General features: G+C 45.8%; 53 protein-coding genes, 2 pseudogenes and 2 riboswitches (1 of these 57 cut by a window edge). Of the genes and pseudogenes, 47 read left to right on the top strand and 8 right to left on the bottom strand.

Annotated elements, in window-relative coordinates; translation table 11 throughout:
- The first annotated feature begins 98 nt into the window (after window positions 1-98).
- Together lepB and M1D90_RS18685 are read left to right on the top strand one after the other, a co-directional pair.
- Entirely contained in the window at window positions 99-647 is a 549-nt protein-coding gene (lepB, locus tag M1D90_RS18690; protein ID WP_020450416.1) for a signal peptidase I, read from the top strand.
- Window positions 648-783: 136 nt separating this feature from the next.
- Window positions 784-1,428, top strand: coding sequence for an SDR family oxidoreductase (locus M1D90_RS18685; RefSeq protein WP_144498002.1), 645 nt, complete (start codon window positions 784-786; stop codon window positions 1,426-1,428).
- A 43-nt stretch (window positions 1,429-1,471) separates the two neighbouring features.
- On the opposite strand, the gene M1D90_RS18680 is transcribed toward M1D90_RS18685, so the two are convergent.
- Window positions 1,472-2,344 carry an AraC family transcriptional regulator gene (locus tag M1D90_RS18680; RefSeq protein WP_020450419.1) on the bottom strand — a complete coding sequence of 291 codons (873 nt, stop codon included), beginning with the start codon at window positions 2,342-2,344 and terminating at the stop codon, window positions 1,472-1,474.
- A gap of 108 nt (window positions 2,345-2,452) precedes the next feature.
- The gene (locus tag M1D90_RS18675; RefSeq protein WP_456282965.1) at window positions 2,453-3,994 is read right to left on the bottom strand and encodes a multicopper oxidase family protein; all 1,542 of its coding nucleotides are present in this window, start codon (window positions 3,992-3,994) and stop codon (window positions 2,453-2,455) included.
- 274 nt (window positions 3,995-4,268) lie between these two features.
- On the opposite strand from M1D90_RS18675, the gene M1D90_RS18670 reads away from it, so the two are divergent.
- Complete coding sequence (locus tag M1D90_RS18670; protein ID WP_186440072.1) at window positions 4,269-5,276, top strand: acyltransferase family protein; 1,008 nt, start codon at window positions 4,269-4,271, stop codon at window positions 5,274-5,276.
- 36 nt (window positions 5,277-5,312) lie between these two features.
- Here M1D90_RS18670 and M1D90_RS18665 read toward each other — a convergent pair whose 3' ends face one another.
- Both M1D90_RS18665 and M1D90_RS18660 read right to left on the bottom strand, forming a co-directional pair.
- Entirely contained in the window at window positions 5,313-5,894 is a 582-nt protein-coding gene (locus M1D90_RS18665; protein ID WP_409333864.1) for a DUF4352 domain-containing protein, read from the bottom strand.
- A pseudogene (locus M1D90_RS18660) lies at window positions 5,889-6,233 on the bottom strand (DUF4064 domain-containing protein); the annotation flags it as partial. The pseudogene M1D90_RS18660 and the gene M1D90_RS18665, both read right to left, overlap by 6 nt.
- A 451-nt stretch (window positions 6,234-6,684) precedes the next feature.
- Here M1D90_RS18660 and M1D90_RS18655 point away from each other — a divergent pair.
- The 23 genes from M1D90_RS18655 (at window position 6,685) to purD (ending at window position 31,457) form a co-directional block, all read left to right on the top strand.
- Window positions 6,685-7,557 carry a cation diffusion facilitator family transporter gene (locus M1D90_RS18655; protein ID WP_020450423.1) on the top strand — a complete coding sequence of 291 codons (873 nt, stop codon included), beginning with the start codon at window positions 6,685-6,687 and terminating at the stop codon, window positions 7,555-7,557.
- Between the two features lie 155 nt (window positions 7,558-7,712).
- A complete protein-coding gene (locus tag M1D90_RS18650) occupies window positions 7,713-8,675 on the top strand; it encodes an AAA family ATPase (RefSeq protein WP_020450424.1) in 963 nt (320 codons plus the stop codon).
- Window positions 8,675-9,886, top strand: a complete 1,212-nt coding sequence (locus tag M1D90_RS18645; protein ID WP_456282964.1) for a DUF58 domain-containing protein — start codon at window positions 8,675-8,677, stop codon at window positions 9,884-9,886. Before M1D90_RS18650 ends, M1D90_RS18645 begins: the two co-directional genes overlap by 1 nt.
- Before the next feature lie 4 nt (window positions 9,887-9,890).
- Window positions 9,891-12,116, top strand: coding sequence for a DUF4129 domain-containing transglutaminase family protein (locus M1D90_RS18640; RefSeq protein WP_456282963.1), 2,226 nt, complete (start codon window positions 9,891-9,893; stop codon window positions 12,114-12,116).
- Between the two features lie 188 nt (window positions 12,117-12,304).
- Window positions 12,305-13,846 carry a glutamine-hydrolyzing GMP synthase gene (gene guaA / locus M1D90_RS18635; RefSeq protein WP_020450427.1) on the top strand — a complete coding sequence of 514 codons (1,542 nt, stop codon included), beginning with the start codon at window positions 12,305-12,307 and terminating at the stop codon, window positions 13,844-13,846.
- 40 nt (window positions 13,847-13,886) lie between these two features.
- Window positions 13,887-14,432, top strand: coding sequence for a hypothetical protein (locus M1D90_RS18630; RefSeq protein WP_219192611.1), 546 nt, complete (start codon window positions 13,887-13,889; stop codon window positions 14,430-14,432).
- A 115-nt stretch (window positions 14,433-14,547) separates the two neighbouring features.
- Window positions 14,548-14,649: riboswitch (purine riboswitch) on the top strand.
- Window positions 14,650-14,782: 133 nt separating this feature from the next.
- Complete coding sequence (locus M1D90_RS18625) at window positions 14,783-16,105, top strand: NCS2 family permease (protein WP_035337056.1); 1,323 nt, start codon at window positions 14,783-14,785, stop codon at window positions 16,103-16,105.
- A 217-nt stretch (window positions 16,106-16,322) separates the two neighbouring features.
- Window positions 16,323-17,078 (top strand): BAR domain-containing protein, encoded by a 756-nt coding sequence (locus tag M1D90_RS18620; protein WP_020450430.1) that lies wholly within the window; start codon window positions 16,323-16,325, stop codon window positions 17,076-17,078.
- 108 nt (window positions 17,079-17,186) lie between these two features.
- Window positions 17,187-17,375 carry a hypothetical protein gene (locus M1D90_RS18615; protein WP_020450431.1) on the top strand — a complete coding sequence of 63 codons (189 nt, stop codon included), beginning with the start codon at window positions 17,187-17,189 and terminating at the stop codon, window positions 17,373-17,375.
- Between the two features lie 219 nt (window positions 17,376-17,594).
- Window positions 17,595-18,116 (top strand): DUF2179 domain-containing protein, encoded by a 522-nt coding sequence (locus M1D90_RS18610; protein ID WP_369878949.1) that lies wholly within the window; start codon window positions 17,595-17,597, stop codon window positions 18,114-18,116.
- The gene (locus tag M1D90_RS18605) at window positions 18,116-18,313 is read left to right on the top strand and encodes an NETI motif-containing protein (RefSeq protein WP_020450432.1); all 198 of its coding nucleotides are present in this window, start codon (window positions 18,116-18,118) and stop codon (window positions 18,311-18,313) included. Before M1D90_RS18610 ends, M1D90_RS18605 begins: the two co-directional genes overlap by 1 nt.
- A gap of 78 nt (window positions 18,314-18,391) precedes the next feature.
- Window positions 18,392-18,494, top strand: a riboswitch (purine riboswitch).
- Window positions 18,495-18,630: 136 nt separating this feature from the next.
- Entirely contained in the window at window positions 18,631-19,119 is a 489-nt protein-coding gene (gene purE / locus M1D90_RS18600; RefSeq protein WP_020450433.1) for a 5-(carboxyamino)imidazole ribonucleotide mutase, read from the top strand.
- On the top strand, window positions 19,112-20,254 hold the full coding sequence (gene purK / locus M1D90_RS18595) for a 5-(carboxyamino)imidazole ribonucleotide synthase (RefSeq protein WP_456282962.1): 1,143 nt from the start codon (window positions 19,112-19,114) through the stop codon (window positions 20,252-20,254). Before purE ends, purK begins: the two co-directional genes overlap by 8 nt.
- Window positions 20,251-21,546: an adenylosuccinate lyase gene (gene purB / locus M1D90_RS18590; protein WP_020450435.1), complete on the top strand. Its 1,296-nt coding sequence runs from the start codon at window positions 20,251-20,253 to the stop codon at window positions 21,544-21,546. Before purK ends, purB begins: the two co-directional genes overlap by 4 nt.
- Window positions 21,547-21,620: 74 nt before the next feature.
- A complete protein-coding gene (gene purC, locus M1D90_RS18585; protein WP_035337053.1) occupies window positions 21,621-22,337 on the top strand; it encodes a phosphoribosylaminoimidazolesuccinocarboxamide synthase in 717 nt (238 codons plus the stop codon).
- Window position 22,338: 1 nt separating this feature from the next.
- On the top strand, window positions 22,339-22,593 hold the full coding sequence (purS, locus tag M1D90_RS18580; protein WP_003179532.1) for a phosphoribosylformylglycinamidine synthase subunit PurS: 255 nt from the start codon (window positions 22,339-22,341) through the stop codon (window positions 22,591-22,593).
- Complete coding sequence (purQ, locus tag M1D90_RS18575) at window positions 22,590-23,273, top strand: phosphoribosylformylglycinamidine synthase subunit PurQ (RefSeq protein WP_020450437.1); 684 nt, start codon at window positions 22,590-22,592, stop codon at window positions 23,271-23,273. The genes purS and purQ overlap by 4 nt, the downstream gene beginning before the upstream one ends.
- On the top strand, window positions 23,257-25,485 hold the full coding sequence (purL, locus tag M1D90_RS18570) for a phosphoribosylformylglycinamidine synthase subunit PurL (RefSeq protein WP_456282961.1): 2,229 nt from the start codon (window positions 23,257-23,259) through the stop codon (window positions 25,483-25,485). Before purQ ends, purL begins: the two co-directional genes overlap by 17 nt.
- Window positions 25,461-26,891: an amidophosphoribosyltransferase gene (gene purF / locus M1D90_RS18565; protein WP_023855588.1), complete on the top strand. Its 1,431-nt coding sequence runs from the start codon at window positions 25,461-25,463 to the stop codon at window positions 26,889-26,891. The genes purL and purF overlap by 25 nt, the downstream gene beginning before the upstream one ends.
- Before the next feature lie 124 nt (window positions 26,892-27,015).
- Window positions 27,016-28,056: a phosphoribosylformylglycinamidine cyclo-ligase gene (purM, locus tag M1D90_RS18560; RefSeq protein WP_456282960.1), complete on the top strand. Its 1,041-nt coding sequence runs from the start codon at window positions 27,016-27,018 to the stop codon at window positions 28,054-28,056.
- Window positions 28,053-28,640, top strand: a complete 588-nt coding sequence (gene purN, locus M1D90_RS18555) for a phosphoribosylglycinamide formyltransferase (RefSeq protein WP_456282959.1) — start codon at window positions 28,053-28,055, stop codon at window positions 28,638-28,640. Before purM ends, purN begins: the two co-directional genes overlap by 4 nt.
- Window positions 28,637-30,175 carry a bifunctional phosphoribosylaminoimidazolecarboxamide formyltransferase/IMP cyclohydrolase gene (gene purH / locus M1D90_RS18550; protein ID WP_020450442.1) on the top strand — a complete coding sequence of 513 codons (1,539 nt, stop codon included), beginning with the start codon at window positions 28,637-28,639 and terminating at the stop codon, window positions 30,173-30,175. The genes purN and purH overlap by 4 nt, the downstream gene beginning before the upstream one ends.
- 13 nt (window positions 30,176-30,188) lie before the next feature.
- Window positions 30,189-31,457, top strand: a complete 1,269-nt coding sequence (gene purD / locus M1D90_RS18545) for a phosphoribosylamine--glycine ligase (RefSeq protein ID WP_456282958.1) — start codon at window positions 30,189-30,191, stop codon at window positions 31,455-31,457.
- Window positions 31,458-31,506: 49 nt separating this feature from the next.
- Here purD and M1D90_RS18540 read toward each other — a convergent pair whose 3' ends face one another.
- Entirely contained in the window at window positions 31,507-32,085 is a 579-nt protein-coding gene (locus M1D90_RS18540; protein ID WP_456282957.1) for a TetR/AcrR family transcriptional regulator, read from the bottom strand.
- 137 nt (window positions 32,086-32,222) lie between these two features.
- Between M1D90_RS18540 and M1D90_RS18535 the strand changes: the two genes are divergently transcribed.
- From M1D90_RS18535 to M1D90_RS18525, 3 genes and pseudogenes are all read left to right on the top strand, one after another.
- Window positions 32,223-33,446 (top strand): cytochrome P450, encoded by a 1,224-nt coding sequence (locus tag M1D90_RS18535; RefSeq protein ID WP_456282956.1) that lies wholly within the window; start codon window positions 32,223-32,225, stop codon window positions 33,444-33,446.
- A 778-nt stretch (window positions 33,447-34,224) separates the two neighbouring features.
- On the top strand, window positions 34,225-34,671 hold the full coding sequence (locus M1D90_RS18530) for a DUF6376 family protein (RefSeq protein WP_020450446.1): 447 nt from the start codon (window positions 34,225-34,227) through the stop codon (window positions 34,669-34,671).
- 116 nt (window positions 34,672-34,787) lie between these two features.
- A pseudogene (locus M1D90_RS18525) lies at window positions 34,788-35,052 on the top strand (transposase); the annotation flags it as partial.
- A 201-nt stretch (window positions 35,053-35,253) separates the two neighbouring features.
- On the opposite strand, the gene M1D90_RS18520 reads toward M1D90_RS18525, so the two are convergent.
- Window positions 35,254-35,484: a YgaP family membrane protein gene (locus tag M1D90_RS18520; protein ID WP_003179554.1), complete on the bottom strand. Its 231-nt coding sequence runs from the start codon at window positions 35,482-35,484 to the stop codon at window positions 35,254-35,256.
- Window positions 35,485-35,609: 125 nt separating this feature from the next.
- On the opposite strand from M1D90_RS18520, the gene M1D90_RS18515 reads away from it, so the two are divergent.
- The 16 genes from M1D90_RS18515 (at window position 35,610) to nagB (ending at window position 53,736) form a co-directional block, all read left to right on the top strand.
- Window positions 35,610-37,349 carry an adenine deaminase C-terminal domain-containing protein gene (locus M1D90_RS18515; protein WP_025810321.1) on the top strand — a complete coding sequence of 580 codons (1,740 nt, stop codon included), beginning with the start codon at window positions 35,610-35,612 and terminating at the stop codon, window positions 37,347-37,349.
- Between the two features lie 28 nt (window positions 37,350-37,377).
- On the top strand, window positions 37,378-38,364 hold the full coding sequence (locus M1D90_RS18510) for a DUF3048 domain-containing protein (protein WP_025810323.1): 987 nt from the start codon (window positions 37,378-37,380) through the stop codon (window positions 38,362-38,364).
- A gap of 2 nt (window positions 38,365-38,366) precedes the next feature.
- The gene (locus tag M1D90_RS18505; protein ID WP_003179568.1) at window positions 38,367-38,678 is read left to right on the top strand and encodes a YerC/YecD family TrpR-related protein; all 312 of its coding nucleotides are present in this window, start codon (window positions 38,367-38,369) and stop codon (window positions 38,676-38,678) included.
- Window positions 38,679-38,828: 150 nt separating this feature from the next.
- Complete coding sequence (gene pcrB, locus M1D90_RS18500; RefSeq protein WP_105979214.1) at window positions 38,829-39,515, top strand: heptaprenylglyceryl phosphate synthase; 687 nt, start codon at window positions 38,829-38,831, stop codon at window positions 39,513-39,515.
- 59 nt (window positions 39,516-39,574) lie between these two features.
- Window positions 39,575-41,794, top strand: a complete 2,220-nt coding sequence (gene pcrA, locus M1D90_RS18495; RefSeq protein WP_456282955.1) for a DNA helicase PcrA — start codon at window positions 39,575-39,577, stop codon at window positions 41,792-41,794.
- Between the two features lie 34 nt (window positions 41,795-41,828).
- Entirely contained in the window at window positions 41,829-43,832 is a 2,004-nt protein-coding gene (gene ligA, locus M1D90_RS18490; RefSeq protein ID WP_456282954.1) for an NAD-dependent DNA ligase LigA, read from the top strand.
- A gap of 15 nt (window positions 43,833-43,847) precedes the next feature.
- Entirely contained in the window at window positions 43,848-45,038 is a 1,191-nt protein-coding gene (locus M1D90_RS18485) for a CamS family sex pheromone protein (protein ID WP_023855598.1), read from the top strand.
- A gap of 193 nt (window positions 45,039-45,231) precedes the next feature.
- Window positions 45,232-46,158: a GntR family transcriptional regulator YhfZ gene (gene yhfZ, locus M1D90_RS18480; RefSeq protein ID WP_105980774.1), complete on the top strand. Its 927-nt coding sequence runs from the start codon at window positions 45,232-45,234 to the stop codon at window positions 46,156-46,158.
- A gap of 95 nt (window positions 46,159-46,253) precedes the next feature.
- The gene (locus M1D90_RS18475; protein WP_020450456.1) at window positions 46,254-46,619 is read left to right on the top strand and encodes a PRD domain-containing protein; all 366 of its coding nucleotides are present in this window, start codon (window positions 46,254-46,256) and stop codon (window positions 46,617-46,619) included.
- A gap of 12 nt (window positions 46,620-46,631) precedes the next feature.
- Window positions 46,632-46,991: a DUF2620 domain-containing protein gene (locus tag M1D90_RS18470; RefSeq protein WP_020450457.1), complete on the top strand. Its 360-nt coding sequence runs from the start codon at window positions 46,632-46,634 to the stop codon at window positions 46,989-46,991.
- Window positions 46,992-47,136: 145 nt separating this feature from the next.
- On the top strand, window positions 47,137-48,438 hold the full coding sequence (locus M1D90_RS18465) for a YhfT family protein (protein WP_020450458.1): 1,302 nt from the start codon (window positions 47,137-47,139) through the stop codon (window positions 48,436-48,438).
- A gap of 26 nt (window positions 48,439-48,464) precedes the next feature.
- Window positions 48,465-49,346: a phosphotriesterase family protein gene (locus tag M1D90_RS18460; protein WP_429717219.1), complete on the top strand. Its 882-nt coding sequence runs from the start codon at window positions 48,465-48,467 to the stop codon at window positions 49,344-49,346.
- Window positions 49,347-50,495 carry an aminotransferase class V-fold PLP-dependent enzyme gene (locus M1D90_RS18455; protein ID WP_368679461.1) on the top strand — a complete coding sequence of 383 codons (1,149 nt, stop codon included), beginning with the start codon at window positions 49,347-49,349 and terminating at the stop codon, window positions 50,493-50,495.
- Window positions 50,488-51,714 (top strand): phosphopentomutase, encoded by a 1,227-nt coding sequence (locus M1D90_RS18450; protein ID WP_368679460.1) that lies wholly within the window; start codon window positions 50,488-50,490, stop codon window positions 51,712-51,714. The genes M1D90_RS18455 and M1D90_RS18450 overlap by 8 nt, the downstream gene beginning before the upstream one ends.
- On the top strand, window positions 51,714-52,865 hold the full coding sequence (locus tag M1D90_RS18445; protein ID WP_095323738.1) for a YhfX family PLP-dependent enzyme: 1,152 nt from the start codon (window positions 51,714-51,716) through the stop codon (window positions 52,863-52,865). The genes M1D90_RS18450 and M1D90_RS18445 overlap by 1 nt, the downstream gene beginning before the upstream one ends.
- A gap of 142 nt (window positions 52,866-53,007) precedes the next feature.
- Window positions 53,008-53,736, top strand: coding sequence for a glucosamine-6-phosphate deaminase (nagB, locus tag M1D90_RS18440; protein WP_020450463.1), 729 nt, complete (start codon window positions 53,008-53,010; stop codon window positions 53,734-53,736).
- Between the two features lie 262 nt (window positions 53,737-53,998).
- Here the strand turns inward: nagB and M1D90_RS18435 are convergent, their stop codons facing one another.
- Window positions 53,999-54,691 (bottom strand): MgtC/SapB family protein, encoded by a 693-nt coding sequence (locus M1D90_RS18435; RefSeq protein WP_020450464.1) that lies wholly within the window; start codon window positions 54,689-54,691, stop codon window positions 53,999-54,001.
- A 219-nt stretch (window positions 54,692-54,910) separates the two neighbouring features.
- Window positions 54,911-56,392, bottom strand: coding sequence for a sodium/proline symporter PutP (putP, locus tag M1D90_RS18430; protein WP_020450465.1), 1,482 nt, complete (start codon window positions 56,390-56,392; stop codon window positions 54,911-54,913).
- Between the two features lie 440 nt (window positions 56,393-56,832).
- On the opposite strand from putP, the gene gatC reads away from it, so the two are divergent.
- Window positions 56,833-57,123 (top strand): Asp-tRNA(Asn)/Glu-tRNA(Gln) amidotransferase subunit GatC, encoded by a 291-nt coding sequence (gene gatC / locus M1D90_RS18425; protein ID WP_003179590.1) that lies wholly within the window; start codon window positions 56,833-56,835, stop codon window positions 57,121-57,123.
- A gap of 22 nt (window positions 57,124-57,145) precedes the next feature.
- Window positions 57,146-57,671: the start of an Asp-tRNA(Asn)/Glu-tRNA(Gln) amidotransferase subunit GatA gene (gene gatA, locus M1D90_RS18420; RefSeq protein ID WP_023855604.1), read on the top strand. 932 nt of this gene lie beyond the right edge of the window; only the first 526 of its 1,458 coding nucleotides appear in the window; its start codon is at window positions 57,146-57,148; its stop codon lies beyond the right edge, outside the window.

The raw sequence follows: 57,671 nt of genomic DNA, 5'->3' as shown, positions 1-57,671 counted from the left end.
CCTGCCGATGCTTGCGAGAAAGCATTCAGGCGGACAGTCTGATAGGATAGAAGGAGCGGAATGCCGATGAAACGATCCGAAAGTGAAGGAGAGTACTTATGAAAAATAGTAGAAAAAAAGAAATCTTATCGTGGGTGAAAACACTTGTCATAGCCGCCGCGCTTGTCATGGTTTGCCGCTATTTTCTGTTTACGCCGTCAACTGTTTTGGGAGATTCAATGTATCCGACTTTAGAGGATGGCAACATGGTCATGGTTAGTAAAATCAGCGATATTCAGCGCTTTGATAAAATTATTTTTCACGCGCCTGATTCAGATGAAAACTATGTGAAAAGGGTGATCGGCCTCCCGGGGGATACGATCGAAATGAAGGACGATGTCCTTTATATTAACGGAAAAGTATATGATGAGCCTTATTTAAAGAAAAACAAACAAAAGCTGACGCTTCATGAACATTTAACAGATAATTTCACACTGGAGAAATTAACCGGCAAACAAAAGGTGCCGGAAGACCACTTGTTCGTGATGGGTGATAACCGTCAAAACAGCAAGGACAGCCGCTTTTTCGGATTTATTACAATGGACTCCGTTGTCGGCAAAGTTGAGTTCCGTTATTTTCCTTTCAATGAGATCGGCGGAATAGAATAGAAACGAAAAAGGCTTCCCATGATACGAATGGGGAGCCTTTTTAGCATTCGCACATTTTGGAGAGCGGGCGGTTTGAAACATTGTCTGTACAGTGAAATAATGAAAAAAGAAACTTGACAACAAGGAGGATGAGCAGATGAAAGTGTTTGTAGTGGGGGCGAACGGACAAATCGGGCGCCGTTTGACGAAAAGCTTGAATGAGAGCGATGAACATCAAGTCAGAGCAATGGTGAGAAACGAAGAACAGGCGCAGGCTTTGAAACAATCGGGAACAGAAACCGCGCTCGCTAATTTGGAAGGCACTGTGGAAAGCATCGCAGAAGCGGCGAAAGGCTGCGACGCGATTGTCTTTACCGCCGGCTCAGGCGGCAAAACGGGTGCTGATAAAACGCTTTTGGTGGATTTGGATGGGGCGGTTAAAACGATCGAAGCTGCCGAAAAAGCGGGCATCCACCGTTTTATTATGGTCAGCACATTGCAGGCACACCGCCGTGAAAATTGGAGTGAAGCGTTAAAACCGTATTATGTCGCCAAACATTATGCAGATCGGATTCTTGAAGGCAGCGGATTAAACTACACGATTATCCGTCCGGGAGGCCTGTTAAACGAACCGGGTACAGGCCGGGTGAAAGCGGCGGAAAACCTTGAGCGCAGAACGATTCCGCGAGAAGATGTGGCTGATACCATCTTGGCGGCGCTCACCGAAGAGCATACATTCCGGCGTTCATTCGATTTGGTTTCGGGTGATCAAACGCCCGCCGAGGCGCTTAAATCGATATGAAAGTGAATCGGGGAACCTGTGGTCAGAAGGTTCCCCGGCGTTTTTACAGAAGCGGAATATAGATGGTCATCTTCATCTCGTTCGGCGGCACCGAGCGGCACACATCAGTCACTTCAAAGTCCGGTCCTTCTGTTCTCTCGTAATTGGTATTCATCAGCCATGATCCATAGATGTATCTTCTTGTGTTCTGCACGGATTCGGTCGATCCGTTCACATGAAATACGGCGTATTTGCCGCCGGGAATTTTCATATACATAAGCGGCTCCGGCACTTCTCCGGCTGCTGTTTCGCGAACGGCTTCCCCGATGATAAATGAGAAACCTCCGTCATCCTGGAAGCGGCATGACAGCCCGTAACACATATTCGGATCTGTTTTTTGAGGGATTTGCATAAAGTATCCATTTCTGCCGAAATCGTTGTAGAATTTCGGGATATCTTCGAAATACTTTTCCTCGTTTAAATTTGTCCGGTACTCATATCCGATCATATGTATATCGTTTAAATGAGTGATGTGCGGCTTTGGGATGTTCATATCTCCAGTCATCCTTTCTTTATATTCGAGAAAATTCATTTTGGTTTGAAAATCAAGCTTGACCTTTGCTTTGCGGTACTTGGCCGGAGTGATGCCGAAATACTGTGAGAATGCCCTGCCGAAAGCTTCCTGTGAGCCATAGCCGAAATCGATTGCGATATCGAGAATGGAACGGTCCGTTTTCTCAAGCAGAAGCGCAGCTTCAGACAGACGCCGGTTGCGAATGTACTGATAAACGGAAAAACCGGAGATCGCCTGAAAAAGCCTTTGAAAATGAAACGGGGAGAAACATGATTTAGCCGCAATATCCGTAATGTTTAAATCGTTTTGAAGGTGTTCTTCGATAAAATGAACCGCGTTTTGAATTCTTTCGTAATCATCCATATTCATCCACAGCCTTTACGATTTGATGATCTTATTGTACAGGATCAAGCGATGGTTTTTTTGATGATTTGTGCTTTTTTAAAAGCCTCCAAATGCGGAGGCTTTTTCTTATTGATGACGAATATCCGTTACTTCAAGAGGGCGCATCATATCGTAATCTTCGTGCTCCAGAATGTGGCAGTGCCACACATATCTGCCGCTGTACGGCGCGAAGGTTGCGATAATCCGCGTCACCGAGCCAGGAGGTACTTTGACGGTGTCTTTCAGCCCCTTTTCATTCTGTGCCGGTGGAGCTGCCGGACCTGTAAAGACTAGTTCTCCGTTTTCCTGATACCGTTCGATATCAAACGGCCGGCGGTCGAGAATCAAAAATTGGACAAGATGTAAATGGATCGGATGGATCGCTCTTCCGGCATTTATGATCGACCAGATCTCAGTGCTGCCGAGGGCGGGAGTTTCAGTTACCGGTTCATGCCATTTTGTGTTGTTTAAAAGCAGAACAGGTCTTCCATATTGGTCAAGGGACGCGCCCAACGACAGATTTCTAAGGGTATTGATCTTGTGTCTCCGGTAAAATGGGCGTTTTCTCAATATTCTCGGCAATGAACTTGTATCTTTTTGCTTCAATGGTTTTGAGATGCGGAATTGCATGATGTCGGCATCTGTATCGGGATCCGCGTCTTGTCCGCCGCAGCCGATCCGGTTTTTCAATGTCACGGTTTTTCCTTCAGCTCGTGAAAAATCAACGATGATATCGCATCTTTCAGCCGGTGCGATCACCAGTTCATTGACTTTAACCGGATGCTGCAGAAGACCACCGTCCGTGCCGATTTGGTGAAATGTGATGTCATGATCGAAATACAGCTCAAAGATTCTCGTATTGGAGGCGTTCAGTATCCGAAAACGGTATTTTCGGGGTTCCAGTTCATTATAAGGCCATACCTTGCCGTTGACTAAAATGGTATCACCGCAAAAAGCCGGAACAATCGACGGGTCGGGAAGATCCGGCGAAGGGTTGTCAGGCTGCCGCGGATAAAACAATGAACCATCTTCATGAAAGGACTTATCCTGAATCAAGAGCGGAATTTCATATTCTCCCTTCGGCAAGTTCAATGACCGCTCTTCCCTGTCGCGGATAAAATATAAACCGACAAGCCCCGCATATACATTCAGCCTTGTGATGGCCATTGCATGATCGTGATACCAGAGAGCCGTAGCATCCTGCTCATTCGGATATTCATACACCTCCCTTTCAAAAAAAGGGCCTTTGACTTGAAAATCTTTAGTGTACCAGGCTTCCGGGTAACCGTCGCTATCAGGCGGTGTCCGGCCTCCATGCAAATGAACGACCGTTTTGACTTCATGTTCATGATGGCCGTCGTCATGAATTGTATGGTCGACGGGGAGAAAATGATGATCCGGAAGCTTATTCAACCATTTTACCGCGACTTTTTCGTGTTTTTGCACTTCAAAGGTGGGGCCGGGATAGACCCCGTTATATCCAAACAGCCGGGTCGGCGGCAGATCGCGGTGGAGCTGCTGCTGAAATTCTTTCATCGTGACTTCATAATAGGTCATTTCCTTGCTTTTGCTGTGGGGTTTAAGCACTTTCGGAATGGGGAGTTTGTCAACGAATTTTTCAAGTTTCATGTTTCACCTGTCCTCTTTTGTTCTAATGAAAAGATCATTACATTATAAGACGGGTTGCATGGTCTGGTTCCTCATGATGAGAATAAGAAATGTAATTTGTGCTGAGAATGTTAAAAAAAAGAATCGATCATGACAAGAAGATGAACAGAATATTTCCTAACGATTAAAAATCGCCTTAAGGCATGCTTCGCGGAGGAAGAAAGGCGGGGATGATGATACATTATGTGTAAACCCTTTCTTATGGGGCGAAGCGGTCTGAAAGGAGATACCCGTATTGCAGAAAAGAATAGAGTGGATTGATGTTTCGAAGGGCGTGGGAATTATATTGGTCGTGTTGGGCCATACACCGACGCCGGATTGGCTGAAAACGTTCATTTTCGCATTTCATATGCCGCTGTTTTTCTTTCTGTCCGGCCTCGTTTACCATGATGGGAAGATGACTTTTACATCATTTCTTCTTAAAAAAATAAAGACGCTTCTTTTGCCGTACTTCATTTTTTCCGTTCTTGCCTATTTATTCTGGGTTCTCGTTGAGAGGCATTTTACGTTTACCGGGAGTTCGAATGTCGATCCGGTTGTACCGTTTAAAGGCATTTTTTATTCGATGCCTGATGACTACATGCTGACACACAACCCGGCGCTCTGGTTTTTAACATGCTTATTCCTCGTTGAAATGCTTTTTTTTATCGTGAAGAGATGGGGGAAAGGAAGGCTGTTTATCGTCATTGCCGTAATGGTGTCGGCCGCCTTGGGCTATTTGAATGATCAATTTGTGGGCATCAAGCTGCCGTGGAATATTGAAGTGGCCTTGACCGCCATCGTATTTTATTCGGCCGGTTTTCTGTCGAGAAATAGCCTGAGGGAGATGAGAGACAGAAGAACGCTGCTGCCAGCGCTTCTCTTATTCATCGCGGTCGGCTTTTTACAGACCCTGAACGTCAGAGTGGATATGAGGGCCAATGAGTATGGAAACATGGCGGTCTTTTATCTGACCTCATTTCTGGGAACGGCAGGCGTCATTTTCAGCAGTTTTAAACTCGAAAAAATGAAGCTACTCCAATTCCTCGGCAAAAACTCGCTGATCATTCTCGTACTGCACTACCCGGTCATCAGGATGCTGAAAGCCGTCGTCTACTACTTTACCCAGGTTTCCCTTGATGAGACATACGGTTCCCTGTTATGGAGCGCGCTTTACACCGGTGTGACATTGCTTGTTATGGTGCCTTGCATCTTTTTATTGAACCGGTATCCGATCGTGCTTGGGCGGAAGAAATGCAATTAAAAAACTTGCAAAGGAGACTTTGCAAGTTTTTTTGAATTATTGAAGGTTAAAAGTGATTTTTTCATCATTCCAAAAATTAGAAGTGAAAATAACTTTATATGTTTTGCTCTTTTTTGTCTGAAAAGCGATAGTTCCAGAAACCTTACCGTCTTTTGTCAGATTTCCAGATGATAATTGGTTATCATCTGAAAGTGCATAAGTATTATGCGTAATTTGTCCATCTTCGTTTTGAATTTGAAAATCAAGCGGGTTGTAAGAAATATCTTTATCGCTTTTATTTTCTATGTTAACTGTTACAATTACATATTCATTACCTTTTTTTGGTTTGATAAATTTATTGCCCATCGATTTTTTAACGTTGGTCACTGTGATTTGGGTGCCATCCAGATCAGCTGTTTCATTTAAACCAAATTCAGTTTTTTCTTCTTTGGCATCGTCATTGCTTTTTTCTTCGCTAGTTTTTGCGGCTGTCGTCTTTGCACTGCTACCGGACGATTTGCTTTCTTGAGAAGAAGAGCCGCTTGAAGCGAATATCATGACGAATACGATGGATCCAATAATCGTGACATAGAACCACCATTTTTTAAAGACAAGGCCTTTATTCTCGCCGCTGAACAATGCTTTACATCCGCCGATTAATAGCAGAATAAGCGGAACGATATATGCCAGGCTGACGCCGACAGTTCCTCCTATTGCAGCCGCGATATAAAAAGTACCCGCTAATTTAGTATGTTTTTTTACGATACATGCACCGACGATGGCCAGTGCAGACAGCAAAATAACCGCCCAGGATGATCCGATAACTTCTCCGGCGCCATCCGCTTCTAAAGCGGCGCCTAATCCTCCGAATAATAAACCTGAAAATCCTGCAAAAATCCCGAAAATACCGCCTAGTAACCCCAGTACAAATTCTGCTGTACGTTTGACAGGGGCTTGAAAATTCGTTTGTTCTGACATGTAATGTCCCCCTTATAAGCTATGTCATAATGTCTAAAACATATTAATCCAAAAAAGGAAAAAAGTCCATATATTTTTCGTGACTATTTTACTATTATTTTATATTGTCAGAGTTTTAAGGACTATTTTCGACTTTTTTTAATATCGTTTAAATTTTGGGTTTGTTTAATGTTTTTTAGAAGAATCATGCAGGGGAACTAAAGAAAAAATATTCAGAAAGAAGATACCGACCTTTTAATCCTATGCAGCGTGAATAAATTGAGGTTTTCGCAAAATCCTTATACAGAGCGGGTTTTACCGGTTTTGACCCAACTGAAATTTGTTTCCTTAAATAAAAAAAGTTCTACTCTGACTATATTTCTGCAAGAAGTGAATCATGTTTCTATAGACTCACTCAAGTTTTGCTTTGTATGATTAAAAGCGAAAACACGGATGGGAAAGGAAGCTTTTTATGGAACGGTATGATGAATTAAAAAAAGGTGAAACCGGGGCATGGGTCAGCATCATCGCTTACATTGTACTGTCGGCTGTTAAATTGGCCGTCGGCCTTCTATTTCACTCCGAAGCCCTCAGAGCCGACGGACTGAACAATACAACAGATATTATTGCCTCAGTAGCGGTGCTGATCGGCCTCAGGATTTCTCAGAAGCCGCCTGATGAAGACCATCCGTACGGACATTTCCGCGCTGAGACGATCGCCTCGATGATCGCTTCATTTATCATGATGGTGGTCGGTCTTGAGGTGCTGTACAGCTCGGGTGAAATGCTGTTTAATCCGAAAGAAACGACACCGGACATGATTGCGGCTTGGACGGCGGCAGGCAGTGCCGTCGTGATGTTTTTGGTTTTCCTCTACAATAAAAGGCTGGCAAAAAAGGTAAACAGCCATGCCCTCTATGCAGCCGCCGCCGATAATAAATCGGATGCCTATGTCAGCATCGGAACGTTCGCAGGCATCTTTGCTTCGCAATTTAACCTTGCCTGGGTCGATACGGCAGCCGCATTTATCATCGGATTGATCATCTGCAAAACGGCTTGGGGGATTTTTAAAGAGGCGGCCCATTCTTTGACGGACGGATTCGATATTAAACATATTTCAACGTATAAAGAAACGATTCGGAAAGTTCCCGGCGTCGGCAAAATCAAAGATGTTAAAGCGCGTTATTTGGGCAGCACCATCCACGTGGAAATCATCGTGGAAGTGAGATCCGACCTCAACATTGCAGAAAGCCATGATATCGCCGATGAAATTGAGAGAAGAATGCAGGAGGAACACTCGATCGTTCATTCCCATGTTCACATCGAGCCATCTGGAGAAAAATAAGAAGCGGTCACTGACCGCTTTTTTTGTTTTTCACTCTGAAATTCGAAATAAAAAAAGACAAAACTCTATTTTCCTCCAGTTAGTTGTTTTCTGAGAGTACATCGTTTATGGTAAAGTTAAATAAATTCGATTCGTCAGCAATGAGGAGGAAGAGGATGGCATACGAAGAAACGCTGCATCCCGTTTTGGGAAAAGTAGCTGATAATATTGACAAAGTAATGGTAGGAAAGAAAGATATTGCCGTTTTAAGCCTGACTGCCATTCTTGCAAACGGACACGTCCTGCTGGAAGACGTTCCAGGCGTCGGAAAGACGATGATGGTTCGCGCCCTGGCAAAGTCAACCGGCGCTGAATTTAAGAGAATCCAGTTTACGCCAGATTTACTGCCTTCAGATGTAACAGGCGTTTCCATATATAATCCGAAAACACTGGAATTTGAATACCGTTCAGGCCCGATTATGGGAGATATCATTCTCGCAGATGAAATCAACAGAACGTCGCCGAAAACGCAGTCGGCGCTTCTGGAAGCGATGGAAGAAGGAAGTGTGACAGTAGACGGAGTGACAATGCCGCTTTCAAAACCTTTTTTTGTAATGGCCACACAAAACCCCGTCGAGTATGAAGGGACATATCCGCTGCCGGAAGCTCAGCTTGACCGCTTTTTATTCAAGCTGAGAATGGGATATCCGACAGTGCGCGAAGAGCTTCAAGTGCTCGATCTTCAGGAAAACCGCAGCCCGATTGAGGAAGTTGAGCCTGTCATAGAGAAAGAAGAGCTTGCCGCATTTCAAAAAGAGGCTGAAAAGGTGTATGTAGACGCTGCGATTAAAGAATACATTGTTGAGATCGCCCAAAAAACGAGGAGTCATTCCGCCGTTTATCTCGGCGTGAGTCCGCGCGGCTCAATCGCCTTGATGAAGGCTGCTCAGGCGTTTGCATTTTTATATAACCGTGATTATGTCATTCCTGATGATATTCAGTATTTGGCGCCTTTTACCCTTGCACACAGAATGATTCTACGGTCAGAGGCGAAATTTGAAGGAAAGCGGCCTGAAGCTGTTCTTCAGGACATTATGTCAAAAACGGAAGTTCCGGTCAGAAGGCCGATGAGCAACTGATGAGAGAGCGCATCGGTCTTGTGAAGTACGGATGGAAGCTGTTTATCGTGTTTCTTCTGTTTGCTTCAACGTTTTGCTATGCGATGTTTCAAGGGGGATTTGTCAGCTGGTTTTTGTTCTACTCATTTCTTCCCTTTGTGCTTTATGCTTTCATGCTTGCCTTTTATCCGCTGAAGAACATGACAGCGGAGCGGAGGCTGAGCCGCGGGCAGTATAAAGCCGGTGATCAATTGGAGGCTTTTGTCGTGCTAAAGAGAAAATGGCCCTTTCCGATCATGTTTATGATCGTGGAAGACTGTCTGCCTGATTCGCTGGGGAGAAACGGGCGTTCGGCAGAAGCCAAACAGTTTCTCTTTCCTTGGTTTAAAAAAGAAATTAAGATGACGTACACGATCAATTCGGTCCCGAGAGGAGACCACCGTTTAGCAAAAATCAGGGTCCGCACAGGTGATCCGCTCGGACTGCTGGAAAGAGAATGCGAGATTCAATTGGAAGACTCCTTTCTCGTTCCGCCTTCCTATCAAGAGATTACTTTCCGCGCCAGCGGAAGCTCTTATGATGAACATGCAGGCCGCGTTTCAGAGCTTCGCCGAAAGGACAGCACACTGGCATCAGGTATCAGGGAATACCAGCCGGGCGACCGGTTTGCATGGGTCGACTGGAAGACGTCAGCACGGCGCAGCCAGCTGATGACGAAGGAATTTGAGCAGACGAAAGGGGATGACCTGCTCGTCTTCATGGATCAGTCTCCCTCTGATGCTTTTGAAGAGATCGTCGCGTTTACCGCTTCTATCATTCGTTCTGCCATGAGGAGCGGGATGAATGCAGGGCTTGTTTCCACAGGAAAAGAGCGGAATGTCTTCCCGGTTCGGCAAGGGGAGGAGCATCTGAGAAAGCTGTTTTACTACTTGGCGCTTACCGATTGCGATGCGGTCCAGCCGTTTCACAGTCTGCTGGAGGGGGAATTTGGCCATCCCGATATGAGAAAAGCCGTTAAATATATTGTGACAAGCCGGATCACCAACGAATTGGTGCAGGTTTTGAAGAAACCGCTCTCCAGCGGACTGCCCGTCATTTGTTTGGTGAAGAAAAAAGGCGGAGCTCTCTCAAGTGAGGAAAGCGCCGCTGTCCAACAATTAAAAGCGCGGGGGATTGAAGTGAACGTCATTTACGGGGAACATTTTTCCCGGGGTTTTGCTGAAGCGAGGTGAGAAAATGTTGTCCGGGGGAAAAAGAAACAGTTTCGGTTTATTGCTTTTTTATGTCCTAACCTTTTTGCTGCTGTGGGAATGGCTGCGTCCTTTGCAGTATTTTACCGATACGGGGCACACCGTCTTTTTTATTTTGTTTATTGCCTTAGTATTCTTGCTTACATTTTTTAAGGTCCCTTGGTTTATCAGATTTCCGGTCAGCCTTGGCTTCGTTCTGTTTGCGCTGCACACGATTTTTTACGAAGGATCGGTGTTTTCACCTTCATGGATTGCCCTGCTTTTTCAGGATTTAAATCAAAATTTCTCCTATATTTTCTCCGGCATGTGGCGGGATATGTCGCCGTTGTTTCGGACGCTGCTCTTTTACGTCCTTCTTTGGCTGCTTGTATACTTGCTGCATTACTGGGTGATCTATCAGCGCAGAATTTTATTCTTTTTTATCATGACCGTTGTTTATATCGCGGTGATCGATACATTTACGCCGTTTGACGCATCATATGCGATCGTCCGGATCGTGCTGATCGGCTTTTTGCTTCTCGGCCTGCTGTATTTGGAACGGATCAGGGAATCAGAAGCGTTAAAATCCTCAAGATCGCGGTTTGCCATATGGTTTACACCGCTCTTATTGATGACTGCCGCCGCCGTTTGCATCGGCGCGGTCTCGCCGAAAGCCGATCCCGTCTGGCCTGATCCGGTGCCGTTTCTGCAGACGGCTGCGACAGGCGATTTTGCTTCCTCAGGCAAAAGCAAAGTCGGCTATGGAACGAATGATGAGGCATTGGGCGGGCCATTTTCAAAAGACGATACATGGGTATTTACGTGGCAGGGAAATGAACGAAGCTATTTCAGGGTGGAAACGAAAAGCCGCTATACAGGTAAAGGCTGGATTGAAGACGAAAAAACGGGCGCGTCCATCCAGCTTGACAAGGGTGAGCTGGATTACCAGTGGTACGACGAAGGCGTGAAGACCGAAACGCGCAAAGCGATCGTCGATATCGATCCGGCTTATCGGTACGATCACGTCCTGTATCCGATTGGGACGACTGAAATCAAGCTCAACAATTTCTTTGTGCCGCTCCGCATGAACTTAAACACAGAGAAAATAAAACCGGCCGGCAAGACAGGCGCGGACATTCAGAACCTGGAAAGCTATTCGGCCACCTATAAATCACCCGTCTTTGATGTTGATCAGCTGAGGAAGGTCAGCTTTGAGTCGGAGGGAAAATGGAGCAGAAGCCATGAGAAGTATCTACAGCTTCCCACTTCCCTTCCCGACCGCGTGAAAACATTGGCGCACGATTTAACGAAAGACGAAGATAATATATATGACAAAGCGAAAGCGATTGAGAAGTATCTCGGTTCTTCCGAGTTTTCTTATGAAACGGAAGATGTGGCTGTTCCTAAAGGAGAGCAGGATTATGTCGATCAGTTCTTATTTGAGACGAAAATCGGCTACTGCGACAATTTTTCCACAGCTATGATCGTGCTGCTGCGGTCGGCCGGAATACCGGCCCGCTGGGTGAAAGGCTATACATCCGGTGAATATGCAGGAACGACGGCAGACCGGAAACGGACGATTTACGAGGTGACAAACAACAATGCCCATTCCTGGGTTGAAGTGTACTTTGAAGGACAAGGCTGGGTTACGTTTGAACCGACGAAAGGCTTTTTAAATCCGGAGCAGCTCGTTGAAGAGTCCAGCGGCCGGCAATCTGGCGCGGCTTCTGATAAAAAAGAAGATGATAAGAAAAACGACGGAGGTCAGCGTTCGCAGGATGTAAAAGAACAAGACAACAAAGAGAAGCCCGAACCTCAGACAAAGCGTGATGCCAATGGCGGTTCTCATGCCGGCAGCGGGGATGCAGACCGTACCCTTTTGACTGGTGCGGCCGTACTCGGTCTGTTGCTGGCGTTGACAGCGGTGCTTTACTTTACAAGGGCAAAATGGATGCCGCACATCATCATCAACAGGCTGAAAAAACGGCGTGATGGCGCGGTTTTCTTCAAAGCTTACGAAGAGCTGCTCCGCCAGCTGAAGCGCCAAGGCATGCAAAAAGAAGAAGGACAGACGCTGCGCGAGTTTGCGAAGACGGTTGATGAACGCTTTCAAAACGGTGAAATGACAGCTTTGACCCGGCAATATGAACGGGCTTTGTATCGAAAGGAAGACGCCGCAAAGCTGTGGAATGATTCGGCGGAGTTATGGGAAAATTTAATTAAAAAGAGATAGTCTTGACCGCTTTCAGTCGTATTGTTAGAATAAATGAATATTAAAAACCCTTATATATTCTTGCTGGCAGGCTCGGCGGCTTATCTATCGGACAAGCCGGGCCTTGTCCCGTGAATGGGGGCAGGACGGCCTTGTGTCTGCCGCCATTTTTTCTGTGCAAAAAGACAATTTGATAAAGAGGTGACACCATGACGAAGTTAGTAAATGAAATGATTCTTGTGTTGGATTTTGGAAGTCAGTACAACCAGCTGATTACCCGCCGCATTCGTGAGTTTGGTGTATACAGTGAATTGCATCCTCATACGTTGACGGCAGAGGAAATTAAAGAAATGAATCCGAAAGGAATTATTTTGTCCGGCGGTCCGAACAGCGTTTATGACGAAGGATCTTTCCGCTGCGACGAAAAGATTTTCGAACTGGATATCCCTGTTCTTGGCATTTGCTACGGCATGCAGCTGATGACGCATTACCTTGGCGGAAAAGTAGAAGCTGCGAGCCAGCGCGAATACGGAAAAGCGAACATTCATATCGAGGGTGAACCGGATCTGTTTAAAGATCTTCCAAACGAACAGGTCGTCTGGATGAGTCATGGTGATCTAGTTGTTGAAGTTCCAGAAGGCTTTACCGTTGATGCGACAAGCCATCATTGCCCGAATTCAGCAATGAGCAAGAAGGATAAGAAATGGTACGGCGTACAATTCCATCCGGAAGTCCGCCATTCAGAATACGGAAACGACCTTTTGAAAAACTTCGTTTTCGGTGTTTGTGAATGTGCCGGCGAATGGTCAATGGAAAACTTTATTGAGATTGAAATGCAAAAAATCCGTGAAACAGTCGGCGACAAGCAAGTGCTGTGCGCCTTGAGCGGAGGGGTTGACTCCTCTGTCGTTGCGGTTTTGATCCATAAAGCGATCGGCGACCAGCTCACTTGTATTTTCGTAGACCACGGGCTCCTTCGAAAAGGCGAAGCGGAAGGCGTGATGAAGACGTTCAGTGAAGGCTTCAACATGAACGTGATCAAAGTTGATGCGAAAGACCGCTTCCTGAACAAGCTTAAAGGCGTCTCAGACCCTGAGCAAAAACGTAAAATCATCGGTAATGAGTTTATCTACGTGTTTGACGATGAAGCGGAAAAACTGAAAGGTATTGACTTCCTTGCACAGGGAACGCTTTACACCGACATTATCGAGAGCGGAACGGCGACAGCTCAGACGATCAAATCGCATCACAATGTCGGCGGACTTCCGGAAGACATGCAGTTTGAACTGATCGAACCGCTGAATACGCTCTTCAAAGACGAAGTGCGTGCGCTCGGTACCGAGCTCGGCATCCCTGACGAAATCGTTTGGCGCCAGCCGTTCCCGGGGCCAGGCCTCGGCATCCGCGTTCTTGGAGAAGTGACTGATGAAAAGCTTGAAATCGTTCGCGAATCAGATGCGATTCTCCGCGAAGAAATCGCCAAAGCTGATCTTGAAAAAGATATTTGGCAATACTTCACTGTTCTTCCTGATATCCGCAGCGTCGGCGTCATGGGAGACGCAAGAACTTATGACTATACGATTGGCATTCGCGCCGTGACATCGATTGACGGCATGACATCCGACTGGGCGAGAATTCCTTGGGATGTCCTTGAGACAATCTCGACACGGATCGTCAATGAAGTGAAGCACATTAACCGTGTGGTTTACGACATTACGAGCAAGCCGCCTGCAACAATCGAGTGGGAATAAGACAAATGCCCCAGCCTTTATGAGGCTGGGGCGTTTTTTATTGGGAGAGGAATCAGTTATATTCATTGCTTTCATCACCGCAACAGCTCTGTTTCTGCTCAAGAAAAAAATAATTTCCCGAATGGCCTTATCAGGCGTCCTCTGTCTGTTCGCCGTACTTGCGTTCATTTTTTATTTTGCTGCAACGGTGAACTTTACATCCGTCAGTCTGGAAAACGAGAGTATTGCAGGCTTAAAAATCGGCGACAGCGTTAAAAATGACCATCGATTTGTAAAAAGTGGAACAGGGGTTGTGGAATATAAAGCCAAAAATATGTCAGGCGTAAAAGCAGAAATAGATAAACAGGAGAAAATTGTGCTATTGTTCAATATTTCTTCCGCTCAAACCGTGACTATTGCAAAAGGCATCAAAATCAACGATACACTTCAAACAGTGGTATATGGAAAAGAATATAAAGAGCTTTGGTTTGTCGAAGGGTATGAAACCGGAATACAATATCAGGATAAAAAAAGAGACGTGGTGCTTGAATTTTATTTCAATGATCACAAGGTGCACTTGATTGAATTGAAGAAAACAGGGAATTAACCCGCTGCAGACCACGGTCAGAATCTGGAAAAAACAACGAACGAAACGAACATTAAAATCATTAATGTTCGTTTTTTTGTATTGTGTTCAGCGTTAGATATTGCTACAATAGTATAGTAATTCAAAAAAGACTTGTCGTATAATCATGGGGATATGGCCCATAAGTTTCTACCAAGCTACCGTAAATAGCTTGACTACGCTTGTATACAATATTTTGTCCGTGAAAAAAACATTTTTTCAGTATGAAATATGCCGTAGTCAAGCGTCCCGCCAATTGGGGCGTTTTTTGTTTAAAAGCAAAGGTTTTTGAAACAATAAAAGCGACAGACAAACGAGAGGAGTATACCATTTTGAAGCGTTACTTTCAGTTTGAAGAATTGGGTACAAACTATCGGAGAGAAATGATCGGCGGACTTACCACATTTTTGTCCATGGCATATATTTTGATCGTCAACCCGCTTACCCTTTCTCTGGCGTCGGTGGAAAATTTCCCGGATGCATTGAGAATGGATCAAAGCGCGGTCTTTACGGCAACAGCGGTTTCAGCAGCTGTCGGCTGTTTTATCATGGGGCTTCTTGCGAAGTATCCGATCGCCCTTGCGCCCGGAATGGGGCTTAACGCATTCTTTGCATTCTCCGTTATTCTGAACATGCAGATTCCATGGCAGACGGCCCTTTCCGGCGTTATGGTTTCCGGACTAATTTTTATCGCTCTTTCGCTGTCCGGTTTGAGGGAAAAAATTATCAATTCGATTCCTTATGAGCTAAAAATGGCTGTCGGTGCGGGAATTGGTCTGTTTATTGCTTTCGTCGGTTTGCAGGGTTCCAAAATCGTCGTATCCAACCCGGATACCATTGTGTCGTTTGGAAATATTCATTCAGGTCCCGTTCTTTTGACTGTTTTCGGACTGATCATTACTGTCATTTTAATGGTATTGCGCGTGAACGGCGGCATTTTCTTCGGTATGCTGCTCACGGCGATTGTCGGCATGATCTTCGGTCAGATTGATGTTCCTGACAAAATTGTCGGTGCTGTTCCCAGCCTTGCACCGACATTTGGACAAGCCTTTATCCACCTTCACGATATCTTTTCGGTGCAGATGCTTGTCGTTATTTTAACGTTTTTATTCGTCGACTTTTTTGATACGGCCGGTACATTGGTGGGGGTTGCATCACAAGCCGGTTTGATGAAGGATAACAAACTGCCGCGCGCTGGCAGGGCTTTGCTTGCCGATTCTTCCGCAACTGTTGCCGGAGCGATCCTTGGTACATCGACTACGACCGCTTATGTTGAGTCAAGTGCCGGGGTAGCGGCCGGAGCGAGAAGCGGTTTTGCGGCGATCGTAACAGGCGTTTTGTTCTTGCTGTCGCTGTTCTTCTCGCCTGTCCTCAGCGTTATCACTTCGCAAGTGACGGCGCCTGCTTTAATCATCGTCGGCGTGCTGATGGTGGCGAATCTCAACAAAATCGACTGGACGAAGTTTGAGATTGCGGTGCCCGCATTCTTCACGATGATCGCGATGCCGCTGACATACAGCATCGCCACCGGAATCGCGATCGGATTTATTTTCTACCCGATCACGATGATCTTTAAAGGCAAAGCAAAAGAGATCCATCCGATTATGTACGGATTGGCTGTTGTATTCATTCTTTATTTCATTTTCTTGAAATAAGGTGTGCTGTGCAAAAAAGGCTTGTTCATTTGGACAAGCCTTTTTTATTTTCAAATCATTAAAAACGGAACCTTCCGCCTTCGTTTTTCGTCATATATAAGGGCTGCCGCATCTATGATAAAAAGAGGTTTGTCTTGACTGTTTCACACAGCTTATGTAATTTATAAAAGTGCTTTTCATTTATGTAAAGCTTTTGAATAGAATAGGAGTTGCTTATATGATTGAAGAACATCACAAACGAAATGAAGATGATATAGAAGAACCTGCTTCGAGGATGTCGAGGAATTCCCGGAAAAAAGCGAAGAAAAGCAAGGAGACGAATCCGTCTGCGGCGAAAGTCAAATCGGTGATGGAGAGCGTGATTGCCGCTTTGTTCCGCTATTTCAGCTTTGTGCTCGATATTTTAAAATCCCCGGTGCGCAGCGCACTTGATTTTGACCGGTCTTATTTTAAGTATTCCGTTATTTCAATGACGCTTTTAGCCGTTTTCTTTTCGCTCGGCAACTTTTATCAGCTGCTTGCGGGCAGGGGGAGAATTCTCGGGTTCGGCGTGTCAGTGCCGTTCCTGGAAGTGTTTTTGGTTGTGTTTATCTATTGCATGGCTTTCATGTTTTGGATGGCAGCATCGAGCTGGGTTGTATCGAATTTTATGCTCAGGTATAAAGTTTCATTTTTCGATATCACGGCAAAGTACGGTTCTCTATTGGTTCCGTTTATCGTCCCCGCCGCTTTGTGGATGATATTCGCGATTATCAACTTCACGGCCGCGACGGTGATTCTCTCGATCGTCATCTTTATGGGATTGACATTCGGGACTTTTACGCTGATTCAATCGATTTATGAAAAAAGCGAAAAAGCGCGGTTTGACCTGATGTACTGTGTGTTTACCGTCTTTTTGCTTGAATTGGTATTCGTTGCGGCAACATGGAAGCTGGTAGGCGGATACTTGTTGTCGTCGCTTATTCCTGTTTAAGGAGATATTGCCGGTTCTTCTTGAAGAACCGGTTTTTTCTCCGCATTAATTCTGATTTGACTCATAAGAATAATATATATTTTAACCAATAAGATGGGGGAGTGATCGATGGCTAACTTTCTTCGAAAAGCTGTAAAACAAAAAAAGGAGTATTTAATCAGGCAGCTTGCAAAATCAGGGCGGCTGGACAATTTGAAAGACCTCTCGTCATACACGCTGAGCGATTTGGAAAAGGAGCACCGCAAACTGAGCGAATCCGTTGGAGATCGTCAGCGGGATCATAAGCACCAGCTCTGAAAGACGTTCATTTGAACGTCTTTTTTAATTGCGTTTCAATGCTTTGAAACCGGTAGAAAAAGGGTAAACTGATGGGAGTGAGCAATGTCGAAAAATTTTGTGGTGAAGCAGGGCCATTACAGGATTGTGTATGGAGAATTTCTCTAGTAGAATATGATTGCTTTGCATCTAAAGGAGGGATTTCAATTGCTTCACTCAGCACTATTGAATGGTGTGATCATGGTTGGAATTATTCTGGTTATCAATATTATATACGTAACGTTTTTAACCCTTCGAATGATACTGACTCTTAAAGGCCAGCGGTATCTCGCCGCTTTTATCGGGACAATCGAAATGCTTGTCTACGTCGTCGGGCTGGGGCTCGTTCTAGATAATTTAAATCAAATCCAAAACGTGATTGCTTACGCGGTCGGATTTGGAATCGGAATCATCGTCGGCACGAAAATTGAAGAAAAGCTCGCTTTGGGCTATATTACCGTTAACGCCATTACGAAAGAGCTTGATTTGGATTTGCCGAAACAGCTCAGGGAAAAAGGCTACGGCGTCACCCACTGGGTCGTCGGCGGACTTGAGGGAGACAGAACGGCGATGCAGATTTTGACGCCGAGAAAATACGAACTGCAGCTGTACGAAACGATTAAATCAATCGATTCAAAAGCATTTATCATTTCCTATGAACCGAAGACGATACACGGCGGATTCTGGGTGAAAGCCGTAAAGAAAAGGAGAATTAAAGAATAATGACAAAGCCGAAAAAAAAGCGCTTTGAAGTAACGGAAGGCGAAACGATCGAATCCGTGTTGACGAAGATGCAGGAAGAAGGCTATACACCGGTGCGTCGAATGGAGGAGCCGGTCTTCAAAGAAACAAAGGAAAATGGAACGATTCAGGTTGTTCCGTGCGGAAGAAAAATTATATTCGAAGGGAAATTACTCTAAACCCGAACATTAGAACAACAAAATATACTATCGTTCGATAATGTCGTTGACATTATCACAGTCCGTTGTTAAGATAAACATGACATGAAAACACATCCTCATATAATCTTGGGAATATGGCCCATAAGTCTCTACCCGATGACCGTAAATCATCGGACTATGCAGGAAAGTGGACAATAAACTGACATGGAGATCGCGAGAAGCGGACTAACTGACGATACACGCGCCATGCCCGGTTTGTGTTGCTTCCTACAAATGCAATACATGCCGGGCTTTTTATATGCGAAGAATAACAGCTAAAGGTGGGACAAAAAGATATGCAGCCTCTTCTTGGTGTTATCATGGGAAGCACATCTGACTGGGAAACGATGAAACATGCCTGCGGCATCCTCGATGAACTGGGAATTCCGTACGAAAAAAAGGTCGTCTCCGCACATCGGACGCCTGATTTAATGTTCGAATATGCCGAAACGGCGCGGGAAAGAGGCTTGAAAGTCATCATTGCCGGAGCGGGCGGAGCCGCTCACCTGCCGGGAATGGTCGCAGCCAAAACGACGCTGCCCGTCATCGGTGTGCCGGTTCAGTCAAAAGCGCTGAATGGTCTCGATTCGTTGCTTTCAATCGTTCAAATGCCGGGCGGTGTACCCGTTGCGACCGTTGCCATCGGCAAAGCGGGAGCGGTCAACGCCGGACTGCTTGCGGCGCAGATTTTGTCTGCTTTTGACGAAAAGCTTGCCGGAAGATTGGATGAACGAAGGGAAAGCATCAGAAAAACCGTGTTGGAAAGCAGTGATCAGCTTGTATAAACAAACGATATTTCCGGGAGCGACAATCGGCATTATCGGAGGCGGACAGCTTGGCAAAATGATGGCGGTCGCGGCCAAACAAATGGGCTATAAAGTCGCTGTTGTTGACCCTGTCCCTTCATCACCGTGCGGACAGGTCGCAGACCTTGAAATTACGGCTGCTTATAATGATCGCGAAGCGATACGGAAGCTTGCCGAAGCGAGCGATGTGATTACTTATGAATTCGAAAACATCGATTATGATGCGCTGAACTGGCTGAAAGAGCACGCTTACCTTCCGCAAGGGAGCGAGCTGTTGCTCCTTACGCAAAACAGGGAAACCGAGAAAAAAGCGATTGAATCAGCGGGCTGCAAAGTCGCCCCGTACCGAATCATTCACGACCGGACGGAACTGGAAGCGTCAGTAGCGGAGCTCGGTCTTCCGGCGGTGCTGAAAACTTGCCGCGGCGGGTATGACGGAAAAGGGCAGTACGTCCTGAAACAACAAGCACAAATCGGGGAAGCCGCAGCACTTTTACGGCACGGCACATGCATTTTGGAAAGCTGGGTTCCTTTCAAAATGGAATTGTCCGTGATCGTGACGAGATCGGTTCACGGAGAGACAACCGTTTTTCCGGCGGCAGAGAACATCCATAAACAAAATATTTTATTCCAGAGCATCGTCCCGGCACGGGCCGATGAAGCGGTTCAGGAACAAGCGGCAGCACTTGCCCTCAGGCTTGCCGAAAAGCTTCAGCTTGTCGGAACACTGGCCGTTGAGCTTTTCCTGAAAGAAGACGGCGAACTTCTCGTCAATGAGCTAGCGCCGCGGCCGCATAATTCCGGCCATTACACCCTTGATCTTTGCGAAACGAGCCAGTTTGAACAGCATATCCGTGCTGTCTGCGGACTGCCGCTCGGCAAAACGGACCTTCTGAAGGAAGGAATGATGGTAAACCTTCTCGGAGATGAAGTGTACATGGCTGAAGAAGATCCCGAACTATTAAAAGAAGCGAAGCTTTATATATACGGAAAGCATGAAGTCAAACCGGGCCGCAAAATGGGGCATATCACATTTTTAAGAACACCCGACAATGAATGGATCGGGAAGCTGACAGAAAAGTGGATTGAAAGAGATGGAGGACGAAAACAATGATCGAACGTTATTCAAGACCGGAAATGGCTGCGATTTGGACGGATGAAAACAGATTCCAAGCATGGCTGGAGGTTGAAATACTGGCTTGTGAAGCTTGGGCTGAGCTCGGCGTCATTCCGAAAGAAGATGTGAAGGTTTTGCGGGAAAAAGCGTCGTTTGACATCAACCGCATCTTTGAAATCGAGCAGGACACGCGCCACGATGTCGTCGCATTTACCCGCGCCGTATCGGAAACGCTTGGCGAAGAGAAAAAATGGGTGCACTACGGACTGACATCAACAGATGTGGTCGATACAGCTCTTTCCTATCTATTAAAACAGGCGAACGATATTTTGCTCAAGGACATTGAGAGATTTGTTGACATCTTGAAAGAAAAAGCAAAGGAACATAAATATACGGTCATGATGGGACGCACACACGGCGTGCATGCAGAACCGACGACATTTGGCTTGAAGCTCGCCCTTTGGTATGAAGAAATGAAGCGCAACCTGGAACGCTTCAAGCAGGCGAAAGAAGGCATCGAAGTCGGTAAAATTTCAGGCGCAGTCGGAACGTACGCGAACATCGATCCATTCGTCGAGCAGTACGTATGTGAGAAGCTCGGCTTAAAACCGGCGCCGATTTCAACACAGACGCTGCAGCGCGACCGCCACGCCGATTATATGGCTGCACTGGCGCTAGTTGCGACAAGCATCGAGAAATTCGCCGTTGAGATCCGCGGCCTCCAAAAAAGCGAAACCCGCGAAGTCGAAGAATTTTTCGCAAAAGGCCAAAAAGGTTCTTCTGCCATGCCGCATAAACGCAATCCGATCGGTTCGGAAAACATGACGGGAATGGCGCGCGTCATCCGCGGCTACATGCTGACCGCCTATGAAAATGTACCGCTTTGGCATGAACGCGACATTTCGCATTCATCAGCAGAGCGCATCATTCTGCCTGATGCGACGATCGCGCTGAACTACATGCTGAACCGCTTTGGCAACATTGTGAAAAACTTGACCGTGTTCCCTGAAAACATGAAGCGCAACATGGACCGTACACTCGGATTGATCTACTCTCAGCGCGTTCTTCTCGCTCTCATTGATACAGGCATGGCGCGTGAAGAAGCGTATGACACTGTTCAGCCGAAAGCGATGGAAGCATGGGAGAAACAAGTGCCGTTCCGCCAGCTTGTCGAGGCTGAGGAAAAAATTACGTCCCGACTGTCTCCGGAACAAATTAACGACTGCTTTGATTACAATTACCACTTGAAAAACGTCGACTACATTTTTGAACGTTTAGGCTTAGCGTAGAATCGACCGCCCGCTTTAACAGGCGGGGGTCTAAAAGATGAAATATTTCCAACATTCGGGTTAGGAGGCCTTCTGTGAATATTGTGAAAAATGAACTTTTATATGAAGGAAAAGCGAAAAAGATATACCTGACGGATGATGACAACACGTTGTTTGTCGAATACAAAGACTCGGCGACGGCTTTTAACGGAGAAAAAAAAGCCGAGATTGATGGAAAAGGCCGTTTAAATAACGAAATTTCCAGCCTGATTTTCACAAGGCTTCACGAGAAGGGAATCAACAACCACTTTGTTGAACGAATTTCAGAAACGGAGCAGCTCATTAAAAAAGTGACGATCATCCCGCTTGAAGTCGTTGTCCGCAATGTCGTTGCGGGAAGCATGTCCAAACGGCTCGGCATTTCGGAAGGCACGGAGCTGGAGCAGCCGATTATCGAGTTTTACTACAAGGATGACGCGCTCGGCGATCCGCTGATCACAGAAGACCATATCCGGATTTTAAACGCGGCTGAGCCTGAACAGGTGGAGAAAATCAAATCGATTACGAGACAGGTAAACGAAGAGCTGCAGACGATTTTCGCGGCTTGCGGTGTCAGATTGATAGATTTCAAGCTTGAGTTCGGGCGCGATAAAGACGGCGAGGTCCTGCTGGCCGATGAGATTTCCCCGGATACGTGCCGGCTGTGGGATAAAGAAACGAATGAAAAGCTTGATAAAGATGTGTTCAGAAGAAACCTGGGCGGATTGACGGATGCATACGAAGAAATATTCAAAAGACTTGGAGGCATGTAATATGTACAAAGTGAAAGTGTATGTCAGCTTAAAAGAGAGTGTTTTAGATCCTCAGGGGAGCGCCGTTCAGCATGCTTTGCACAGCATGTCCTACAAAGAAGTTCAGGACGTCCGCATCGGCAAATACATGGAGCTCACAATTGAAAAATCGGACCGCGACCTTGACGTTCTCGTCAAAGAAATGTGCGAAAAACTTTTGGCCAACACGGTGATTGAAGATTACAGATACGAAGTCGAGGAGGTTGTCGCACAGTGAAATTTGCGGTGATTGTGCTGCCGGGCTCAAACTGCGATATCGATATGTTCCACGCGATCAAGGATGAGCTTGGCGAAGAAGCTGAATACGTCTGGCATACAGAAACAAGTCTTGATGAATATGACGGTGTCCTCATTCCGGGGGGATTCTCATACGGGGATTATTTAAGATGCGGCGCGATCGCCCGCTTCGCAAACATTATGCCGGCCGTCAAAAAAGCGGCTGAAGAAGGGAAGCCGGTGCTCGGCGTCTGCAACGGCTTTCAAATTTTGCAGGAGCTCGGTCTTTTGCCGGGCGCGATGAGACGCAACAAAGATTTGAAATTTATTTGCCGTCCGGTTGAACTGGTTGTCCAAAACAATGAAACGCTTTTTACATCTTCCTACGGCAAAGGCGAATCCATCACGATTCCGGTCGCGCACGGCGAAGGAAACTTCTACTGTGATGAAGAAACGCTTGCCGGATTACAAGAAAACAACCAAATCGCTTTCACATACGGAACGGATATCAACGGAAGCGTCGCCGGCATTGCAGGCGTCGTCAATGAAAAAGGCAATGTATTAGGCATGATGCCTCACCCTGAACGCGCAGTCGATTCTCTGCTCGGAAGCGCCGACGGTCTTAAACTGTTTCAATCTATCGTGAAAAATTGGAGGGAAACTCATGTCGCTACTGCTTGAACCAAGTCAAGAACAAATTAAGGAAGAGAAGCTCTATCAGCAAATGGGTGTCAGCGATGACGAGTTTGCCATGATTGAATCGATTCTCGGAAGGCTTCCAAACTATACGGAAATCGGGATTTTTTCGGTCATGTGGTCAGAGCACTGCAGCTACAAAAATTCCAAGCCGATCCTGAAAAAGTTCCCGACAAAAGGCGAACGCGTCCTGCAAGGGCCGGGGGAAGGCGCAGGAATCGTCGATATCGGCGACAATCAGGCGGTTGTCTTCAAAATCGAATCGCATAACCATCCGTCAGCGATTGAGCCTTATCAGGGAGCTGCAACAGGTGTGGGCGGCATCATCCGCGACGTCTTTTCAATGGGCGCGCGTCCGATCGCTGTTTTGAACTCTCTCCGGTTTGGTGAACTCACTTCACCGCGTGTGAAGTACTTGTTTGAAGAAGTAGTCGCGGGCATTGCCGGATACGGAAACTGCATCGGCATTCCGACCGTAGGCGGTGAAGTTCAGTTTGACAGCTGCTATGAAGGCAATCCGCTTGTCAACGCGATGTGTGTCGGTTTGATCAACCATGAAGATATTAAAAAAGGGCAGGCGAAAGGCGTCGGCAATACGGTCATGTACGTCGGTGCGAAAACGGGGCGCGACGGCATCCACGGCGCCACGTTCGCCTCAGAGGAAATGTCTGACCAATCAGAAGAAAAACGCTCGGCTGTGCAAGTCGGCGATCCATTCATGGAAAAGCTGCTTCTTGAAGCGTGTCTGGAAGTCATCAAATCAGACGCCTTGGTCGGTATTCAGGACATGGGTGCGGCAGGACTGACAAGTTCAAGCGCGGAAATGGCATCCAAAGCCGGATCGGGCATCGAGATGAACCTTGACTTGATCCCGCAGCGCGAAACAGGGATGACGCCGTACGAAATGATGCTTTCCGAATCTCAGGAGCGCATGCTTTTAGTCATCGAACGCGGCCGCGAACAAGAGATCATCGATATTTTTGACAAGTATGATCTTGAAGCTGTGGCTGTCGGTCACGTGACAGACGACAAGATGCTGCGCCTTTTCCACAACGGGGAAATGGTTGCCGATCTTCCGGTTGATGCGCTTGCAGAGGAAGCGCCGGTTTACCATAAGCCGTCAAAAGTTCCGGCTTATTATAAAGAATTCCTTGAAACAGACGTCCCTGCACCAAAAGTCGAAGATGCGAAAGAAACGCTTCTCGAGCTGTTAAAGCAGCCGACTATTGCGAGCAAAGAATGGGTTTATGACCAATATGACTACATGGTCAGGACGAACACGGTTGTCGCACCGGGCTCTGATGCAGCCGTCCTGCGGATTCGCGGCACGAAAAAGGCGCTTGCCATGACAACGGACTGCAATGCCCGCTACTTGTACCTCGATCCGGAAAAAGGCGGGAAAATCGCTGTCGCGGAAGCGGCCCGCAATATCGTCTGCTCCGGAGCAGAACCGCTTGCCGTTACGGATAACCTCAACTTTGGGAATCCGGAAAAGCCGGAGATTTTCTGGCAGATCGAAAAAGCGGCAGACGGGATCAGCGAGGCGTGCAACGTGCTCAGCACACCGGTCATCGGCGGAAACGTCTCTCTTTACAACGAATCAAACGGAAGCGCGATCTACCCGACGCCTGTCATCGGAATGGTCGGACTGATCGAAGATACAGACCATATTACGACACAGCACTTTAAAGTAGCGGGCGATTTGATTTATGTCATCGGCGAAACATTCCCTGAGTTCGCCGGAAGCGAGCTGCAAAAACTGTCCGAAGGAAAGATTTACGGCAAAGCGCCTGCCATCGACTTGGAAGTCGAACAAGCGCGTCAAAAAGCGCTTCTGAAAGCGATCCGCACAGGGCTCGTGCAGTCCGCGCATGACGTCTCAGAAGGCGGCATCGGCGTGGCGCTGGCGGAAAGCGTCATATCTTCTCAAGGACTCGGCGCCAATGTAACGCTTGCAGGCGAATCTGCATTGTTATTCAGCGAAACACAATCACGGTTTATCGTCTCTGTGAAAAAAGAGCATCAAGAAGCGTTCGAAAAGCTTGTCAAAGACGCCGAGCTCATCGGCGAAGTAACGTCAGACAGCGCGCTGTCTGTTCAAAGCCAGGAAGGACAACAATGGATTCATGCGCAGACAGAAGAGCTCGAAAGCGCATGGAAAGGAGCTATCCCATGCTTGCTGAAATCAAAGGCTTAAATGAAGAATGCGGCGTATTTGGGATTTGGGGGCATGAAGAAGCACCGCAAATTACGTACTACGGCCTTCACAGCCTTCAGCACAGAGGCCAGGAGGGTGCCGGCATCGTGGCGACAGACGGCGAAAAAATGTCTGCCCACAAAGGCCAGGGGCTGATTACTGAAGTTTTTCAAAACGGCGAGCTCAAAAAGGTGACAGGAAAAGGAGCGATCGGCCATGTCCGCTATGCAACGGCGGGCGGCGGCGGCTTCGAAAACGTCCAGCCGTTCCTTTTCCATTCGCAAAACAACGGCAGCCTTGCGCTTGCGCACAATGGAAACTTAGTGAATGCCACTCAGCTGAAACAGCAGCTTGAAAACCAGGGCAGCATTTTTCAAACGTCTTCTGATACGGAAGTGCTCGCCCATTTAATTAAAAGAAGCGGCCACTTCGAGCTGAAAGATCAGATCAAAAACGCTCTTTCCATGCTGAAAGGCGCTTATGCTTTCCTGATCATGACGGAAAAGGAAATGATCGTGGCGCTTGATCCGAACGGACTCAGACCGCTATCTGTCGCAATGCTCGGCGACGCGTACGTCGTCGCTTCTGAAACGTGCGCGTTTGATGTGGTCGGCGCGACATATTTGCGAGATGTAGAACCGGGCGAGATGCTGATCATCAATGATGAAGGCATGAAGTCTGAGCGGTTCTCCATCAACATCAACCGTTCGATCTGCAGCATGGAGTACATTTATTTCTCAAGGCCTGACAGTAATATTAACGGCATTAATGTCCACAGCGCGAGAAAAAATCTCGGTAAAAAGCTTGCTGAAGAATCAGGCATTGAAGCAGATGTGGTGACAGGGGTTCCGGATTCAAGCATTTCAGCGGCCATCGGCTATGCCGAAGCGACGGGAATTCCTTACGAACTCGGACTGATTAAAAACCGCTATGTCGGCAGAACGTTCATTCAGCCGTCACAGTCGCTCAGGGAGCAGGGCGTGAGAATGAAGCTGTCAGCCGTCCGCGGGGTCGTTGAAGGCAAGCGCGTCGTCATGGTGGACGATTCTATCGTGAGAGGCACGACAAGCCGCAGAATTGTGACGATGCTGCGCGAAGCCGGAGCGACGGAAGTGCACGTCAGAATCAGTTCCCCGCCTATTGCCCATCCGTGCTTTTACGGAATTGACACATCAACGCATGAAGAACTGATCGCGTCCTCCCATTCAGTGGAAGAAATCCGTCAGGAAATCGGCGCCGATACATTGTCATTCTTGAGCATTGAAGGACTCCTTTCCGGGATCGGAAGACAGTATGAAGACGAAAACTGCGGGCAGTGCATGGCCTGCTTTACAGGAAAATACCCGACCGAGATTTATCAGGATACGGTTCTTCCTCACGTGAAAGAAGCCGTTTTGACAAAATAAACCGGCCGGCGCTCTTGAAGCGCCGCGCCTCCTGAAATGAATAAAGGGCAGCAGAAGCGATGCGGCTGCTCTTTTGATTTTGAATATTACGAATGGACAAGCGCGGAATAAGGAGTGGATTGTGTTGTCTGAAAGCTATAAAAACGCCGGGGTTGATATTGAAGCCGGATATGAAGCCGTAAAACGAATGAAAAAACATGTGGAAAGAACGAAGCGAATCGGCGCAATGGGCGGTCTTGGCGGATTTGGCGGCATGTTTGACCTGTCAGAACTGCCGTACAAACAGCCGGTTCTGATTTCGGGAACGGACGGTGTCGGCACAAAGCTGAAGCTCGCTTTTGCGATGGACAAGCATGACACGATCGGCATCGATGCCGTCGCTATGTGTGTCAACGATGTGCTCGCTCAAGGAGCGGAGCCGCTGTTCTTCCTTGATTACCTTGCGGTCGGAAAAGCCGACCCCGTCAAAATTGAAGAAATTGTAAAAGGTGTCGCAGAAGGCTGTGTACAGTCAGGATCAGCGCTAGTCGGCGGAGAAACGGCGGAAATGCCGGGTCTTTATACAGAGGATGAATACGATATTGCCGGGTTCTCGGTCGGAGCCGCTGAAAAAGATGGCATCGTCACGGGCGAAAACATCAGCGAAGGGCACCTTTTAATCGGACTTTCTTCAAGCGGACTTCACAGCAACGGCTTCTCTCTCGTTCGTAAAGTTCTTCTTGAAGATGCCGGTCTGAACCTTGATGAGACGTATACACCTTTTGAACGGCCTCTTGGCGAAGAGCTTTTAGAGCCGACGAAAATTTATGTCAAGCCTGTCCTTGAAGCGGTGAAATCAGGTAAAATCGCAGGCATGGCGCACGTGACCGGCGGCGGTTTTATTGAAAACCTGCCGCGCATGATGCCTGAGGGTCTCGGTGTTGAAATCGACATCGGCTCCTGGCCCGTCCCTCCTGTCTTTCCGTTCATTCAGGAGAAAGGCGGCCTGAAGTCCGAGGAAATGTTCAATGTTTTCAATATGGGAATCGGGTTTGTCCTTGCGGTGAAAGAAGAGGATATGACAGACGTGATTCAAACGCTCGAAAACAACGGTGAAAAAGCCTATCTCATCGGCAGAGTGAAAGCCGGAAGCGGCGTTGAGTTTGGCGGTGCCGGTCTTTCATGAGAAAATTCGCGGTATTTGCATCAGGAAGCGGAACGAACTTTGAAGCGATCGCAAGAAGAATGAGAGAAGAGAACTGGGATGCCAAAATCGTTTTTGTCGTCTGTGACAAGCCCGATGCGAAAGTGCTTGAAAGAGCTGAAAAAGCCGGAATTCCATCGTTCGCATTCCAGCCGAAATCGTTCGAAAATAAAGCAGCTTTTGAACAAGTGATCGTTGAACAGCTCCGCCTCCACGGAGCAGAATGGATTGTCCTGGCGGGGTACATGAGACTGATCGGCGATACGCTTCTGTCGGCTTACCGGAATAAAATCATCAACATCCATCCGTCGCTCCTGCCGGCGTTTCCCGGCATCGACGCGATCGGACAGGCGTACAGAGCGGGTGTGAAAGTGGCGGGCATCACGGTTCACTATGTTGACGAAGGCATGGACACCGGTCCGATTATCGCCCAGCGCGCCGTCGAGCTTGAAAAAAGCGAAACACTCGCATCTCTTGAAGAAAAGATACACAAATTGGAGCATGAGCTTTATCCCGAAGTAATCAAAGAGCTTCTTGAACTAAATGGCAGAGGTGAAAAGGAATGACGATCAAACGCGCATTAATCAGCGTATCAGATAAAACGAACATTGTCCCTTTTGTAAAAGAATTGACAGAGCTTGGCGTAGAAGTGATTTCAACAGGCGGCACAAGCAAACTTCTTCAGGAAAACGGCGTTGACGTCATCGGCATTTCTGAAGTGACGGGCTTTCCCGAAATCATGGACGGCCGTCTGAAAACCCTTCATCCGAATATTCACGGCGGGCTTCTTGCCGTCCGCGGCAACGAAAAACACATGGCGCAGCTCAATGAACAGGGAATTCAGCCGATCGACCTTGTCGTTGTTAATTTATATCCGTTTAAAGAAACGGTTTCTAAAGAAGACGTCACATTCGAAGAAGCGATTGAGAATATCGACATCGGCGGTCCAGGCATGCTTCGCGCAGCAGCGAAAAACCACCAGGACGTGGCGGTCATCGTCGATCCCCGCGACTACAGCCCTGTACTGAACGACTTGAAAGAAAACGGCAGCGTCTCTCTTGAGAAAAAACGCGAGTTGGCAGCGAAGGTGTTCCGCCACACGGCAGCGTATGACGCGTTGATCGCTGACTATTTAACAAAGGTAACCGGCGAAAAAGAGCCTGAACAGTTCACCGTCACTTTTGAGAAAAAGCAATCGCTCCGCTACGGCGAAAATCCGCATCAGGAAGCAGTCTTTTATCAAAGTGCGCTCCCTGTCAAAGGGTCAATCGCTTCAGCTGAACAGCTGCACGGAAAAGAGCTCTCTTACAACAATATCAAAGACGCGGATGCAGCACTTCAAATCGTCCGCGAGTTCACGGAGCCGGCTGCGGTTGCCGTCAAGCATATGAACCCTTGCGGCGTCGGGACGGGCAACACGATCGAAGAGGCGTTTAACAAAGCATACGCCGCTGACGAAACGTCAATTTTCGGCGGCATCATCGCTTTGAACCGGGAAGTGGATAAAGCGACGGCTGAAACGCTTCACAAAATCTTTTTGGAAATCATCATCGCGCCAGCATTCAGCCAAGAAGCGCTTGATATTTTAACATCCAAGAAAAACCTTCGCCTCTTGACCCTTGATGTCAATCAGCCTGTGAAAAACGAAAAGCAGCTGACATCTGTTCAAGGCGGGCTTTTGATTCAGGATCTGGATATGCACGGTTTTGACGACGCCGACATCACAATTCCGACGAAAAGAGAGCCGACCGAACAGGAATGGGCTGACTTGAAGCTCGCTTGGAAAGTTGTGAAGCATGTCAAATCGAATGCGATTGTCCTGGCAAAAGACGATATGACGATCGGCGTCGGCGCTGGACAAATGAACCGAGTCGGCTCCGCGAAAATCGCAATTGAGCAAGCCGGCGGGAAAGCGAAAGGAAGCGCGCTCGGATCAGATGCGTTCTTCCCGATGCCTGATACGGTCGAAGAAGCGGCTAAAGCCGGTGTGACGGCGATCATTCAGCCGGGCGGATCGGTTCGTGATGAAGATTCGATTCAAAAAGCGGATGAATACGGGATCGCGATGGTGTTCACCGGAATCCGCCATTTCAAACATTAAGGGAGTGACCAGCGTGAACGTATTGATTATCGGCAGAGGCGGCAGGGAGCACACGCTCGCCTGGAAAGCGGCGCAAAGCCCTCTTGTCGGCACTGTATATGCGGCGCCCGGCAATGACGGAATGGCCGGGACCGCCGTACTCGTTGATCTTGACGAAGGCAATCACGAAGGGCTTCTCGCTTTCGCAAAGGAAAACAATATCGGACTGACGATTGTCGGTCCTGAGGTCCCTTTAATCGAAGGGCTTGTTGATGCATTTGAAGAAGCGGGCCTTCCGGTGTTCGGTCCGTCGAAAAAAGCAGCGGTGATTGAAGGAAGCAAGCAGTTTGCCAAAGATCTGATGAAAAAATATCAAATACCGACAGCAGAATACGAAACGTTTACATCTTTTGAAAAAGCAAAGGCGTATGTTGAGGAAAAAGGCGCTCCGATCGTCATCAAAGCTGACGGGCTTGCCGCTGGAAAAGGCGTCACAGTCGCGATGACAGCCGAAGATGCGGTTCAGTGTCTGCATGACTTTTTAGAAGATGAAAAGTTCGGCGATGCAAGCGCCTCTGTCGTTATCGAGGAATTTTTGAACGGTGAAGAATTTTCGCTGATGGCTTTTGTCAAAGGTGAAAAAGTGTATCCGATGGTGATCGCGCAAGATCACAAGCGGGCATTTGACGGAGACAAAGGCCCGAATACAGGGGGAATGGGCGCATATTCCCCGGTGCCGCAGATTTCGGATGCGGTCGTTGAAGACGCCGTTAAAACGATTTTGGAGCCGGCGGCCGAAGCGATGGTTAAAGAAGGCCGTTCGTTTACGGGAGTCTTGTATGCCGGCTTAATGCTGACCGAAAAAGGAACAAAAGTGATCGAATTCAACGCGAGATTCGGAGATCCGGAAACCCAGGTCGTACTGCCGCGTCTTGAATCAGACCTTGTACAAGTCTTGCTTGACCTCCTCGCGGACAAAGAAGTGGAGCTGAAGTGGAAGGATACGGCGGCAGTCACCGTTGTTCTTGCATCTGACGGCTATCCGGAAAGCTATGAAAAAGGCACGCCGATCGGCATGCTTGAGCCTGATATGGAACAGACCGTCGTCTTTCACGCTGGCACGAAAAAAAGCGGCGGTCAGTTTGTGACAAACGGCGGCCGCGTCGCCAATGTCACGGCGTTTGCCGAGACGTTTGAAGCGGCCAGGGAAGCAGCCTATCAAGCGGTGGAACGAGTAAGAAAACCGGGGCTGTTTTACCGGACGGATATCGGCGCGCGTGCGCTCAAGGCAGCGCAGAAATAACCGGTGAAGAGACAGAGCGGAAGCACCCGTTTTGTCTCTTTTTTTGCCGTCAATTTTTTTGGATCATTTTAATCAACGATTCAGCCATCAATTCGGGCGGATAAGGCATGCCGTTTTCAAGCCACCATGCGGCTGTGCCTGCAAAGGCGGAAATCACAAATCGCCGCTGGATATCAAGAGGCACTGAGCGGTTAGTATCGGCAGCTGCCGTTTTTTTGATTCCCGTCAAAAAGCTGTCATTCCAAAAATCATTGAGCAGCTCCTTAATGTTCAGCTCATATCTTCTGTTGATGATAATCGCAAAATCATCGCAGTTCTGTTGTAAATGCTGATAAAAGCGCAGCACATACCAGTACGCTTCAGGCTTTTCCCCGCTGCAATATATATCAAGCGGCGAAAAAATATCCTCTTTCATTACTTCAAACATGTCTCTCATATTTTGATGAAGCAAATCGTATTTATCTTGATAATGCTGATAAAATGTCGTTCGATTCAAGTTTGCCCGTTGCGTAATATCCTGTACAGAGATTTTTCCCCATTCTTTTTCAGCAAGCAGTTCAAACAAGGCTTTTTTTAAATTTGTTTTCGATTTTGTAATCCGCTTGTCCCCGCGATAGCTGTCAGCCACTTCAGCCGCCTCCTCAAACACTTTTTCGACACTTCTTTTCCACTTGTTGGTTGAATGATCCGGTGGATTCTTTTAATTTTAAACTAACATATTGAACTTCATGAATCAGCTGACAAGAACCGAGGGAGTGAAAGCGAATGAGTCAAACAAAACAGCAGAACCCTATTCAGAAAGCGCTGCTTAACGGAAAGAACAGACAAGACCCTTATGATCCGTTTCCATGGTATGAAAAAATGCGCACCGAATCACCGATTCACTATGATGAAGACAGCAAGGTGTGGAGTGTGTTCCGTTATGACGATGTCAAAAGAGTGATCAGCGACAAAGACTTTTTTTCAAATCAGTTCCATCAGCTTGGAACCGGCAATACGTTTGCGAAAACGTTGATTAGCATGGATCCGCCGAAACACACGAGAATCAGATCGATCGTCAACAAGGCTTTTACTCCGCGTGTCATGAAAGAGTGGGAGCCGCGCATTCGCGAACTGACGAATGAACTGCTCGCTCAAATCCGCGGCAGGGAAGAGATCGACCTTGTACAGGATTTTTCATATCCGTTGCCCGTCATCGTCATTTCGGAATTGCTCGGCGTTCCTTCAGTGTATAAGCACCATTTCAAAGAATGGTCCGACGTGTTGGTCAGCCTGCCGAAGAGCGATCGGCAAGAAGATGTGAACGAGTGGAAAAACATCAGGGATCAAGGGGAAGAAGAGCTGACCGCGTTTTTTGAAAAGATGATCGAAGAGAAAAGACAAAACCTCGGCAATGACTTGATTTCGCTCTTGATCAAAGCCGAACAAGAAGGGGACAAGCTTTCTCCTGATGAATTGGTTCCGTTTTGCAACCTGCTCTTGATGGCGGGGAATGAAACGACGACCAATTTGATTTCAAATGCGGTCTACAGCATTCTCGAAACACCGGGTGCGTATGACGAGCTCGCCAGGCATCCTGAACTGATTCCGCAGGCCGTCGAGGAAGCCGTCCGTTTCCGGGCGCCTGCGCCGATGATCGTGCGCTTCGTTAAACAGGATACCGAGATCAGAGGAGTAAGTTTGAAAAAAGGAGAAGGCGTCGTCGCTTTTCTTGCTTCTGCCAACCGTGATGAAGCGAAATTTGAGAGGGCGCACGAATTTGATATTCACCGTCATCCGAACCCGCATATCGGATTTGGCCACGGCATCCATTTCTGCTTAGGCGCTCCGCTCGCGAGGCTGGAAGCAACGATTGCCCTTGAGGGGCTTCTGAAGCAGTATTCCTCGATGGAAAAGCTTGCGATCGCGCCGATGGCGGACAGCAGCATGTACGGCTTGAAACAATTCCGTCTGCGGGTGAAATCAGCAGGGGAAACGGCGCCTAACTAATTAAAAAAGCACCCGTGAAAGGTGCTTTTTTGTTATCGATAGAAAAATCGTACAACCAATTTTATTTAGACAGTGATAGAAAAGGAGATAACATATGAGTCATGTAACCTGCAAAAGGTGTAAAAAACAAATATCAAAAGACGAGACATTTTATTACGTAGACAAGCCCGTCGGACTATCAGGATTCGCCCATGTCAAAAGGTTTTTGGAGAGCAACGGCTTGATTTTATGTGAAGATTGTATAAGAGAGCATTTGCAAAAATGACATCATTCAATATCAAAAAAGCCCCTATAAAAGATGACGAAATCCTAAAACTTTAAACCGTTTTAGGATTTCGTCAACAATCTGCCACTTTCATTCCCAAGAAGGTGTTTTTTTACGGACAGGGCATTTCTTTCATAAGCCGGCCAGCAGGAATTTGACTGGATAAGCCTTGTGCCTTAAAATGAAAGTAATAAAAATGAATACTCCAAAGGGGAGTAGCTGTCACAGTAAAGTCGTCATTACGGGATGTCCTAGATCCTCGGCTTTGCTGGCAATCTAATTGTTAGCGAGACCTTTGCCAAATCTGATTTGGTGAAGGTCTTTTTGTTTATCCACTTCACCAAATCGGTGGAGTTTTTTCATTTTTATCAAAAGGGAAAGGAGACTGACCGTGTCTAAGCTCGGGAAATGGCTGAAGCGTGAATTGGTGAAGAAAGGTCTGCCTTTGGCGAAAGAAAAATTAATTCCGATTTTGAAAGAAAAAATGAAAAAGAAACGATAAGGAGGCAAACAATGAAAAGAATTCTTATAGTTCTTGCCGGAATGGGCCTTTTAGGTGCAGGCGGATGCGGAATGCTTGATCAGGTGAATGACGGATTGAACTATACAAATGAAGCGGCCGGCTATATCCAAGAAGTGAAGACATTTGCGGAGGAGGCGCCTTCCTTGGCTGAACAGGCTGTAAACGACACGGGTGCAAAAGAAAAGCTGGAAACTCAGCTTGAGTCTATCCAGCAGGCTGCAGCCGATTTTAATGAATTAACCCCTCCCGATGCCGCAGCCGAGATTCATAACACCATCGAGAAGCATAATGAAACACTGCAAAAAAGCGCTGAGGATGTTTTGAAAAGTGTTGAGGAAGGAAAATTAACAGTCGAGAAGCTGGAGCAGTCAGAATTGGTGCAAAGCGCTCAGCAGATCAGCGATGTGATGGGCCAGATTGAAAAATTGACCGAATAGAAAAAAGCATCCCGGTTTGGGATGCTTTCAGCTTGTCGACAAAGCATAAAAAGTGGCTTCATCGACAAGCTTTTTTAAAAAAAATGTGAGTGGAATCTAGTTTTGGAGGTTTTACTATGTTGTCCAAGCACTCAAAAGATCAGCGTGAACAGCTTGAAGTCGTTGCCTTAAGTGAACTTGTCCTTGAAGATGATCTGGTCAGGAAGATGGAAGAAGTTCATGGATTTTTCATTTATTTATGAAAAAGTTGCCCCTCTTTATTCTTCAAAAGCACGTCCAAGCATTGATCCTGTTGTATTGATCAAAATGGTTCTGATTCAATACGTGCTTGGGCATCGCTCCATGCGCGAAACCATCGAACGGGTTTTTTGCGGCATGGCCTGCGCTGGACAACCCTGTGGGGAAAGAAAAAATTGTCCATGCAGGCGATGCTTGTTTTCGCTGACATGAATGGACATGGAAAGGCCCTAACCGCCGGCTTTTTCATCGAAAAAACAAAATAAACTTGACAAAAAATAGGTAGGACCTTAGAAATCCGACCTATTTTGTCAACGGTCTGAAATCACCTATAAAAGGTGCTTTTTACGATTGTTCGCCAGTCTCTCCCTGCTGCTTCATATAAGTTTGGCAAACATATGTCATGGGACAAAATCGCAAGATGCCGGAAGCGGCCTTCATCGCCCCCATAAACATGCAGAAAAGCGTCATTCTGCACCACGGTTTTCTCGTAAACTTTGCCGCTGCCGCCGACAGGATCGTCAGTCCGCAGGCAATGCGAAAAACGGCGTCAAACAGTCCGATGTTTTGCTTCATGCTTCATTCCTCCTATTTAAATAATTAAATAAAGTGTTTTTTCGAAAAATTGTAACGGATTGGTAATGCGTGACGATAGTAAATGTGTTAACATAGGATCATTACATGTAAAGGAGAGTATGTGAATGTCCGAACGCACCTTAATTTGGAAAAACAAACACATCAGATCGCAAGTTGATGTTGTAAGTTCAAGGCTGCAGCCAACGCTCCTTTTACGAAATGCCTCTGTACTGAACCCGTATGTAAAGCAATGGATTCTGGCAAACGTATGGATTCATCATGACAGAATCGTTTACGTCGGCCGTGACTTGCCGAAGACGGCTGTTAAAACTACAATAGATTGTGAAGGAAAATACATTGTACCCGGGTATATTGAGCCGCATGTCCATCCTTTTCAAATTTATAATCCCCAAACTTTGGCTGAATATGTGTCACAGTTTGGAACGACGACATTCGTAAATGACAACTTGTTTCTGCTTTTGCATTGCGGAAAAAAGAAAGCGTTTTCTATATTGGAAGAACTGAAAAAACAGCCTGTCCACTACTATTGGTGGTCAAGGTATGACTTGCAGACTGAAGTGTTGAATGAAGATCAAATTTTATCGATCGATTACCGAAAACGTTGGGGAGAACACCCGGACGTCATCCAGGGAGGAGAAATGACAGGCTGGCCGCGCCTCTTGGACGGCGATGATCTGCTCCTTCATTGCATGCAGTGCACGAAAAGAAGGAGAAAGCGGATCGAGGGTCATTTTCCGGGAGCATCGGAAAAAACGCTCACGAAGATGAAGCTTTTCGGCGCTGATGCAGATCATGAATCCATGACTGGAAAGGAAGTGCTGAAGCGGCTTGAACTTGGATACCACGTCGGCTTGAGGCAGTCTTCCATCCGTCCTGATTTGCGAAAGATTTTGCGCGAGCTGCACGAAGACGGCTTTCACCATTATGACCATATGTTTTATACAACGGACGGTGCAACGCCGAACTTTTATAAAGAAGGCATGACAAACAAGCTGATTGAAATTGCCATCGAAGAGGGCGTGCCGCTGATCGATGCCTATAATATGGCTTCGTTTAATATCGCTAAGTATTATCATATGGAGGATATCCTCGGTGTGGTGGCACCGGGCAGATACGCAACGCTCAACATTTTGAATAGCCCTGATGAACCGAATCCGGAGACAGTTTTGGCAAAAGGGCGGCTGATCAAATCAGGCGGCGTAAATATGAATGCGTTTTCAGTTCCGGATTGGCAAAAAGGGGGTCTTGTCCCTCTGAACCTTTCATATGATCTAACGATGGATGACTTGCAGTTTTCCATGCCGCTCGGCTTAAAAATGAGGAATTCCGTGATTATGGAGCCTTATACGATTGAGATTGACAACTCTGTCAACCAGCTTTCTTTTGACCATGATGAAAGCTATCTCTCGCTGTTCGACAAATACGGAAAATGGCGTGTCAATACGATGCTGAAGGGCTTTGCAACCCGCGTCCAAGGGTTCGTCAGCTCCTATTCGACAACGGGAGATATTATCGCGGTCGGCAAAAACAAGGAAGACATGCTTTTGGCCTTCAAGCGGATGAAAGAAATCGGGGGAGGTATCGTATTAGCGGAAAACGGAAAAATCCTGCACGAAATTCCTCTTCATTTAAGCGGCGGCGCATCAAATGAGATGTATGAAAAGGTGCTTGAAAGGGAAAAGACGTTAAAAGAGCTTTTGTTTGAAAGAGGCTATACGTTTGACGACCCGATCTACACCCTGCTCTTTTTGCAAAGCACTCATCTGCCTTATATCAGGGTGACGCCGAAAGGGATCTTTGATGTGATGAAAAAAACTGTACTCTTTCCATCGATAATGCGTTAAAATATAAAAGAGCGGGAGCTAATCTATGGTGAATCGATATGTAAGAGTACTGCTTTGTTTTGCTTCTCTTTTACTGCTTGCATCGTGCCAGTCGCAGGAACAGCAGGAAAAGGAAAAGAACATTCATCCGCTGACAGGATTGAAGGCGGACGGAGATATTCGGCAGCGGCCCATTGCCGTTGTGGTGAACAATCATTCAAAAGCACGGCCGCAGTCGGGATTAAGCAAGGCTGACATTGTCATTGAAGCTCTCAGTGAAGGACCGATCACACGATTGTTGGCGATCTATCAAAGCGACATGCCTGAAGCGGTTGGCCCAGTCCGCAGCGCCCGGGAGTATTTCATTGATTTGGCTCTCGGTTTTGACAGCCTCTTGGTGCATCACGGCTGGAGTCCGGGTGCAAAAAGCCGCCTGTTGAACGGCGACGCCGATCATATCAATGGGATGGATTACGACGGCAGCCTGTTTTGGAGGGCCGATTTTCGGGAAGCGCCGCATAATTCGTACACGTCATATAAAAATGTAAAGCAAGCAGCAGATGACAAAGGATATGCCATCGAAACCCGCACAGAACCGCTCACTTTTAAAGCAAGCCCTGACAAACCTTCGGATGCGCTTTATTCTATACGGTTAGATTACGGAACAAAATCCGTTACAAACCGTGTCGAATATGGTTATGATAAAAAGGTTGAAGGCTATGTGAGAAAGTCAGACGGTATTTTGACAACAGACCTTGAAACAGAAGAACCGGTTGTTCTTCAAAACATTCTAATAGCGGAAGCCGAACATCATATGAAAGATGCGTACGGGAGAAGGGATATTGACCTTCGTTCAGGCGGAAAAGGACTCCTTTTGCAAAACGGGGAAGTCCATCGGATCAGCTGGAAGAACGAAAACGGCCGGATCATACCGAAGACGGACGGCAAGACCGTTCCGTTTGTGCCGGGAAAAACGTGGATCAATGTCGTTCCCGATCTCAGCAAGGTTTCTATTAGCAAAGGAGAAGGTGTGTAAAGATGCAGATCGATAAATTGCGCGGGAGAGAGCTGGACCAGCTTTTTCAATCCATACTATCACTAAAAGATCTCGAAGAATGCTATCGTTTTTTCGATGATTTATGCACAATAAATGAAATTCAGTCATTGGCTCAGCGGCTCGAAGTAGCCAGAATGCTGCGCGACGGTAACACGTATCACAAAATTGAGACGGAAACCGGAGCGAGCACCGCGACCATTTCCAGGGTGAAACGCTGCCTGAACTACGGAAATGACGCTTATATCATGGCGCTGGACCGCGTCAAAGCAAATCAATCTGAATCATCTTCATGATGTCATGAAACCGCCTGGCTCAGGGCACTGAGCACCGGCGGTTTTTTTGTGCTTTCTGCACGTTTATCGTTTATTCGTTATCCGTTTTTCGAAAGGGGCTGAATTTGTTATAATATTTAAATGGTAAGAACGAATGGAGGAGCTTTTTTCATGTACGATATTACCGAGTGGAAGCATGTCTTTAAACTCGATCCGAATAAAGATATTACGGATGATCAGCTTGAACAGCTGTGCGAATCTGGAACAGACGCGGTTTTGATCGGCGGAAGCGATCATGTCACAGAAGATGATGTCCTTCGGCTGATGTCAAAAGTGCGCCGCTTTTTAGTGCCGTGCGTCCTGGAAGTGTCGACGATTGACGCGATCGTCCCGGGATTTGATCTCTATTTTATTCCGACTGTGCTCAACAGCAGAGATACCGACTGGATTGCCGGCTTACATAAAAAGGCGATGAAAGAATACGGCGAGCTGATGTCACCTGATGAGATTGTTGTTGAAGGGTACTGTATTTTGAATCAGGACTGCAAGGCTGCCGCTTTAACAAACGCAGATACCGAGCTTGACATTGAGGATATTAAAGCATACGCCCGCGTGGCAGAACATCTTTTCCGCCTTCCGGTCTTTTATCTTGAATACAGCGGCATGCTGGGGGATTCGGAGATCGTTAAGGAAACAAAAGCGGTGCTTCAGGAAACGACGCTGTTTTACGGCGGCGGCATCAAAGATGCGGAGACGGCGGTAAAAATGGCTGAGCACGCCGATGTGATCGTCGTCGGAAACGCGATTTATGAGAATTTCGAAGATGCGCTGCAAACGGTAAAGGCCGTAAAAGGATGAGCACAACGAACCGGATTGGTTTATAATAGAACATATGTTTGAATAGGCGGTGAACGGAATTGAATTACATTAGCGACCAATTATTAAGCGGATTAAACAAGATGCAGCAGGAAGCGGTCAAAACGACGGACGGTCCGCTTTTGATCATGGCCGGAGCAGGAAGCGGAAAGACGCGGGTATTGACGCACCGCATTGCGTATTTAATGGCGGAGAAGCGCGTTGCCCCGTGGAACATTTTGGCGATTACATTTACGAACAAAGCGGCCAGAGAAATGAAAGAACGTGTGGAACGCATTCTCGGACCGGGAGCGGACGACATCTGGATTTCGACGTTCCACAGCATGTGTGTGAGAATTTTGCGGAGAGACATCGACAGAATCGGCATCAACCGGAATTTCTCGATTCTTGATACGTCAGATCAGCTTTCCGTCATTAAAGGAATCTTAAAGGAAAGAAACATCGATCCGAAAAAATTCGATCCCAGAAGCATACTCGGATCGATCAGCAGTGCGAAAAACGAATTGATCGACCCGGAAGAGTACGAGAAAACAGCCGGCGGTTTTTTTGAACAAGTCGTCAGCGATGTCTACAAAGATTATCAGAAAAAACTGCGGAAAAACCAGTCGCTCGATTTTGACGATCTGATCATGACGACGATCATCCTGTTTGACCGGGTGCCGGAAGTGCTCGAATACTACCAGCGGAAATTCCAATACATTCATGTCGATGAGTATCAGGATACGAACAGGGCGCAGTATTTGCTCGTCAAAAAAATGGCGCAGCGCTTCGAAAACATCTGCGTCGTCGGCGACTCCGACCAGTCGATCTACAGATGGCGCGGAGCGGACATTGCCAACATTCTGTCGTTTGAAAAAGACTATCCGAATGCAAGCGTCATTCTGCTCGAACAAAACTACAGGTCGACAAAGCGGATATTGAACGCGGCCAATGAAGTGATTCAGAACAACTCCAACAGAAAGCCGAAAAACCTCTGGACCGAAAATGACGAAGGAGCGAAAATCTCCTACTTCAGAGGCGACAACGAATTTGGCGAAGGCCAATTTGTCGCGGGCAAAATCAGGGAGCTCGTCGGCTCGGGAAAACGATCTTACTCTGATATCGCGATTTTGTACCGGACGAACGCTCAATCGCGTGTCATCGAGGAAACGCTGATGAAAGCGAACATCAACTACAACATTGTCGGCGGCACGAAGTTCTATGACAGGAAAGAGATCAAAGACATCCTTGCGTATTTGCGCCTCGTCGCAAATCCTGACGACGATATCAGCTTTGCGCGGATCGTAAACGTGCCGAAGCGCGGCGTCGGTGCGACTTCAGTCGATAAAATTGCGGCTTATGCCGATATGAACGGAATGTCTTTATTTGAAGCGCTCGGACAGGTTGACTTTATCGGTCTCAGCGCAAGAGCGGCGAACGCGCTTGACGAGTTCAGACAGACGATCGAAAACCTGACGAACATGCAGGAATACTTATCTGTCACAGAGCTTACGGAAGAAATCCTTGAAAAAACCGAATACCGCGAAATGCTGAAAGCGGAAAAATCCCTGGAAGCGCAGAGCCGTCTTGAAAATATCGACGAGTTTCTCTCCGTAACGAAAAACTTTGAACAGCAAAGCGAAGATAAATCGCTCGTCGCCTTTTTGACGGATTTGGCCCTTATCGCCGATATCGATCAGCTTGATCAAAAGGAAGAAGAGACCGGAAATCAAGACGCGGTCATCTTGATGACGCTTCATGCCGCAAAAGGACTCGAATTCCCGGTCGTGTTCCTGATGGGGCTTGAAGAAGGGGTATTCCCGCACAGCCGCTCCCTGATGGAGGAAGCGGAGATGGAAGAAGAACGGAGACTCGCATACGTCGGCATCACGAGGGCTGAGGAAGAACTTTATTTAACTAACGCGCGGATGCGGACATTGTTCGGGAGAACGAATATGAACCCGGAATCAAGGTTCATTGCGGAAATACCGGAAGAATTATTGGACAATCTAAACGAGAAGAAAAAAGATCTGAAAACGCCGTTTGGAAGAAAGCCGGAGCGGAGAGGCCCGGTTACCCGGCCGGCTGCATCGTACAGCAAAACCGGCGGCGACGGTGTCAATTGGGCAGTCGGCGACAAAGCCTCCCATAAAAAGTGGGGCGTCGGAACCGTTGTCAGCGTCAAAGGATCCGGCGAATCGACTGAGCTTGACATCGCCTTCCCGAGCCCGACCGGAGTGAAGCGTCTTCTCGCGGCCTTTGCGCCTATTGAAAAGCAATAAATGGCAAAAGACCTGAAATGAAAGGACGAAACCAATGGAAAAAGAAGCAGCTAAACGCCGTGTGGAACAACTGCATGCATTGATTAACAAATACAACTACGAATATCACACCCTTGACGACCCAAGCGTGCCTGATTCCGAATATGACAAGCTGATGAAGGAACTTATTGCTCTTGAAGAAGAGCACCCCGACCTGAAAACGCCGGACTCTCCTTCTCAGCGCGTCGGCGGAGCCGTTTTGGACGCCTTTCAAAAGGTGCAGCATAAAACGCCGATGCTGAGCCTCGGCAACGCGTTTAATGAAGAAGATCTACGCGACTTTGACCGCCGCGTCCGCCAGGCGGTCGGAGATGTTGAGTACAACGTCGAATTTAAAATAGACGGTCTTGCTGTTTCACTGCGCTATGAAAACGGCGTATTTGTCAGAGGTGCGACAAGAGGCGACGGAACAACGGGCGAGGATATTACAGAAAATTTGAAGACCATCAGAAACATTCCCCTCCGAATGAAGCGCGATCTTTCAATTGAAGTGCGCGGCGAGGCTTTTATGCCGAAGCGCTCCTTTGAATTGCTGAACAAAGCGCGGCTCGAACGGGATGAAGAGCCGTTCGCCAACCCGCGGAACGCCGCTGCCGGCTCATTAAGGCAGCTCGATCCGAAAATCGCCGCGAAACGAAATCTCGACATCTTCGTCTACAGTATAGCGGAGCTTGACGAAATGGGCGTTGAAACGCAAAGCCAGGGACTTGATTTCCTCGACGAACTCGGCTTTAAAACCAATCATGAAAGAAAAAAATGCAGCACGATCGAAGAAGTCATTGAGATCGTCGAAGAGCTCAAGACAAAACGCGCCGACCTCCCGTATGAAATCGACGGGATCGTCATTAAAGTCAACTCCCTTGATCAGCAGGAAGAACTCGGCTTTACGGCAAAAAGCCCGCGCTGGGCAATCGCCTACAAGTTTCCTGCCGAAGAGGTTGTCACAACGCTTTTGGACATTGAATTAAGCGTCGGCCGGACGGGTGCAGTAACCCCGACTGCGATTCTCGAACCTGTAAAAGTGGCGGGAACGACCGTCCAAAGAGCTTCTCTCCACAACGAAGATTTGATTAAAGAGAAGGATATCAGACTGCTGGACAAAGTCGTCATTAAAAAAGCAGGAGACATCATTCCCGAGGTTGTCAACGTGCTCGTCGAACAGAGGACGGGAGAAGAGAAAGAATTCAACATGCCGAAGGAATGCCCGGAATGCGGAAGCGAGCTTGTCAGAATTGAAGGAGAAGTCGCGCTTCGCTGCATCAATCCGGAGTGCCCGGCTCAGATCAGGGAAGGCCTGATCCATTTCGTTTCCCGGAACGCGATGAATATAGACGGTCTTGGCGAGCGCGTCATCATCCAGCTGTTCCGCGAAGACCTCGTCCACAATGTCGCCGATCTGTATAAGCTGACGCGCGAGCAGCTGATCAATCTCGAGCGGATGGGGGAAAAATCGACCGACAACTTATTGAAGTCGATTGAAAAATCGAAGGAGAATTCATTGGAACGGCTTCTCTTCGGACTCGGCATCCGCTTCATCGGCGCCAAAGCGGCCAAGACACTGGCGATGCATTTTGAAACGCTTGACAGGCTCAAAAAAGCGACAAAAGAAGAATTGGTCGAAGTCGATGAAATCGGCGAGAAGATGGCGGACGCCCTCGTCACTTATTTTGAAAAAGAAGAGATTTTAAAGCTGTTGGACGAGCTTGAAGAACTCGGGGTGAACACCGAGTATAAGGGCCCGAAAAAAGCGGCCGCTGAAGCGAGCGATTCGTATTTTGCGGGGAAAACGATCGTCCTGACCGGGAAGCTCAACGAAATGTCGCGGAACGACGCGAAAGCGGAAATCGAAGCGCTCGGCGGAAAAATCACAGGCAGTGTAAGCAAAAAAACCGATCTCGTCATTGCCGGCGAAGCGGCAGGCAGCAAACTGGCGAAAGCTGAAGAGCTGAACATCGAAGTATGGGATGAAGCAAGACTGATCAGTGAGCTAAAGAAATAAGAGGAGTGTTTTCTATTGAAAAAGATATTATGTTTGGCGGCTGCTGCGGGTATGCTCATGCTCTCGGCCTGTGCGCCGAATTTTGGGGGAGAAGAAGAGCAGGAGATGGTGCAGAAAACGGATAAGTCGAAAGAAAAAGCCATCATTCCGAAATACAACATCTCCGATTCTTATTATAAAATGGTTCTTCCTTTCAAGGCGGGGAAAGCCCGCGGCTTGACGACCGAACGCCTGAATACGCGGCTGGATATCGATGAATTTGAGACAGGCATGATGCGCCTTGCGCAAGATTCATTTTCTACTGACGATTACCTTTTTCAAGAAGGACAATACCTGGATGAGGATACAGTTACGAGCTGGCTCGCCCGCAAAAAAACGGGAGACGACCTGAAAAAAGCGGAGAAAGACGATAAAAACTTCAAAAACCTCGGACTGAACCCCGCCCTTTCCGGAAGCGGGTCAACAGAGAAGCAAAACGAAGAAAGCCCGGTATACCTCGCCCATATGCTTGAGCATGACTACCTCGTCCGCAAAGACAAGGATACGATTGAGCTCGGCGGCGTCGTGATCGGCCTTGCGCTGAACTCTGTCTACTACTACCGCGAAAATGTCGGCGACCCGCAAAAAGAAGTGACCATCAGCGACAAAAAGCTGAGGCAGGAAGGCGAAAAAATTGCCGAGGAAGTGGCGAAACGGATCAGAAACATGGATGATTTGAAAAACATTCCGCTGACCATCATGCTCTACAAGCAGGCGCCTAAGTCATCGATCGTCCCTGGAAACTTTATCGCCAAAACCGATGTGAAATCAGGGACAAGCGAGCTCGGCGGCTGGGATAAAATCAATGAAGAGTACACGTTCTTCCCTTCAACAGAAGGTTCAGAGAAACATCCGGATGACGCGGAGCTTTTCAAACGCTTTAAAAACAAAGTCGACACGTATTTTCCAAACTACACAGGGGTTGTCGGCACGGCTCTCTATAAAGACGACCAAATGCAGGACATGAAAATCAACATCCCGATGCAGTTTTACGGCAAAAGCGAAGTCATCGCCTTTACCCAGTTCTTGACCGGTGAAGTGATGGATTACTACGGCAAAAGCGGACTGAACGTTGAGATCAACATTAATTCGTCAGCCGGGCAGGAAGCCGTTATCCTGAAAAAGCCGGGAGACAAGGAACCGACCGTCCATATTTATGATTCATAAAAAAGAAGCAGCCTTCTAGGCTGCTTCTTTTTGTCACGCGGAAACAGGAATAAGGAGACCTATCATTCATTCACGGTGCGCCAACAAAATATTTTTTTATAGTATTCTGAATAAAATACTATTGCAAAATTAGGATACAACTCTTATAATTGATTATACAGAATATAGTATATTGTTTTGAGGAAGATGAATTATGTGGGAAAAATTTTACTCTAAAAATGGTTTGGCTGCTAAAAATATTGCTAAAGAATTGATGAATATCAAAGCAGGTGAAAAAATTCCCCGCATCTCAGACTACTGTCATAAGTTATCCATCGGCAGGGGGACTGTCCAAAGTGCGCTGAATTTATTGGTTGATATGAAAGCGATTTATTTGGAGGCTAGAGGCCATTTAGGAACGTTTTTGGTAAGTAAGGATAACAATTTATTACTTGAGATTGCAGGTATTGCACCATTAATCGGCTCAATGCCACTTCCGTATTCAAGGAAATATGAAGGGCTGGCAACAGGGATTGTGGAAGGGTTTGAATCAACCGGAAAAACAGTTAACTTGATCTATATGCGTGGCGGAGTGAATCGAATCGAAGCAGTCCGAACAAAAAGAAGTGATTTTGCAATTGTTTCTAAGATGACGGCAGATCATATCATAGCAGAATATCCAAATTTGAAAATTTTTAAGAAATTCGGGGAAAGCAGTTATGTATCTTCCCATAAAATCTTCTTAGCTCATCCAAATGAGGAAATAGGTAAGGATGTTGTAAGAGTAGGTGTTGATTTGGAGTCCCTGGATCAGAAACAATTAACATTGGCTGAATTTGAAAATGAAAATGCTGAGTTTGTCAATGTGAATTATATGCAGCTTTTCGATATGCTTCTTGCAAAACAAATTGATGCAGCAGTTTGGAATGCCGATGACAAAAGAATGATTCAAACGTTTAAAGCAATCGATTTTTTTTCACCGAAAGCCAAGAAAATTTCCAAGGATACAACTGAAGCCGTTATTGTTATTGAAGGAGACAGAGAAAAAGAAATAGCAGAAAAGTGGCATTTGGTTAATGAGAAACAAATATTAGACACTCAAAAAAGTGTAGAAAAAGGAGAGAAAATACCGCGCTACTAAAATGCCGGCCCATCCGACTTGTCATTCAATACATGAGGCGATGGGTCAGCATTTGAAATTTAAAATACTAAATACAGTATATTGGAGGGACTGTCGTGAACCAAATACAGCTGGAAGAAAAGTTGTCTATTTTACTAACGAGTCGAGTGATTACAAAAAATGCTTTCAACACAACTTTGAACACATTTGTTTTCTTATCAAAAAAGCTGAAAAAGGAGGTGATCAAAGACTCTGAAATGTTTTGGACGCACATGGCGATGGCTTTAACTAGAATTGAGAGGGGAGAAAGCGAAGAAAGTCCTGCAATTGCCATCATCAATGAAGTGTACGAAACACCATATAAAAATGCTATAGAAGAAGTGATAGATTTTATACATTCACTGGCAGGTTTAGAACTTCCAGAAGGTGAGCGTGTCTATTTTTATCTTCATCTTCATAAAGTCATAGAATCTAATGAATAGGAGGGTTTTATTATGGTGAGAATCGTAATAGGCGGACAGTTGAAAAAACAAGCGATTGAAAAACTTGTTAAAGAAATTGGGGGAAGCAATGTAGAAGTTTTGGTTAAAGGTGATTTGGACGCTGTTATGGCTGTGAAAAACAATAAGGTAGATTATTATATTGGCGCCTGTGAAACAGGATCCGGTGGTGCGCTTGCAATGGCAATTGCATTATTAGGCAAAGATAAATGCGTCACCTTGGCTTCGCCAAGTACCATAAAAAACAAGGAAGAGATCGAGAAGGAAGTAGAAAGCGGCAAAATTGCCTTTGGTTTTACAGCTTCGTCTTCACAAAATATATTAAACATTTTAATTCCTTATTTATTAAAATAAATGAATTTTTTTCTTTATATTTTGTTACACCGGCTTCAACTGTATACATTTTTTTCAGTTAAAGAAAGCGCTTTCCTGGATGATTTAAGAAGCACGGATGACATGATGTACAGAAGATGAGAAAAATCATAGAGGTGAATAATGAATGGACCTTTCTTTAATTCAATGTCTTGTCATAGCGGCTGTTGGTGCATTAGGTTCTATACTAGTAAATCGCGGAGTAGCAGTGTTTAATGATGGTTTGCGACCGATTATGCCCGAATACCTTGAGGGGAGAATGACAAGAGGGGAGCTTGCTGCAACAAGTTTTGCATTAAGTTTTGGCTTAATCATAGGGTTTGGTATTCCGCTTTCAATAGGAGCAACAATCATTATTGGACACAGCATTTTATTGGCGTGTGACATTATTGGCATTTGGACTCCGGAAAACAAAATAGGCATGATAACTGCAGGGGTTATTGGTGCCGTTTATAGTATTGGAATCGTTTTAGGACTGCAATTTGTAGTAGATTTATTTGGCATGTTTCCCGTAAATTTTATAGATTCTTTAAGTCTTATTGGTCAGCCTATTATTATTGCATTTACAGTATTTCCAGCTGTAGCGGTTGGATATCAGCACGGTTTAAAAAAAGCCGCCGTCACTGCAATCGTCACTTTGGCTTCGTTTCTCTTATTCGAGAAGTTTGGAACATTTCAAGCTGCAGGATATAAAATTTCGCTCAGTCCTGAAGGAATGGCTTTATTAGCAGGAATGTTAATGATGATTTATTATGCTGCGAGAATTAGAGGCGGAGATGAATCTACTAATGCAAATTTAGTGAATATATTTAATGAGCGTGTAAATCGAATTAAAAAAAACCGCTGGTTATTAGCTCTTATGGGAGGACTTGTTTCTTTAACATCATCCATGCTGATTTTAGCAGTGGATGCAATGCCTCAAGCATTGATTAATAAAGAGCTTTACACAGAGGCGGCAATCGCTACATTTGCACGTGGAATTGGCTTCATCCCTTTAGTTTTTTCAACTGCGATCGTAACAGGAGTTTATGGTTTAGCTGGTACCACTTTGGTATTTGCAATCGGTCTTATTTTCAGGGATATACCGATTTTAGCATTTCTGTTGGGCTTTTTAGTCATGTATTTAGAGGTCGTATCATTATCCGCAGTATCAAAAAGTATGGACAAACTGCCTGGTGTAAGGGAGATGGGGGAGCATATTCGCACTTCGCTGTCAGATGTTCTAGGAATGGCTATATTAATTGGCAGTGCGATGGCAGGGGAAAAAATTGCTCCCGGTATTGGCTTCTTCTGGGTGATTGGATTTTATTTAATAAACCGAATTGCATCAAAACCACTTGTTGAATTGGCTGTCGGCCCTATTGCAGTTATATTGTTGGGGATTGTTGCCAATCTTCTCTATGCAGTCGGTTTATGGCAGGTTGGCTAAATCATCGAAAGAGGGGAAGTTTCCGAATGTTGAAAGACGGAATGACCTATATGCATGAACATACAACGATAGACCTTTCCGAAGTAAAAAACAATGAGGATTGTAAGTTGGATGTATTTTCTGAAACCGTTAGAGAATTTAAAAGTTTATACGAAAAGGGCGTACGCAATATTGTGGATGTCACGAATATTGGAATGGGGAGAAATATTACATACGTTCAAAAAGTAGCAGAAGAAACAGGCATTAATATTGTCTTTTCAACTGGTTTCTACCAAGATACTTTTTACCCGATCCATGTGTTTCGCGAACCAAAAGAAAAGTTGGCAGAAAGAATGGTAATGGAGATTGTTGAAGGAATTAGAGGAACAGATGCTAAAGCCGAGCTGATCGGTGAAATTGGAACAAGTTACAATAAATGGACGGAAACCGAACAAAAAGTATTTGAAGCGGTTGTTGTGGCGCATAAGCAAACAAAAAAACCAATATCAACCCATACTTCCATAGGAACATTAGGGCATGAACAAGTAGAATTTTTCAAAAAACATGAAGTTGATTTAAACCGAGTGGTGATAGGGCATGTTGATTTATCAGGAGATGCCGATTATATATTGAAAATGCTGAGAGAAGGTGTGTATGTAGAATTCGATACAATAGGTAAAGAAAATTATATGTCTGATCGTGTTCGGGCAGAAATGTTGAAAAAGATACAGGCTAAAGGGTATATAGACAAGGTTCTGCTGTCTATGGACATCACCAGAAAATCACATTTGGTATATAAAGGCGGGGTGGGCTATTCATATTTGATAGACACGTTTATCCCTCTCTTGCAAACCTATGGAATAACTGATGAATCAATTGATAAGATGTTGATTAAAAATCCTCGCGCTTTTATGAAAGGGGGAGAGTGAATAAGCATGGAAACTTATCCTCTATATAGTCTATCTATTGAAGAAGCCATGCATAGACAATTTAAGTTGGTTGATGTCATCACAAGACATTTTCGAGGAGAGGAATTGCTTTCACTTGGCGATTTAGGCGTTGTAAAAGGAATGAATAAACCGCGGTTCACAAAAAAAATAGAAGAGACACTAGCCGATTTCTTTGGCACAGAGAAAGCAATGTTAGTTCGTGGTGCAGGAACAGGGGCATTGAGATTTGGTTTTATGAGTTTTTTAAAGCCAGGTGACGAGATCCTTGTCCATGATGCACCTATATATCCAACAAGTAAAACAACGTTAGAGTCGATGGGGGTCTTGCCAATATACGCGGATTTTCACGATTCTGAACAAATAAAAAAAGCCATCCTCAAACACCCGAAGTTAAAAGGTGTATTGATTCAGCATACGAGGCAAAAAATAGATGACCATTATGATTTGGCTGAAACGATAAAAAAAATTCGTTCCATTCATTCTAGTCTAGTCATTATTACGGATGACAACTATGCTGCGATGAAAGCGGAAAAGGTTGGAGCGCAAGTCAAAGCCGATTTGTCCACCTTTTCATTGTTCAAGCTACTAGGTCCGGAAGGTATTGGAGTCATTTTAGGCAAAAATGCTTTAATACAAAGAATAGAAAATTTAAACTATTCAGGCGGAAGCCAAGTTCAAGGTTATGAAGCTTTAGAAGCTTTAAGGGGCCTGGTATATGCGCCAGTTATGCTGGCAATTCAAGCAAGTGTCAATGATCAGTTAGTTCACTCGCTTAATAATGGAGCCATTAAAGGTGTTAAAAAGGCTTATTTGGCAAATGCACAATCAAAAGTCTTACTTGTAGAGTTTGTTAAACCAATTGCCGAAAAAGTGCTCCATCATGCTAATGAATTGGGAGCGGCACCCCATCCGGTAGGTGCTGAATCAAAATACGAGTTTGCACCAATGTTTTATAGAGTGTCTGGCACTTTTTTATCTGCAGATCCATCACTGGCCAAAAAAATGATCCGCATTAATCCATTAAGAAGCGGTCCTGAGACCATTTTAAGAATTCTAAACATATCCGTTCACCGAGCAACAGAAAATCTTAGTGTAAATCCTTCAATAGGGGATGATATAAATGAATAAAAGAGTCATTATCATAATATTAGACAGCTTAGGTGTCGGTTATATGGAAGATGCAAGCGATTATCACCCTTTAGACGTTGGCGCTAATACTTTCTATCACATACTTGATACGGTGCCTTCTTTAAACATTCCAAATCTCGAAAAATTGGGTATAAACAAAATCTTGCACCATCCTAAATTGAAAAATGTAGACCATATTGCCAGCTATGGTGTTTTGAACCTGATGCATCAAGGAGCAGACAGTTTTGAAGGGCATAATGAAATCATGGGGACAAAGCCAAAAAAGACATATTTAGCTCCTTTTGCAGAACATATCAATCATGTTAAACTCGCTTTGGAAGATCAGGGTTATAAAGTTAACATACCAAATTCAGATTTGCCGTATCTATTAGTAAACGATTTAGTAGTCGTGGCCGATAATATCGAAACAGATTACGGGCAAATTTATAATGTAAGCGCTCCGCTGGATAATATTCCGTTTGATGAAGTGTTGAAAATAGGAAGATGCGTCCGTCATCATGTTAAAGTAAATCGTGTGATTGTTCTTGGAGGAGAAAATGTAACACCCGAACACTTGCAGAGGTCAGTTGAAAGAAGAGAAGACGGATTAGTAGGAGTGAATTCGCCTAAATCTAATGTATACAAGCAGGGGTATCAAGTCCGTCACTTAGGTTTTGGTATCTCTCCCGAGAAGCAGCTGCCAACATTGGCGAAAAATGGGGGAATGGAAGTTTCTCTTATCGGAAAAATGCAGGACATCATTTATTGTAAAGGTGCAAATAGGTTTCCGGGTGTAGATACGGAACAAGTTATGAAGGATATTATACAGGAGATGGACCGTGTCAAAAAAGGCGTGATTGCTGCCACAGTACAAGAAACCGATTTAGCCGGACATGCACAGAATCCTGTGCGTTATGCGAATCGGATTGAAATGGTAGATCAATATTTGCCGGAAATTCTCCGTAAAATGACAGATCAGGATCTGCTGATGATTAGTGCAGATCACGGGAATGACCCTACGATCGGCCATAACCAACACACACGGGAAAAAACGTATTTGCTGGCTTATCACCAAAAGTTATCCCCCGCAAATATCGGGGAAAGAAAAACGCTATCCGACATTGCTGCAACTTCTGCTGATTATCTAGGGCTTCGCAATACTGAAAACGGCAGTTCATTCCTTCATTTAATGCAAAAAGGAAAAGAGGAGACAGACTGATGTTTTTGGAATCTACATTAAAATATAATAAAAAATTAATAGAAGCTGCATTGGATTTTCATCAGCGGGGAATCATTTCACCTAACACTTATGTATTAGATTTGGACACTGTCAAGAAAAATGCAAAAGTTTTAAGTAGAAAAGCCAAAAAACAGGATATTGAACTGTTTTTTATGACAAAGCAATTTGGCCGTAATCCGTTGGTAGCACAAGCTATCGCCGAAAGCGGAATTGACAAAGCGGTTGCTGTAGACCCGTGGGAGGCAATCACACTCAGCCAAAATGGAATCAAGATTGGGCATGTCGGACATCTTGTTCAAATACCTATTCATATGATTCCGGCTATATTAAAGCTTCATCCTGACTATGTTACGGTTTTCAGTCTTGCAAATGCTCGAAACATTAGTAGAGCAGCTAAGGAAATGGGAAGAAAACAAAAAGTGTTTTTACGTATCGCAAACAAAGAGGATTATATATATAAAGGTCAAGAGGGAGGGTTCACTTTTGAACAAATCGTTAAGGATATCGAATCGATTGAACAGTTAGAAGGAATTGAAATTGCAGGTTTAACAAGCTTTCCTTGTATATTGATTAAAGACGGCCTTCCAACAGTTACTCCGAATGTAACATCCATGCAAACCGTAAAATCTTTTTTAATGGAAAGAGGGTATAAAAGGCTTGAGATGAATATGCCAAGTGCAACATCTTGTGGAACAATCAAATTGTTGAAGGAAAATGGTGCAACTCAAGGCGAACCCGGTCATGCTTTAATTGGAACGACGCCCATTCATGCAACGAAAAAACTCGCAGAAAGACCTGCAATGGTATATGTAACTGAAGTATCCCACATATCTAATCATCATGCTTATGTTTTCGGCGGTGGATTCTATCCGCGTTCACATATGAAAGCGGCGCTGGTTGGAACAAACAAAAATCATCTTAAGAAGGTTCAAGCTATTGAAATGACACCTGATCATATTGATTATTATGGCGCATTAAACACAGTTGAAGCAAAAGTCGGCGATACGGCAATATTTGCTTTTCGTACACAAGTCTTTGTCACGAATGCGCATATTGCAATCTTAAAAAACGTTTCTGAAGATCCTGAACTTATCGGTGTATTTGATTCTAAAGGAAATGTAATCGAGTAAATGATCGTTATCAGCGGAATATCGGAGTTCTTGAATAATGGATTGTCTTACTGAGGTGTAGCGAAGATGCCTTGTCTTTTTGAAGTGCAGTTTAATACAGTAGTCCGTCTTGGACATGTTATTTTGCGGAAAGGAGAACGACGTGAAAATTATTCATGTATCAGGTTATGAAGAAATGAGTGAAAAATCAGCTGATTTAATGACTGAGCTCATTAACAATTCAAAAAATCCTGTTATCGGTTTTGCAACAGGTTCGACACCGCTAGGTTTGTATAAATGCCTGATCAAAAAGTATCGGCAAAAGGAAATATCATTTAAGAATGTTACTGCTTTTAATTTAGACGAGTACGTTGGACTGGCTAAAGAAAATAAAAACAGCTACCATTATTATATGAATGAAATATTATTCAAACATCTGGATATTAGGCAAAGGAATATCAATATCCCAAATGGGATGGCGGAAGATTTGGAACAAGAATGCATCAGTTACGACAGACTTGTTTCCGAAAAAGCAATTGACATACAAATATTAGGGATGGGATTGAATGGTCATATCGGTTTTAATGAACCGGGGACAAGCTTTAAAAGCAGAACCCATATCGTTGATTTGGATAAATCAACCCGGCAGGCAAATTCCCGGTTCTTTCGTTCCTTGGACGAAGTACCGACAAAGGCATTGACCATGGGAATTGAAACAATAATGGAAAGTAAGCGGATCCTTCTGCTCGTGTCTGGAAATGAAAAATCTGAAGCATTGGCACGGCTGCTGAACAGCACCCGTGTCTCCCAAGAGTTCCCTGCTTCAATTTTAAGGAAACATAATGATGTGATTGTGATGGCAGATGATGCGGCCTTAAATAAAATTCAATAACAGACATCGGCTGATGACATTAAAAAAATTTCAAGAGATCTCCTAGCGATCAATCAGTAAAAAACGACTGAATATAGCAAATTTCCACCCTGCTGGTAAGAAATTACATATACGCTTGTCCTCATATTATTTATTCGAACATTTGAAAAGGGGAGAATAGAGGAAATTGAATAAATCCTCTAGGCGAGAGAAAGCATCATCCTATAGAACCGACCGTCCATATTTATGATTCACAAAAAAAGCAGCCAAAGGGCTGCTTTTTTTAAAGCGTATCGCATTTTACGCCGACGACGCCGTCGATCGCTTTGATATCGTAATAGACATCGGTGACATACCGTTTCTTATGAACCATGATTTTCGTTTCCATGACCGGAAATTCATTATCGCGCATATCATCGATCCGGACGGAATGAATCCGGATTTTTTTCGCTTTCATTTCCTTGAGGATATCCGTCAGTTTATCCTTGTCATTCAGAGACATGCGGACGCGGATTTCTTTTTCCTGCAATCGGTTCGGGCCGATTTTGCCGACGATCCACGGCAAAAACTCGACGCTGATTAAAATGAAAATGAGACTGACAAATGCTTCTTTATAAAAGCCCGCTCCGATGGCGACGCCGAGGCCGGCTGCTCCCCAGATCATCGCTGAAGTGGTCAGGCCGGAAATGACGTCGTTGCTTTTGCGTAAGATCACGCCCGCTCCGATGAAGCCGATCCCCGATATGATTTGTGCGGGAAGCCGCAAAGGGTCCATCATAATTCTGTTCGACTTTGGAAAATGGTATGCCGCATCAATGCTGATCATTGTCAGAACACAGGAACTGATCGCAATCACGATGCACGTTTTTAAGCCGAGCGGCTTGTTTTTCAGCTCCCTTTCGAGACCGATGACCATTCCGATTAATGTTGCGATGCCAAGCTTCAATAGTGTTTCTGTTTCAATATGCCAATCCATGCCCATGATCTCCTTTCCGACAATATCTTATATGATTGATATGATTTTCTCACAGACGCTATGGATCGACAACTGTTTTTGAAGGGGATGTCGCGGAACCATTCATCAGCAAGAAAGCCCAATACTCCTACCATTATATTGCCGGTGTGGCATCAAAAGAATTCCGTCTGAGCAAAAAAGCCGCCGGATATCGCCCGGCGGCTTTCATTGCCTGATCATTTAAGAATGTTCTTCCTCATGCGTCTGTTCCATTTCTTCAAACATATCTCTTGCTTCTTTTGCCGGCTTGTTCGTGATCATGCTGACAGCGTAAACGACAATCAAGCTCAGGAAGAAACCAGGGATCATTTCATAGATTCCCGTCTTCTCCTGCAGACCGGTCAGAATGCAAATCAGCACGGTCACGGCTCCTGTGATCATACCGGCCAATGCGCCCCACTGGTTCATCCGCTTCCAGTACAAGCTGAGAAGGATGGCGGGTCCGAATGCGGAACCAAACCCGGCCCACGCATAGCCGACCAAATCAAGGATCGTGTTGTTCGGTGTCAGAGACAGAAGGATCGCGATGACGGCGACAAGCAGAACGCTCAGACGTCCGACAAGAACGAGTTCCTTATCCGAAGCTTTGCGCCGGAAAAACGTCCGGTAAAAATCTTCCGTCATGGCGCTTGATGTGACAAGCAGCTGGGAAGACACCGTACTCATAATCGCCGCGAGCAAAGCGGAAAGCAAAAATCCGGTAATCAGCGGATGGAATAATACTTTTGAGAACACGATAAAAATCGTTTCCGGATCTTTAAGCGCTGTACCCGTTTCATGGACATACGCCACACCGATCAGTCCGACAAGCAGTGCGCCGATTACGGAGATGATCATCCAGCCCATTGCGATGCGGCGCGCAGGCTTCAGCTCTTTTACGGATGAAATCGCCATAAAGCGGACGATAATATGCGGCTGACCGAAATAGCCCAGTCCCCAGGCGAGAAATGAAATAATGCTAATGACGGTCGTTCCTTTGAAGAAATCGAGCAAGCTTGGATTGATTTCTTCGATCACATTGAAAGTCGGCGTAATTCCGCCTAATTGAGTAAAGGCAACGATCGGCACGAGCACTAAAGCGATAAACATAATCAAACCTTGCACAAAGTCAGTGAGACTGACGGCCAAAAACCCTCCGAACAGCGTATAAGCAATCACGACTGCTGCCGTTAAGAAAAGACCCATTTTATAATCGAGGCCGAACGCCGTTTCAAACAGTCTTCCTCCGGACACCATACCCGCCGACGTGTACAGTGTGAAAAACACCATGATGACGATGGCTGATGCCAGGCGCAAGATTCTCGTCGTATCATTAAACCGATTTTCGAAAAAATCCGGAATTGTAATCGCATCGTTTGCTACTTCTGTATATGTGCGCAGCCGGGGAGCGACAACCAAGTAGTTCACATAAGCTCCGATTGTTAAACCGACGGCAAGCCAGGCGCTCGAAAGTCCTGTCACATACATGGCTCCGGGCAGTCCCATCAGCATCCAGCCGCTCATGTCCGACGCGCCGGCCGATAAAGCCGTAACAGCAGGCCCAAGACCTCTGCCGCCGAGCATGTAGTCATTCAAATTGGATGTCTTTCTGTAGGAATACCAGCCGATTAAGAGCATCGCGGCAAAATAAATCCCTAACGAAATAAATATTTCAACACTCACGTTTCATATCTCTCCTCTTTAAAATAATGTGGCATCACCTCTTTAAAATTTTCGACAATACTGACTTGCGGTACGAAGAAAATTGCAGGGCCCCCTCTTTGAAAAATCAAGTATTGGAATTAAGGCGCTGCCGATTAGATCGTACTTAGTTACCTAACCTATCAAACTATTCCCCATCAATCAACCGTGAAAAACATCCGATTTTATTGAAAAAGAGCGTGATGGTTCTGATAAGCATCATAATGAAAACGCTTACAAATATTATATAAAGTAAAAATATTCTGAATATTAGTACGGGCTATTTTACTGAATTTTTCATGTGCGATAAAATAAAAGCCGCCTAATGGGGCGAAGATCGTGGTTTTGTTGATTTAGAAGGCTAAAATTTGATATGATCAGTATTATGACTAAGCGAGAATAACCTTGGAGGTGTTTTTAGTATGTCGCGTATTTCTATAGAAGAAGTAAAGCATGTCGCCCATCTTGCCAGACTGGCGATTACGGACGAAGAAGCGGCGATGTTTACCGAACAGCTTGACAGCATTATTTCATTTGCAGAAGAGCTGAACGAAGTCGATACAGAGAATGTTAAACCAACAACGCACGTATTGCAAATGAAGAATATCATGAGGGAAGATGTCCCTGATAAAGGCCTTCCGGTTGAAGACGTCGTCAAAAACGCGCCTGATCATAAAGACGGCTACATCCGCGTGCCGTCAATCTTGGACTGAATAAAGGAGGGAGCGAGAAAACATGTCACTGTTTGACCATAAAATATCTGAATTAAAACGTCTCATACATAATAAAGAGATCAGCATATCAGATTTAGTCGATGAATCTTACAAACGGATTCACGAAGTTGACGGAAAGGTACAAGCCTTTTTGCAGCTTGATGAAGAAAAAGCCCGCGCATACGCCAAAGAATTGGACGAAGCGCTAGATACCCGTGATGAGCACGGCCTTCTTTTCGGGATGCCGATCGGTATTAAGGACAATATCGTAACAAAGGATCTGCGGACAACGTGCGCAAGCAAAATTCTCGAGAACTTTGATCCGATCTATGATGCAACCGTTGTTGAGCGTCTTCACGAAGCTGAAGCGGTCACCATCGGAAAGCTGAATATGGATGAATTCGCGATGGGTTCTTCCACAGAAAACTCAGGCTTTAAAAAGACAAAAAACCCGTGGAATCTCGAAACTGTTCCGGGCGGATCAAGCGGAGGCTCTGCGGCTGCGGTTGCGGCCGGGGAAGTGCCGTTTTCACTTGGATCTGACACGG

This window comes from Bacillus sp. JZ34 (assembly GCF_053903205.1).
The sequence above is the reverse complement of the archived record's forward strand: the minus strand, read 5'-3'. Positions and strand labels throughout refer to the sequence as shown.

What these genes read in the sequence shown, in the direction of transcription:
- lepB (WP_020450416.1), top strand. Translation starts at nt 99, where the DNA reads ATGAAAAATAGTAGAAAAAAAGAAATCTTATCGTGGGTGAAAACACTT.
- M1D90_RS18685 (WP_144498002.1), top strand. Translation starts at nt 784, where the DNA reads ATGAAAGTGTTTGTAGTGGGGGCGAACGGACAAATCGGGCGCCGTTTG.
- M1D90_RS18680 (WP_020450419.1), bottom strand. Translation starts at nt 2,344, where the DNA reads ATGGATGATTACGAAAGAATTCAAAACGCGGTTCATTTTATCGAAGAA.
- M1D90_RS18675 (WP_456282965.1), bottom strand. Translation starts at nt 3,994, where the DNA reads ATGAAACTTGAAAAATTCGTTGACAAACTCCCCATTCCGAAAGTGCTT.
- M1D90_RS18655 (WP_020450423.1), top strand. Translation starts at nt 6,685, where the DNA reads ATGGAACGGTATGATGAATTAAAAAAAGGTGAAACCGGGGCATGGGTC.
- M1D90_RS18650 (WP_020450424.1), top strand. Translation starts at nt 7,713, where the DNA reads ATGGCATACGAAGAAACGCTGCATCCCGTTTTGGGAAAAGTAGCTGAT.
- M1D90_RS18645 (WP_456282964.1), top strand. Translation starts at nt 8,675, where the DNA reads ATGAGAGAGCGCATCGGTCTTGTGAAGTACGGATGGAAGCTGTTTATC.
- M1D90_RS18640 (WP_456282963.1), top strand. Translation starts at nt 9,891, where the DNA reads ATGTTGTCCGGGGGAAAAAGAAACAGTTTCGGTTTATTGCTTTTTTAT.
- guaA (WP_020450427.1), top strand. Translation starts at nt 12,305, where the DNA reads ATGACGAAGTTAGTAAATGAAATGATTCTTGTGTTGGATTTTGGAAGT.
- M1D90_RS18620 (WP_020450430.1), top strand. Translation starts at nt 16,323, where the DNA reads ATGATTGAAGAACATCACAAACGAAATGAAGATGATATAGAAGAACCT.
- M1D90_RS18615 (WP_020450431.1), top strand. Translation starts at nt 17,187, where the DNA reads ATGGCTAACTTTCTTCGAAAAGCTGTAAAACAAAAAAAGGAGTATTTA.
- M1D90_RS18610 (WP_369878949.1), top strand. Translation starts at nt 17,595, where the DNA reads ATGGTTGGAATTATTCTGGTTATCAATATTATATACGTAACGTTTTTA.
- M1D90_RS18605 (WP_020450432.1), top strand. Translation starts at nt 18,116, where the DNA reads ATGACAAAGCCGAAAAAAAAGCGCTTTGAAGTAACGGAAGGCGAAACG.
- purE (WP_020450433.1), top strand. Translation starts at nt 18,631, where the DNA reads ATGCAGCCTCTTCTTGGTGTTATCATGGGAAGCACATCTGACTGGGAA.
- purB (WP_020450435.1), top strand. Translation starts at nt 20,251, where the DNA reads ATGATCGAACGTTATTCAAGACCGGAAATGGCTGCGATTTGGACGGAT.
- purS (WP_003179532.1), top strand. Translation starts at nt 22,339, where the DNA reads ATGTACAAAGTGAAAGTGTATGTCAGCTTAAAAGAGAGTGTTTTAGAT.
- purL (WP_456282961.1), top strand. Translation starts at nt 23,257, where the DNA reads ATGTCGCTACTGCTTGAACCAAGTCAAGAACAAATTAAGGAAGAGAAG.
- purF (WP_023855588.1), top strand. Translation starts at nt 25,461, where the DNA reads ATGCTTGCTGAAATCAAAGGCTTAAATGAAGAATGCGGCGTATTTGGG.
- purN (WP_456282959.1), top strand. Translation starts at nt 28,053, where the DNA reads ATGAGAAAATTCGCGGTATTTGCATCAGGAAGCGGAACGAACTTTGAA.
- purH (WP_020450442.1), top strand. Translation starts at nt 28,637, where the DNA reads ATGACGATCAAACGCGCATTAATCAGCGTATCAGATAAAACGAACATT.
- M1D90_RS18535 (WP_456282956.1), top strand. Translation starts at nt 32,223, where the DNA reads ATGAGTCAAACAAAACAGCAGAACCCTATTCAGAAAGCGCTGCTTAAC.
- M1D90_RS18530 (WP_020450446.1), top strand. Translation starts at nt 34,225, where the DNA reads ATGAAAAGAATTCTTATAGTTCTTGCCGGAATGGGCCTTTTAGGTGCA.
- M1D90_RS18520 (WP_003179554.1), bottom strand. Translation starts at nt 35,484, where the DNA reads ATGAAGCAAAACATCGGACTGTTTGACGCCGTTTTTCGCATTGCCTGC.
- M1D90_RS18515 (WP_025810321.1), top strand. Translation starts at nt 35,610, where the DNA reads ATGTCCGAACGCACCTTAATTTGGAAAAACAAACACATCAGATCGCAA.
- M1D90_RS18505 (WP_003179568.1), top strand. Translation starts at nt 38,367, where the DNA reads ATGCAGATCGATAAATTGCGCGGGAGAGAGCTGGACCAGCTTTTTCAA.
- pcrB (WP_105979214.1), top strand. Translation starts at nt 38,829, where the DNA reads ATGTACGATATTACCGAGTGGAAGCATGTCTTTAAACTCGATCCGAAT.
- ligA (WP_456282954.1), top strand. Translation starts at nt 41,829, where the DNA reads ATGGAAAAAGAAGCAGCTAAACGCCGTGTGGAACAACTGCATGCATTG.
- yhfZ (WP_105980774.1), top strand. Translation starts at nt 45,232, where the DNA reads ATGTGGGAAAAATTTTACTCTAAAAATGGTTTGGCTGCTAAAAATATT.
- M1D90_RS18470 (WP_020450457.1), top strand. Translation starts at nt 46,632, where the DNA reads ATGGTGAGAATCGTAATAGGCGGACAGTTGAAAAAACAAGCGATTGAA.
- M1D90_RS18465 (WP_020450458.1), top strand. Translation starts at nt 47,137, where the DNA reads ATGGACCTTTCTTTAATTCAATGTCTTGTCATAGCGGCTGTTGGTGCA.
- M1D90_RS18460 (WP_429717219.1), top strand. Translation starts at nt 48,465, where the DNA reads ATGTTGAAAGACGGAATGACCTATATGCATGAACATACAACGATAGAC.
- M1D90_RS18450 (WP_368679460.1), top strand. Translation starts at nt 50,488, where the DNA reads ATGAATAAAAGAGTCATTATCATAATATTAGACAGCTTAGGTGTCGGT.
- M1D90_RS18445 (WP_095323738.1), top strand. Translation starts at nt 51,714, where the DNA reads ATGTTTTTGGAATCTACATTAAAATATAATAAAAAATTAATAGAAGCT.
- M1D90_RS18435 (WP_020450464.1), bottom strand. Translation starts at nt 54,691, where the DNA reads ATGGATTGGCATATTGAAACAGAAACACTATTGAAGCTTGGCATCGCA.
- gatC (WP_003179590.1), top strand. Translation starts at nt 56,833, where the DNA reads ATGTCGCGTATTTCTATAGAAGAAGTAAAGCATGTCGCCCATCTTGCC.